Raw genomic sequence first — 57,671 nt, 5'->3', positions numbered from 1 at the left:
GCGCAATCGTGCTGATGGGGCCAGTCGCGGTCTCCGTGACCGGTGAAAGTTTTAACCTCACCTCAGAAGAAATAGCCACCCAGTTGGCTATCAAGCTAAAAGCGGAAAAAATGATTGGCTTTTGCTCCTCACAGGGTGTTGTTAACGATGAAGGCGTAATTGTACCGGAATTATTCCCGAACGAAGCGCAGGCCCGGGTCGAAGAGCTGGAAGCGAAAAGCGATTACCATTCCGGCACGGTGCGTTTTCTGCGTGGGGCGGTAAAAGCCTGCCGCAGCGGCGTGCGCCGTAGCCACCTCATCAGTTACCAGGAAGATGGCGCGCTGTTGCAGGAGCTGTTCTCCCGTGACGGTATCGGTACACAGATTGTGATGGAGAGCGCCGAGCAAATTCGTCGCGCTACCATCAATGATATTGGCGGTATTCTGGAGTTGATCCGCCCGCTGGAGCAGCAAGGTATTCTGGTGCGTCGCTCTCGCGAGCAGCTGGAAATGGAGATCGACAAATTTACCATTATTCAGCGCGACAACCTGACCATCGCCTGCGCCGCACTCTATCCCTTCCCGGAAGAGAAGATCGGTGAAATGGCCTGCGTTGCCGTTCACCCTGACTACCGCAGCTCATCACGCGGTGAAATGCTGCTGGAGCGCATTGCGGTGCAGGCGCGCCAGATTGGCCTGAGTAAATTGTTTGTTCTCACCACCCGCAGTATCCACTGGTTCCAGGAGCGTGGTTTTACGCCTGTGGATATTGATTCCCTGCCGGAAAGTAAAAAAGAGATGTACAACTATCAGCGCCGTTCAAAAGTGCTGATGGCCGATCTGGGATAGAACGTGCAGCCCTCACCCTAACGTGAGGGCCAACCTTTAGCTTGCCTCAAATATCGCGCTTAACCCGCTACGACGCTCCGTACGGGTGGCAATCGCCTGCACCAGTACACGCTCATCGGTATACAGCGACAGGCGCTTACGTGCGCGGGTGATAGCGGTATAAATCAGTTCACGGGTTACCACCGGCGAAAGCTGCGAAGGCAGGATCAGCGCGGCATGGTTGAACTCAGAGCCTTGCGATTTATGCACCGTCATCGCCCAGGCCGTTTCATGTTCGGGTAAACGGCTTGGCTGTACCGACTTCACGCTGCCATCGGGCATCAGGAACCACACACGCAGGCCCTGACCACGGTCGAGCGCAATGCCAATATCACCGTTAAACAGACCCAGCGCGCTATCGTTACGGGAGATCATCACCGGACGCCCTTCATACCAGCGCGAATGCTGTAAACGGGTAATTCTGCGCTTCTGAGCCAGCACCTGTTCCAGCCTCTCGTTCAGGCCTGCTACGCCGAACGGCCCTTCCCTCAGGGCGCACAGAAGCTGATATTCGCCAAAGGCGGCGATCACCTGCTCAGGGGGACGTTGCTGCTGTACGCTCGCAAGGAAAAGCTGATACCCCTGCAAAGCCTCATCAAGCATGGCCTGGTACTCTTCGCCATTTTGCAGCGATTTCTTCTCGATATCGTCAAACTCGCCGCTAAAGACCGAGCGTGTTGCATTGCGATCGCCACGGTTTACCGCCGCCGCAAGCTGGCCAATACCCGAATGGCTACCAAAGCGGTAGCTTTTTTGCAGCAGGCAAAGGCTGTCGCGTAATGCGCCTGCGAGCGGGTTGTCGTTGCCTGCCAGCACGCATCCGGTCAGACGCGCCAGCTCCTGCGCTCGCGCCGTGGTGTAGCCCAGGCTTGCATAAGTGCAAATATCCCCCAGTACCGCACCGGCCTCCACGGAGGCAAGCTGGTCACGATCGCCCAGAAAAATGACGCGCGCATGGGAAGGTAATGCCTCAATCAGGCGCGACATCATTGTGAGGTCAATCATGGACGCTTCGTCCACCACAAGAACATCAAGATGCAGCGGGTTGCCGGCATGATAACGCAGACGCTGGCTACCAGGCTGCGCGCCGAGCAAACGGTGCAGCGTGCTGGCCTCATTAGGGAAAAGCGCTAACTGTTCTTGCGTGAGCGGCAGTTTTTGCAGAGCACCACCTAACGATTCCGTCAGACGTGCCGCCGCTTTTCCGGTAGGTGCCGCCAGGCGAATACGGCATTTTTGTTCGCCAGACAGCTGGATGAGCGCCGCGAGCAATTTTGCCACCGTGGTTGTTTTGCCCGTACCTGGCCCACCAGAAATAACCGAAATCCGACGCGTCAGCGCCACGGCAGCGGCAACTTTTTGCCAGTCAATGGGCTCCTGCGAGGTAAACAGGCCATCCAGCGTTTGGCGGAGCAGTACCTCATCGCAAGGGAGAGGAGCGTTGGCCTCGCTAAAATAACGGGCGACGGTCAGCTCATAGCGCCACAGACGATTGAGGTATAAACGCCCGCCTGTAAGGATTAGCGGAGCGGGTGTTGAACCGTCACTGACGGCGGATGAATTGAGCAAAACGCGTTGCCAGTCCACAGCGTCACCCAGAAGAGCAAAACAGGATTGCAACGCGGGCGGGGTTTTGTCATCACAGACCAGTCGTGAAAGCGGCAGACACACATGCCCCTCGCCAGCATCCCGGCTCAGGATGGCTGCGGCAAGCATCACGGCAGGCTGTTCGCCTGCCACCATAATGGCGAATTGCACATCGAGTTGACGCAGCAGGCGCTGTTCTGTGGCCCCAAGCAATAATTCCTGCATTGTCATGCCACGTCCTCCGTGATTGCTGCAAACAGACTATCCATTTTTTCAACCAAAGCTGCATCCGGGCGGGTGCGATATACCCCCGACTGCGGATCGGCGGCATCAACCCCGCGCAGGAACAGGTAGATAACGCCGCCAAAATGTTCTTCGTAACTGTAGTCAGCAATGCGATGACGCAGATAGCGATGCAACGCCAGGGTATAAAGTTGATACTGCAAATCGTAGCGATGAGACTGCATTGCAGCGGCCATCGCCTGCTGCGTATAGGCTTCGCTGTTCTCACCCAGCCAGTTCGATTTGTAATCCAGCAGGTAATAGCGTCCTTCATGGCGGAAAATAAGGTCGATAAAGCCTTTCAGCATTCCCTGTACCTGACGGAAATCGAGCGGCGGACAGCCCGCAGATAACGGATCATGTGCGCGAATAATCGCATCCAGCTCTTTCGCGTTAAGCGGGCTGGCAATAGGAAGGTAAAACTCCATCTCCACCTGTTTGTCTTTGGCGGTGAGCTGGTTCAGGGAGATGCCGTTTTCCGTCAGCGGCGCTTGTAAGATTGCGCTCACCCAGGTTGTCAGCACCGGCTGCCAGGCGGCATCATAACCGCCCTTCTGCAACATCTCCTGCACCCATTCCGGGGAAACAGGTTGTGTGAAATCAAGCTCTTCAAACAAACTGTGTAAAAACGTGCCCGGCGATGCCCCGCGCGGGAACTGGTGCGGTGTAAGCATTGGCTCTACCTGCACATCGCCCACTCCTGCGGCATCCACATCCAGCTTAGGCATCAGATCCTGCGCGATGCTTTGGCCATGCTGCTGCAAACCGGAGTAACTCGTTACGCGCCAGTTATCCGCAACGGTTCTCGTTATTTTTCGGGCATCCAGATCGGGTTCACGTTGTTCCGGCATTTCCCAACGATTGTTATCTGGCAGGCCAGGAACACGCAACGCAATATTCTCGTCGCAAATGGACTCAAGGCACTGACGCAGCCCTGCCGCATCTTTTGGCTCGCCCCGCTGGATAAGCCGCCCCACCGCGCTCAGATGGAAATCAGACTCTCCCGCTTTCTCTCCACGTCGACGGAACAGCGGTGCAATACCCAGGCTGCAATGCCAGACTGAACGGGTCAGGGCTACATAAAGTAGTCGCAAATCTTCTGCCAGACGTTCGGCTTCCGCCAGCTCAACGCTCGCATCGGCCTTGCTGAGGTCCAGCACTGCCTCAAAAGAGTCCCGGTCGTGATAAAACGCTTGATCCTGTGCCCGGTAATTCGCAATGAAAGGCAGCCAGACCAGTGGATATTCCAGACCTTTCGATTTGTGGATGGTGACAATCTGCACCAGATGCTTATCGCTTTCGAGGCGCATTTGCTGGCTTGAGGAGTTACTGTTGGGATCGGCAATTTGCTGCGCCAGCCAGCGCACCAGGGCGTGTTCGCTCTCAAGCTGCGTGCCGGCCTCCTGCAATAACTCGCTGATATGCAAGATATCCGTCAGGCGACGTTCTCCGCCCGGCGTCGCCAGCATGTTCTCAGCAATATGACGCTGGGTTATCAGCTCACGCAGCATCGCCATAACACCGCGTTTTTGCCAGCGCTCACGATAGTGAACAAACTCTTCAACCACCGCATCCCAGGCAATTTCATCGTTGTTGAGCGCATCAATATCCCGGGCGTTCAGCCCCAACATTGAGCTTGCCAGCGCACTGCGAAGCGTACTTTCCCGCTCCGGTGACAACACCGCCTGCAACAGCCAGAGCAACTCCTGGGCCTCAAGGGTTTCAAATACGCTATCGCGATTCGACAGGTAGACCGAGGGGATATTCAGGATTGTCAGCGCGTCGCGGATCAGAGCCGCTTCCTGACGACTACGCACCAGCACCGTGATGTCGGAGGCCTTCACCGGGGAGGCGATTTCGCCTTTCCATAGCAGCGCCTCACCCCGCACGCCAGCACTGAGCCAGTCGCGAATTTGCGCCGCACAGTGCTGGGCCATCGCGTTCTGGTAGTCGCTTATCCCGAAGCCGTCTCCCTCCAGCAACCAAAAATTCATCGCTGGCTGAAATTCACCATTGAACTCAAAACGAAGGGCGGCGTTTTTAGGTGCAGATTTGACCGGTAAAAACGGGATTTCCCGGAACATGAAAGCGGCATCCATGCGCTCGAACAGCGCATTTACGCTCTCGACCATGCCGGGTGATGAACGCCAGTTGGTATCCAGCGTATAGTGCGCTTCTACCTCACTACGGGCTTTCATGTAGGTAAAAATATCCGCACCACGGAAGGCATAAATAGCCTGTTTCGGATCGCCAATCAGCAGCAGCGCCGTGTCCGGCTGCTGCCGCCAGATACGGCGGAAGATACGGTATTGTTGCGGATCGGTATCCTGAAATTCGTCGATCATCGCCACCGGGAAACGGGCACGAATGGCGGCGGCCAGGGCTTCACCGTTTTCGCTGCGCAGCGCGGCATCGAGCCGGCTCAGCATATCGTCAAATCCAAGTTCACCACGACGCTGCTTTTCACGAGCCACTGTTTCGCGGATCTCGGCCATTGCGCGGGTGATCATCAGATCATTAAGGGTCAATGGCTCGGCCAGCAAGGCTTCAATGGCAACAAACAGGGGATGTTCAGGGACAACGCCGTCAGCCTTCGTTCGTTCAATCAGGAATCGCTGCGAGAATTTTTCCAGCGCGTCCGGAAGCTGATAGCCCCGGGACTCTTCCTGCGCCCAGATGCTGATTTTTTCAATCCACTTTGCCTGGTTACCGCGGTTGAACTTGCGTCTGTCGATACCTGAATTTTCGACGATGGCCTCAATGTCACCGACCGACTCGTTCCATTTCTGCTTCAGGGCGGCAATTTGCGACACGATTTTTTCATGACGTGATGCCAGCGTTTCATCAGCCGGAGGGGGTGATTTAATCACCGGCGCTTCGCCCTGCAAATAACGGTCGATAGAGCGAAGAAGCTCTTCCGGCCCTTTCCATAACGCATGAACCGCTTCGGCAATATCGCGGGGCAATGGATAGCAATGACGACGCCAGAAATCCGCGCAGGCCTGATAGCGCAGCTCAGATTCGTCTTCGATAAGCTGCTGTTCAAACAACATGCCGGATTCAAACGCATTCAGGCTCAGCATTCGCTGGCAGAAGCCGTGAATGGTGAAGACGGCGGCTTCATCCATTTGCCGCTCTGCTAACAGCAGCCACTGGGCTGCTTGCTGCTTATCGACAATCTCGTCCAGAAGACGCGCGTAAAGGGGGTTATCCGTGCTCTGGCGCAAGCAGGCGATGCGCAGTTCGTGGATGTTTGAACGAATACGCCCGCGCAGCTCAGCGGTGGCGGCTTCGGTAAAGGTCACCACCAGCAGCTCTTCCACACTCAGAGGGCGTGAAAAAGCCGCGTGTCCTCCAAGCCCGAGCAGCAGGCGCAGATAAAGCGCGGCTATGGTAAAGGTTTTTCCCGTTCCCGCTGAGGCTTCAATCAATCGTTCACCCTGTAGAGGTAAACGTAAGGGATCAAGGGACTCAGCGGTATCGGTCATTCTTTCTTACTCCAGGGCATAGATTGCTGCAATGCGCTGACGCTCTTCCAGACTTTCCAGCCTTTCGGGTTTACGTATTCCGTTTTCCCGTTCTGGCTACCGGAAACCTGAGACAAGATGGCCATTCCCTGCGGTTTGACTACCGCCTGATGGAAGAAATCGGCAACCTTTTGAGGCGTCAGCTGTTTTATCTCTGCCACTACTTTATCACGCGAATCGAAACTCAGATTACCGCGATCAAAATCTTTGCTCAGTTGCGAGGCTTCTTCACCCAAAGTTTGCGGCGGCTGCATCACCTGCGCGATAACCGCCTGCTGGATCTGGGCAAATTCTTCAGGCTTCATCGCACGCAGTTTTTCTTCTGCCTGCGGGAAGAAGGCCTGATAGCGCTTCCAGAGATAGGCTGGCTGTTTATCACTGCTTTGCAGCAAGAAACCTAATCCCCACTGACGCCCGACGTTCATTGAGAACGCGAAGACCGCGTAGCCAAGCTGCTCTTCAGTGCGCAGTTGATTATAGAACCAGGGTTGAATAATCTGGCCCAACACCGCACTCTGCGCCGAACTGGCGAATTCGTCATAACCGGTTGGGACAAATACCGCAGCCAGAGCGGAATCAGTACTGGTCCCAGGCTTTTCAAAAATCACATTCTGTTTTTTCTCAACCAACACATCCTGGTTACGACACCAGACTTCACCTTTCGAACCCAGTTGAGTACGCACATTCTGCGCCAGCGTTTTGGCCTGTTCTTCACCCATATTCCCGACAATCAGGAATTCAGGACGGGTGTTAGTTTTCAGAGAATCACGGTAATCCAGCACATCTTTCAGCGAGACAGACGGCAGCAGAGCACGCCGATCTTCACGCTGGAAATACGGGATCTGCGACAGCATCTGCGCTGGCATAATCGCCTGGTCGTAGGCTTTGCCTTTCTCTGCGGAGTCCATCATCTGTGCATACCAGGATTTCGCCTGCTCGAGCTGTTCTTCCGTTGGCGTGTAGCTGAAATACCCTTCAAGCAAGGCCTGGAACAACTGAGGTAAACGCTGGGTATAGCCGTTGGCATTAACCATCAGCCCGTTATTGGCATTGGTGGAGAAGCTAATCCCCCCGACCGCGGCCTGGTTGCTGAGCTGATCAAGCGCGATACCTGCCAGATAGTCGTTAAGTGCAAACAGCACCTGGTTTTTAGCGCTATCCATCGCTTTTGGATTACGCAGCACCACGCTGACATCCGCTTTCGGCTCATTCGCAAAATAATGGCTCGGCGCATAGACCACACGCAGCGTTGGCTCATCAACGATAAGCTCCGGGTGCGGGTACGCTTTTGTGGTTTTAATCAGCGAGAAATCATCCGGGATGTAGGGGTTCAGCTCCGGTAATTTAAGCGCGATCTCTCCGGCTTTTTTCTGCCAGTCAGAGAAGGTCTGTTCACTGATTTTATCCACCTGATAAGGGGCTTCCACGAAATAAGCCGTTTTATTGTGTGGCTCGTTCGGACTGATATACCAGATACGGGCATTCTGTGGGGTCATCATGGCCAGACGGGCTTTTACCGCCGCAGCATCGTACTGGTCGGCAATATTGACCGCATCCAGCGTGTGTTCAACCGGCACGCGGATCATAGTGTCGGCGAGCCATTCCACGTAGTCCATATCACGCGTGATAGAAGGGTAGCGGAAATCGAGATCCAGCACGTGTGCCAGCTCATCGAAATAGCTTTTATCTATGCCTTTATCACGTAACAGGGAGAGGTAGCTGAAAATAGCGGCAACCACTTCATCACGGTTGGCAAGGCCTTTATCCGTCAGGGTTGCGGAAATTGCCAGCACACCGCTGTTACCGTTCACAACGGGATCGGAATCAGCGCGGATACCTTCCACCAGCCCCTGTTTTTGCAACCAGTCGGAAAGCGTTCCCGGGCTACGGTTGCCAATAAGGTAGGTGACAAGTTCATCCGTTTTGCTGCGGAACTGCGCCGTATTGTTATCGATACGGAATTCAACGCGTAACACTTTGCGAGGAAGCGCAGGCACGTAATGGATCACAATACCTTTCTGCGCGTCCGTGACTACCGGCACGTTAATCTGCGGTAACTCAATGTTCTTATTTGGCACCCGACCAAAAGTTTGCGCGGCTATACCTGCCAGCTCTGGTAACGGTTTATTGCTGTAGATAACCGCTTTCATCAGGTTGGCTGAGTAGTATTTATCACGAAACGCATGCAGGGCATCGAGCACCGGGCTGTTAGGTTTGTCGCTCAGAGTATCCAGGTTACCGCCCGAGAAGCGCGAACCCGGGTGTGCCGGGTTTATCGTTTCGGCGCTGACCTGCGCCATTCGCATCCCGTCTCGCGTACGCGCCAGAGTCAGTTCCGCATTGACGGCATTGCGTTCACGGTCGGCGTATTTTTTGTCCAGCAGCGGTGCCGCTATTGAATCCGCAAGGCGATCGACCGCCCCTTCCAGCGCATCGTTTTCAACTTCGAGATAAAACGCGGTACGGTAAGGTGCAGTGCTGGCGTTGTGGCTACCGCCATGCATTTTCAGAAATTCAGACAGGCTATCCGGCTGCGGGTATTTTTTAGACCCCATCAGCGTCATGTGCTCAAGGTAGTGAGCAAGCCCCGGGTGGGCTTCTGGATCTTCAAGTGATCCAACAGGCACAACCAGCGCAGAAAGAGATTTCACCGCCTGCGGATCGGAAACCAGCAGCACAGTCATCCCGTTATCAAGGTGAATAGCCTGATACTGGCGGGTATCTTTTTCGCTCTTACGGATAGTTTCCTGAACGGGTTGCCAACCGGAATCTGCCTGAGTGATGGGTGCCCAAAGGGCGACAAACAAAACAAACGCTTTGAACAAGGTGCTGCCTGGCATTAACGGACCTCTTTATCACGGCTACATCATTAACAAACTACGTGCTGGACACGCCAACATCTCTTTCTCTGATACATCAGTCCGTGACAGGAATTGCATAATAAATGAACAGTCAAATATGCGCAATTTTTATACGGTCATCAGGACTGATTAAATTTGAACAAAGGTAACAGGTAGCGCTGTGCCTCTTCCGTGATAGCGTCAAAGTATTCTGGCTCAAGCGTGCGCCATAAACGCTGATACCAGACATCTTCCCCTTCCCCGCGCACGATCATGTTCCCTTCGTACGCCTGGATAAATTTACTACGGGCTTTTTGCAGCGAAATGTTATCCGTTAACATGGCATCATTCTGCGCGTCATAACAGGCTTTTATCCACGCACCACCACTTTCTGGCAGCAGCAGCAGAGGTTTTGTCATCCCCTGTCGATATCCTTCGATGAATATCGAGAGATATTCCATTGCCTGCCCGGAAGCCATTGGTGGAAAGCGCCATTCCCCCTCTTTACGCACAAATAACCGGCTTTCACCTTCGTTGCCACCCGCACTGTAGACAAGGTGTTCGAGCCAGAGTTGCAATCCTTGTGAAACACTGAGCATCGAAGGTCGCCAGCGTAACAGCCCATCTTGCTGAACCTGGGGCAACCAGCCCGTAAGCTGGACACCGTTACAGTTGAGATCGATTTCAATACTTTTACCCGGCTTGCGGCATTCAATAACGCGCTCAGCAAGGGCCTGCATCTCCTGACATTGCGCATCCCAGGCGATTTCGCCAAACGCGCCATAAGGTAGCTGCCCCGCTGCGCGATAGCGGCGGAAAAGACTGTGTGCATCTTCCTGTTCAACGAGCGCATTCAAAAGCTGAAGGTTGAGCTGATACCGTTCGAGCCCGTCCAGCGTAAAGGGTTCTGAGTCCGGAATATCGTTCTCTTCAGAACGGAAGTTGACCTGCAATCGTTGCTGGAAGAATGCCCGCACCGGATGGGCCCAGAATCGCTGGAGCTGCTCAAAGGTCAGCGTGTCAAAAGGACGTGGTTCAAGCGCCTGAATAAAATCAGTGTGCGCAGCGCCCTCTTTCTTCGCCGCAGGCAGCCACTCACGAGCATAGCTTCGGTACTCATTCGCTCCGTAGTTCACCGGGTCAAACGGCATTCGGGTATGGCTACAGGTAATATGCGCCTTTACCCGCTGCTCGCTTTCATCACAATTGCGCTCTTCATCGCCGGGCAGATAGTGGCTCTGCCCGATATAGTCCACGAGTTCCTGCACCAGTACGGACGGGAAGCGCTCACTGTTGTCCTGAATGGAACGCCCGATGTAGCTGATATAAAGCTTACTTTGGGCGGATATCAGTGCTTCGAGGAAAAGATAGCGGTCATCGTCACGGCGGCTACGGTCACCGCGCTTCGGCTGTGGGCTCATCAGGTCAAAGCCCAGCGGCGCTAATGCCCGCGGATAGATGCCGTCGTTCATACCAAGCAGGCAAACCACTTTGAAGGGGATCGAACGCATAGGCATTAAGGTACAAATGTTGACCGGCCCTGCGAGGAAACGCTGGCTGATACGCTCCTGATCAAGACGTTGTGTCAGTTCTTCACGTAACAGCGATAACGGAACCGCTTCCGTGTAGTGCGATCCGACCCCCTCATCCACGATGGCCTGCCACTGTTTTTCAATTAGCGCCATTGCAGCTTCGGTTTCACTGTCAGGCAGGAAGAAATCGCTGAGCATCTCACGGCATACCGGCAGCCACTCTTCCAGCGGACGAGGCTGCATCAGTTCACGACGCCATCGGTTGAGCTGCATCAGGAGCGAAGCAAGATGGCCGACCAGCCCGGCAATTAAGCCGCTGGATTCGTCATAAGGAAGTACCTCATTCCACTCGCCCTGGCTGCTTTCCATGGCATAGCCAAGCAGCATTCGCGTCAACCCAAACTGCCAGGTATGTTGACCTGTCGGCGGGAGTTCGAATTCCTGAACGTTATCGTCGTCGATTCCCCAACGCACGCCGGACTCATTAACCCACTGTCGAAGATAGCGCAGCCCCTCTTCGTCAATGTCAAAGCGTGCGGCCAGCACGGGTACATCAAGCAGGGCCAGCACATCTTCAGAAATAAATCGGCTATCCGGTAGCGACAGCAAGCTCACAAAAGCCTGTAATGCGGGGTGAGACTGACGCGCACGGCGGTCGGAAATCGCATACGGCAGATAGCGTTCTCCTGTTGCACTGCCAAATACCGCCTGAATAAACGGGCTGTAACTGTCGATATCAGCCACCATTACCACAATATCGCGCGGTGTAAGGGTTGGATCGTCCTGCAACATCGCCAGTAACCGGTCGTGCAGGATCTCTACCTCACGCTGCGGGCTATGGCAAACGTGGACCGTGATACTGCGATCGTCAGGATCCAGTCGTCTTTTATTGTTGCTGTGTGCAAATTCTTCCGCGGTGATGCCCATGACCGCGCGGTTTTCCAAATCCAGGATATCTAGCTGAATGTTGTGCAGCAGGCTATCCGGTGTTATTTCAGCAAACGCATCCACGTCACCTTCACCCGAAGAGGTGATATCAGAGAGCATGTGGATATAGTCGCGCCCCAGTTTTCCCCATGATGCCAGCAGAGGGTTAGGCAGGTTTTGAATCCCCTCTTCATCGAAAAGCTGCGAAGCGGTTGCACTGTCTTTAAACAACGGCACGGTGCGTTCCTCAAAGATGCGTCGTCTTTGGCGGGTAACGAGCCGTGAGAGCCAGCGGGAGTCCTGGATGTCACCCCAGTAATGTCGGCACGGGTTGGTAAAAAGAATATGGATATCAACATGCTTACCCAACGCATTCAACGCTTTCAGATAGACCGGAGGTAAGGCCGATATACCACAGATAAACACCCGCGATGGCAAGCCGGGCGGGGTTTCAGAAGCCGTTTCCAGTATGGATATAAACTTGTCATATAAGTTCGCACGGTGCCATTTCGGCTGACCCAGCGCCTCAGTATGTTCCACCAGCGCTTTCCACAGCGGAGCCTGCCAGATTTGCGCTTCGGGTAAACCTTCTACAAGTTCCCCCGCTTCCCAGCGAATTAACCAGTCGGAACGGTAAACCAGGTACTGGTCATAGAGATCGGCGGTACGCGACGCCAGCTGGAATAACTTGCGCTTGTCGGTGTCATCAGTGAGGTAGTGCCGCAGCATGGCAAACTCATCGCGCGGCAGCATTCCAGGCAGCAGCGACATCAGCTTCCAGCTCATGCTTTGCTTGTTAAACGCACTCTGCTTTGGAATATCAGGCAACACGCGAACAAACATGTCCCAGATAAAGCTCGCGGGCAGAGGGAACTCAATATTTGCCGCGATGCCAAACTTTTGCGACAAGGACATTTGCAGCCACTGTGCCATACCGGTGCTTTGCACCAGCACCATCTCTGGCTCAAACGGATCGTCAAGGCGTTCTCGCTCAACGATAAACTCCATCAGCGCTTCCAGCACATCCAGACGATTTGAGTGATAGACCCTTAACATAAACGCTCCCGACTACTGGCTAACCGGGCAGTGCAGGCGAGTCATCTCACCGCGCTGCCCCAGAGGAGAAATAATAATAGCTGTGATGCTGACACATCCGGACTGCAATGTCTGCACCCGGCTCACCTGCCAGCCCGCTGGTAACGCGTTGACGTCAACCTGAGACTGATTCCAGGCGTTATGCCAGAGCTGACGATACTGGTTTAGCGTCACGAATCGGGACGCCAGAGCCCGGTAATAGCCGGACAATGCTGTGACGGTCATCACCAGAAGTACCATCGCCAGCAAGACTTCAACCAGACTAAAACCCTGCTGTCTGTTCAGGGCAACTGACATAGTGCATTCTCCTTCAGTGGGCAAAAATCAGTCCAGCCATGGGGTGAAAAACGTATACGCCCTTCTGTAATGTCCCCCAACCGCCACAACAGCTGGTCATGGCTTCCTGCGATCAGTAACACCTGATAGTCACTCAGCAGTCGCAAACAGACTCGTGATTGTTGACCAGGCTGCCTGCACTGAACATCAGGCTGTAGCACCCATTGCTGGCCTTTGCCCCACTCCAGCGCCGACTGCACGTTGGCCTGGTGGTGGATGGCGTTTCTCTCACTACTGACCAGTGCGCTAAAGGTTTCAAGCTGTTGGTTTAGCCCCGTCAGGATCAAACTGCCGAGCACCAGCAAAAGCAGAACCATAGCCAGTGACGATATCCCGGATTGCCGGTTCACAGATTAAACCCCGTCACACCATAGCGCGCCAGATAAGCGTCGCCCTGCCCGTTTTTTCGGCTGGCGGCCAGCTCAATATTCAGCTCTGGAGCGAAACCAGAACGCTCACGCTTGCTTACCACGAATGTCTGGATAAAAAGCCTGTCCGGGTCGGTTAGTTTTTCCCAGCCTTTGCCATCGCATGATGTCGCACCGCGCAGGGTTTCCAGTGAACCGGACTCCAGGCGAAAGCCCGTACTGTCGTTTTCCGATGCAGACATATCCCAGATACCATTGCTGTTCGCATCCCATCGCACTATTACGCAACGCCCTTGCCGACCAATGACCAGTCCTTCTCCCTGACAACCTCCTGCGCAGTATCCCGCTCGCTGAAGGTGCTTACCTATTGAAAAAAGCCGTTGCCAGACCTCCTCTTCAAGCTCCTGTCGACCTGATTGCAGCAGAACAGCCCGCTGCATCCCGGGTAAAAACCGGGCAGTGCTCAACAGCAGAATGCTGCCAATCAGCATGGCAATCAGCACTTCTGTCAGCGAGAAGCCGCGTTGCTTTAACGACATACACTCCCTCCGGCGGTATTACACATCCTGATTCGACTTGTGTTAGAGACAATCACCAGCCATTCACCCGCCCCACTGCTCACCCGAACGTGCCCGGCCCATGCTGTATCTCTTAGCCCATAGAACCCAAGCGCAGGAGTCAATTCAGTGATAGTGACCTCCGGCCAGAGTGGTTTTAGGACAAAGGCGCCACCCGCCTCACAGTCCAGGACAACGGAGCTGAAAAGACACCCGCTTTCCCCGTTCTCCTGAAGGGAAATTTTATGTTCACGGTTATGCCTGTTGGCATCGTTGCGCAGGAACACAAGGTAGTCACGTACCTGGCTGGCGGTTTGCCATAAACGCTGCTGCTGTTGCCAGCTGTTCCAGCTGTAAAGCCCGGTAGAACTAAGAATGACAACCAGTGAAATAGCGACCAGGGTTTCGATTAGCGTAAAGCCCGTCTGTTTTTTCATGGCGGCAGTGTGGTACAGCGCAGTAAGGCTGACGAGTCAAAAATCAAGACATTACGAGGTGCTTTCCAGTGAATTAACCCTGTTGCAGGGCGTTGCAAAATCGCTGGATAGCAGCTCGAAAAACAGAATGGAGGCGAAAAAAAACCGGCGCTAAAAAGCACCGGTTGTGTCAGGATTTGCGCTATTAGATAGCGACAGGAGCTTTGATACCTGGATGCGGGTCATAACCCTCAATTTCGAAATCGTCAAAGCGATAGTCGAAGATTGATTCCGGTTTACGTTTGATAACCAGTTTCGGCAGTGCGCGCGGCTCACGGGTGAGCTGAAGATGCGTCTGTTCCATGTGGTTGCTGTACAGATGGGTATCACCACCCGTCCAGACGAAATCTCCCACTTCCAGGTCACACTGTTGCGCCATCATGTGCACCAGCAGCGCATAGCTTGCAATGTTAAACGGCAGGCCGAGGAACACATCGCAGGAACGCTGATAGAGCTGACAAGACAGTTTTCCGTCTGCGACATAGAACTGGAAGAACGCATGGCAAGGCGCCAGCGCCATTTTGTCCAGTTCGCCAACGTTCCACGCCGAAACGATAATGCGGCGCGAATCCGGGTCGTTTTTCAGCTGGTTCATCACAGTGGTGATCTGGTCGATATGGCGGCCATCAGGCGTTGGCCATGCGCGCCATTGCTTTCCGTATACCGGGCCGAGGTTGCCGTTATCATCTGCCCATTCGTCCCAGATAGAGACGTTGTTTTCTTGCAGATAAGCCACGTTGGTATCGCCTTGCAGGAACCAGAGCAGTTCATGAATGATCGAGCGCAGGTGGCAGCGCTTTGTCGTCACCAGTGGGAAGCCTTCTTGCAGATTGAAGCGCATCTGGTGGCCAAAAATGGAGAGCGTGCCGGTACCGGTACGGTCATTTTTCGGCGTGCCCTCATCGAGCACTTTTTTCATCAATTCAAGATACTGTTTCATGGTTCCTCAGGAAAGTTGTTGCTGTGAGCGACGACGATACGCCCAAATCATCATAATGGCACCCGCTACAATCATCGGAATGGAGAGGATCTGCCCCATACTGATGTACTGTACCCACTCACCGGTAAACTGTGCATCCGGCTGGCGGAAGAACTCGACGATGATACGGAACGCGCCGTAGCCAATCAGGAACAGGCCAGAAACAGCCCCCATCGGGCGCGGTTTGCGGATAAACAGATTCAGGATGATAAACAGCACCACGCCTTCCAGCGCCAGCTCATAAAGCTGAGACATGTGACGCGGCAGAACGCCGTACGTATCGAAAACAGATTGCCACTCAGGATGAGACGGCAGCAGTGCGATATCTTCAGCGCGGGAGCCCGGGAACAGCATGGTCCAGGAGACACTCGGGTCGACACGCCCCCACAGCTCGCCGTTGATGAAATTGCCAAGACGCCCGGCACCCAACCCAAACGGGATCAGCGGCGCAATGAAATCCGATACCTGGAAGAAGTTACGTTTGGTGCGTTTGGCGAAGATCACCATCACCAGGATCACACCAATCAGGCCACCGTGGAAGGACATGCCACCGTCCCAGACGCGGAACAGATAGAGTGGATCGCTCAGGAAGACCGGGAAGTTATAGAACAGGACATAGCCGATACGGCCACCCAGGAATACGCCAAGGAAGCCTGCATACAGCAGGTTCTCGACTTCGTTCTTCGTCCAGCCACTGCCAGGACGGCTGGCGCGACGGCCCGCAAGCCACATAGCGAAAACAAAGCCCACCAGGTACATCAGACCATACCAGTGAAGCGCTACAGGTCCTACTGAGAAAATGACCGGATCAAATTCCGGAAAATGCAGATAACCACTGTTCATCTGTCACCACAAGATGTTGTTATTCCGCTGAAAGTGGACAGCGGTAAAAATGCGTCCCCGCCGTTGGCAGGTGCTCCAAGGTTGCGAATCATAGCATAAGCCTGAGGCTGAGGATGCGCCTGAGATGTAAAAGATGTGTATAGAGTTTTGTGCCGCCGGATGCCCTCTTCCACGGGGAGAAGGCGAAAAGCGGCTTAGCGGCCGCCGCGGATCAGCCCGCCCATGCCACGACGCTCCATAAAGGCAGCAACCTGATGACGTACCTCGGTTGCCAGTTGCGCTTCGAGGCTTCGTGCGGCCAGTTCACGAGCATCTTCAAATTCGATATGACGTAGCAGGTATTTCACGCGCGCCACGGAGCGTCCGTTCATCGACAAATGGCGGAATCCCAGTCCGATAAGGATAGCCACACACATGGAATCACCGGCCATTTCACCGCACAGACGCAGGTCGATACCGTACTGCTCAGCTTCGCGGGAAATCATGGACAACGCTCGCAGCATGGCTGGGTGCAGGCTGTCGTAAATGCTCGCGACGCGGGTGTTGTTACGATCGACGGCCAGAATATACTGAGTCAGATCGTTGGTGCCGACAGAGATAAAATCAACACGATTAGCCAGTTGCGGCAGCATAAAGACCATTGACGGGACTTCAAGCATCACGCCGATACGCGGTTTGGGGATCGCGTAACCGATCATCTCTTCAACTTCACGCCCGGCGCGTTCGATCAAACGCCGCGCTTCGTCAATCTCGTCAATACTGGTGACCATAGGCAGCAGGATACTGAGATTACCGGTCGCGGCATTCGCACGCAGCATAGCGCGCACTTGGATCAGGAAGATCTCTGGCTGATCGAGCGTAATGCGTATCCCTCGCCAGCCCAGGCACGGGTTTTCTTCACTGATTGGCATATAGGGCAGCTGTTTATCTGCCCCAACATCCAGAGTACGCAGCGTAACGGGTTTGTCGTTGAACATCTGCAACATGCCCTGATACTGGGCGACTTGCTCTTCTTCAGACGGGAAGCCGCTTTGCAGCATGAACGGGATTTCAGTGCGATATAAGCCAATACCGTCTATTCGGCTGCCGAGCTTTTCTTCATGCTCAGGGCTTAAGCCAGCATTGAGCATCACTTTGACCCGCTCGCCGCTTTTCAGCTGCGCGGGCAAGTTAACGTCATCTTCTGCCAGCTTGCTTAATTCATTCTCTTCGCTGATAAGACGCTGGTATTCCTGAAGCAGAACGGGTTCAGGATCAACCAACAACTCACCACGATAACCATCCACCACCAGCGTACGTCGGTGCAGCACCGATGGCTGGATATCGGCCCCCATAACCGTCGGGATGCCGAGTGCACGCACCATAATGGCGGCATGAGAGTTGGCGGCACCATCGCGCACCACCACACCGGCCAGCCGGTCTTGCGGCAGCTCTGCAAGTGTCGTTGCCGACAGCTCATCGGCAACCAGCACGAAGCGTTTTGGCCAGGCATTTGCGCCCTGAATGGTGTCGTCGAGGTGGAACAGCAGGCGCTGGCCCAGGGAACGTAAATCCCCTGCGCGCTCTTTCAGATAACCGTCAGTCAGCGCGGCAAACTGTTCGGCAAATTTCTCGATAACCTTCTTTACAGCCCACTCGGCAACAAAGCCTTTATCCACCTCAGCAAACAGCTCCCGGCGCAAACGTGCATCGGACAACAGGTGTGAATAAAGATCAAAAATTGCAGCCGTCTCTTTTTGCGCCCCCGCAGCAAAACGCTTGCTGTAACGACGAAACTCGTTTGCCGCCTCTTCCAGTGCGGCAGTGAGGCGCTCACGCTCTAGTGCTTCATCCAGTGTCGAGGCTTCGTACACCTGCTCCATCAGCGGCAGCGTTGCGTCCATCCAGCCTTCTGCGATGGCAACGCCCGGTGAAGCAGGGAGCGCGCGGATACGGGTATGACGATACTGCCCGAACAGTGCGGTGAGCTGAGACTGTGAAAGAATGGCCGCCATCTGCGTGGCCAGCGTGACGAGGAAAGACTCTTCACTTTCATCGTACTGACGCAACTCGCGCTGCTGAACAACCAGCACGCCAAGAAGCTGACGGCGTTGAATGATAGGCACACCCAGAAACGCGCGGAAGCGCTCTTCTTTCACGGAAGGAATGTATTTAAAGCTCGGGTGTTTTTGCGCATCGGCAAGGTTGATGGGTTCGGCAAGCCGCCCTACCAGGCCGACAATACCTTCATCAAATGCGAGCGTAACGGTGCGTCCGCGTGGTTTTTTCAAACCTCGAGTCGCCATCAGGTAATAGCAACGCCGGTCATGGTCGGCCAGATACACCGAACAAACCTCGGTCTCCATCGCAAGACAGATGTCAGTAACCAGAATGTTGAGCGCCTCGTTGAGACGAGGCGCACTGGCCACTTTTTCGACTATTTCTCGCAAGCGGGTGAGCATGATTTGCGTAGCTTAACCTCTTTTACGTCGCCAGGCAGGTGCGCTTTGCGGCTTAGGAGGCGTCTCCTGAAGCGACATCACCACACTTGCGAACTCTTTCATCACCCTACGGTAAACATCGCGCTTAAAGGACACGACCTGACGAACAGGATACCAGTAGCTCACCCAGCGCCAGCCATCAAACTCCGGCGTACTGCTGGTTTGCATATTGATATCTGAATCGTTTCCCACCAACTGCAATAGAAACCACTTCTGTTTCTGGCCGATACAAACCGGCTTTGTGTCCCATCGCACCAAACGTTTCGGTAACTTGTAACGCAACCAGTTGCGGGTTGAAGCCAGGATGCGAACATCTTTCCGGCTTAAACCGACCTCTTCAAACAGCTCCCGGTACATCGCTTGTTCTGGGGACTCTCCTGGATTGATCCCGCCCTGCGGGAACTGCCATGAGTGCTGACCATATCGCCGGGCCCACATGACCTGGCCCTGACGATTACAAATTACAATTCCTACGTTTGGGCGGTAGCCATCGTCATCTATCACCGGACTACCCCAAACTAAACCTTATATATGAATGATTGTTTCACACTCCAGGGAGGCGGTAAACCACTCTCTTACAGGCCTGTAACCTAATAACATTTGAATAACCCACAATTATGAGTGGAGTTATAAACAGATAAGGTGCCATAAGGCCAATTTTATTCACCTTTTCTGTGGATATAGTTGTGAAGAAGTACGGAATTACCGATGAACAACCTTTTCGGACGTTAAAATCCTCTGCGATACGAAATAAATATACTCTTTGTTTTTCATATAATTAATTATGTTTTCATGCCAAAAAACATGAATAACGTGATGATCATCACACGAGAGATCGTCATGCTGATGAAAGATCGAGCAGCGTCGGTTTTATCCACAGATTGTGCCAATAAGTTAGACACAATTTGTGTGAAAATTCGATTTTCGTCGCACGTCAAGGCTGTAAATTGAAACAGTAGTAGGGGTTATTCCCAGTTATCCCACTTTTCTGTGGATAACATGGTGTAAGATCCTGTTTATTGTCAGTGACCAGATTTGAACAACCTGTTTTTTTGCACCCATTTGATTTCTAAATATAAGATAAAATCACATACAAATCATACACATGGAATATTCGTACAGAAAAAGTTAAACTCTATCCACAAGGCACAAAAACTTAGTTCATTTTTTAATCAAAAGGTTATCTTCATGCATTCGCTTACGCCGCTGCTCTCTCCTCCCACCAACGAAGACCAATTGCTACATCAGGCACAGCGCCTGGCGGGTTTTTCGCTTGGCGAACTGGCCGCGATGGCAGGCTTGCCCATTCCCAACGATCTCAAACGTGACAAAGGCTGGATTGGCATGTTGCTTGAGTTGTGGCTGGGGGCTAGTGCGGGCAGTAAACCCGAGCAAGATTTCGCAGCACTTGGCATTGAACTGAAAACGATCCCTGTGGATAGCCAGGGAAAGCCGCTGGAAACCACTTTTGTGTGCGTTGCGCCATTAACCGGTAATACAGGCGTAACGTGGGAAACCAGCCATGTACGCCATAAACTGAAACGCGTGCTGTGGGTACCTGTGGAAGGCGACAGGCAAATTCCGCTTGCAGAGCGCCGCGTCGGTACGCCGTTGCTCTGGAGCCCGGACGAAGATGAAGAAAGACAATTGTGCCTGGACTGGGAAGAGTTGATGGATATGATCGTGCTTGGGCACGTTGAGCGCATTACCGCCCGGCATGGCGAAGTTTTACAGTTGCGCCCTAAAGCTGCCAACAGTAAAGCGCTTACAGAAGCTATCGGCGCTCATGGCGAACCAATCCTGACGCTGCCCCGCGGCTTTTATCTCAAAAAGAATTTCACCGGCGCTCTGCTTGCTCGTCATTTCTTACTAAGAAGATAGATTTTTCACGAAATTTGCGATGTATCAAACACAATCACCTGGTTTTTAAGATTTTACCGCTTTCTCCTGTCGGATTATCGGGTTATTACTACACTATGATTTGATACGAGCCAGGTGAGGACGATAACGATGAAAAAATGGGCAGTGTTAATTTCAGCAGTCGGTTTAGCGTTTGCAGTATCGGGCTGTAGCAGTGATTACGTTATGTCGACAAAAGATGGCCGGATGATCCTGACAGACGGCAAACCCGAAGTTGATGACGATACCGGGCTGGTCAGCTACCGCGACCAGGAAGGCAACAAAATGCAAATCAATCGCGACGAAGTTTCGCAAATCATCGAGCGGTAAACAGATAAAGGTCAGTGGCTTGCTGGCCTTTTTGATTTTTCTCTTCCCCTTTTGCCTCCCCTCTGCCATGTTTATATTCCTTCGTCGGGGAGTTCCTGACGCCCATTGTAAAGGAAGCCGGCTATGCATTATCACCGTATCCCCCACAGCTCTCTGGAGATAAGCCAACTGGGGTTGGGCACGATGACATTTGGTGAACAAAACAGCGAAGCCGATGCCCATGCACAACTCGATTATGCCGTGAGTCAGGGGATTAACCTGATTGACGTTGCAGAGATGTACCCTGTTCCTCCGCGCCCGGAAACGCAGGGCTTAACAGAAACGTATGTCGGAAACTGGCTTGCAAAACGCGGTAATCGTGAAAAGCTGATTGTCGCCTCTAAAGTCAGCGGTCCGTCGCGTAACAATGATGCCGGGATCCGCCCAAACCAGATCCTCGATCGCAAAAACATCCGCGCTGCGCTGGATGCCAGCCTTCAGCGCCTGCAAACCGACTATCTCGATCTTTACCAGGTGCACTGGCCACAGCGTCCGACAAACTGTTTCGGTAAGCTCGGCTATAGCTGGAATGAAAGCGCGCCGGTCGTCACCCTGCTCGAAACGCTGGAAGCCCTGGCTGAATGCCAGCGCGCAGGCAAGATCCGCTACATTGGCGTCTCTAACGAAACGGCATTTGGCGTGATGCGCTATCTGCATCTGGCGGATAAACACGATCTGCCGCGTGTCGTCACTATTCAAAACCCGTACAGCCTGCTGAACCGCAGCTATGAAGTGGGTCTGGCCGAAGTGACACAGTATGAAGAGGTTGAGCTGCTCGCCTACTCATGCCTGGGCTTTGGCACACTGACCGGTAAATACCTGAATGGTGCGAAACCTGCCGGCGCGCGTAACACCCTGTTCAGCCGTTTTACCCGTTACAGTGGCGCGCAGACGCAAAAAGCCGTCGCGGCATATGTTGATATCGCTAAACGACACGGACTGGATCCTGCGCAGATGGCGCTGGCTTTCGTGCGTCGTCAGCCGTTTGTTGCCAGCACCCTGTTGGGCGCGACCACTATGGAACAGCTGAAGACCAACATTGAGAGTTTCCATCTTCACCTCAGCGAAGAGGTGTTAGCGGAAATTGAAGCGGTGCATCAGGTTTATACCTACCCGGCACCGTAATAAATGCAGAACGGCAACAGATGTTGCCGTTTTTTTTGCGCCGCAGAATACCGTAGGCCGGGTAAGGCGAAGCCGCCACCCGGCTTTTTGTCGGTGTCAGTGCCTGCCATTGACCGGTGGCGCTACGCTTACCGGGCCTACAACACTTAACGCCGACGCTGCCAGACCCACAGCCCGGCAATCGCCAGCGCGAAGATAGCGCCAAACCCGACCCCAATCGCCACGGCTGGTGTACCCGCTTTCACAGCCAGCGAGTACAGCCCAAGCATCAGCAACATCGCCGCGTTCTCACCCAGGTTTTGCACCGCAATGGCATTTCCCGAACCAACGGTCTGCTTGCCGCGATCCTGGAGCAGCGCATTGAGCGGCACAACGAAGAAACCGCCGAGAATACCGATCAGAACGAGCAGGACATACGCCGGAAGTAATGCATGTTGCAGAGAGAAAATCAGCACAACAACGCCTATCAGTATCCCCGCAGGCATACAACGCGCGACGGTGTCGAGCGTTACCAGCTTCGCCGCAGCGCCTGCGCCAACCACAATCCCGATCGCTACCATCGCGTTAAGATAGGTCGGCGTGGCATTGTCAGTGATCCCCAACGCCACCGGAACCCACAACACCAGCAGGAAGCGCAGGGTAACACCCGCCCCCCAGAACATACTGGTTCCGGTTAACGAAAAACGCGTTTCGCCGTTACGCCACAGCACGCGGCAAGCATTAAAGAAGCTGGCGGTCATTGGCGTAAAGCGCCAGGATTGCCCCGGTCTTGCCACGGCCAGTTTCGGGATAAACAGGTTCGCCACTACCGCTCCGCCGTATACCGCGGCACAAATGCCCAGCGCCGCCAGCACATGCCAGTCGGCCAGTACGCCGCCCGCCACAGAGCCAAGCAGAATAGCGGCAATCGTTGAAGACTCCATCAGACCGTTAGCTTTAACCAGCCTGTCTCCGGTGGTCAGTTCACCGAGGATGCCATACTTCGCCGGAGAATAGGCCGCCGCACCAATACCCACCAGCGTATAGCCGATAAACGGGTTGAAACCAAAACAGATGCTGGCAGCACCCAGCAGCTTGAGGCTGTTGGCAAACATCATGACCCGGCCTTTCGGGAAACTGTCCGCCACTTGTCCCACAAAGGGGGCAAAAACAATGTAAGCACCCACAAACACCATCTGGAGGATCGGCTGACTCCAGTCGGGGTAGAACTCTGCTTTCAGCAGTGCCAGGGTGGCAAACAGCAATGCGTTATCACCAAAGGCTGACAGGAACTGGGCAGCAATCACTGCCATCATGCCTTTTGACCAGATTGAGGTGTTAGTGTGCACTGACTCACGCATTCTGCTGTTCCGCCTCTTCAAGCATCCCTTTCAGGGTGACAAAATCGGGCTTACCGCTGCCCAGTACCGGCAATTGTTTCAGATAGCGGATATCGCGTGGCACGGCCAGTTCAGGAATGCCGTGTTCACGGGCATGGCGAAGCAGCTGTTCGCGCTTAAGTTCACTGTCGGTCGTATACAGCACCAGCGCTTCACCTTTGCTGGCATCGCTTTTCACGACCGTAGCATGAAGTTTGTCGGCAGAAACCGCCGTCGCCAGCTGTTCAACCATCTCCAGAGAAATCATCTCGCCTGCTATCTTGGCAAAACGTTTTGCTCGCCCCTGGATTTGTACAAAACCTTGCTCGTCGAAGCGGACGATATCCCCCGTGTCGTACCAGCCTGTTTCAACAACGCCATCAATGTTCTCTGCCGTTGGCACTTCAAGCACGCCTGGGTTTTCGACACGCAAATACCCGTTCATCACGTTCGGCCCTTTCAGCTGCAAGCGGCCACCGTCTTCAATGCCCGGCACGGCCAGCAAACGCGCGTCCATACCTGGCAGAATTCGCCCAACGGTTGCAGGTTTTGATGCCATCGGCACGTTAATAGACACTACCGGCGCGCACTCCGTTACCCCGTAGCCCTCAAGGATGCGCAGGCCAAATTTGTCCTGCCAAATCTGACGGGTGCTGTCCTGGAGTTTTTCCGCCCCGGCAACCACATAACGCACACGATAGAAGTCATAAGGATTGGCAAAACGGGCGTAGTTTCCGAGGAAAGTGGATGTTCCGAAAATCACGGTACAGTTACGGTCATACACCAGTTCCGGCACAATGCGATAGTGCAACGGGCTTGGATAGAGGAAGACTTCGGCACCGGTCAGCAGCGGCGTAAACAACCCCACCGTCAGGCCAAAGGAGTGGAACAGCGGTAGCGCCGACATAAAGCGGTCATTCGCCGTAAAGTCAGCAATGGTTTTGATCTGTTCGACGTTGGCCAGAATGCTCTTGTGGCTGTGGACGACCCCTTTCGGGTTCCCTTCCGAGCCAGAGGTAAAGAGGATAATCGCCGCATCTTCCGGCTGCTGTTTCACCTGCGCCAGGCGTGGCATTAGCAGGTGGGCAAAGATCCACAGCTTGTCGCTCGTTGTCACGTCTGCTTTGAGATCTTCCAGGAACACCCAGCGAACCTGAGTCAGCTGTTCCGGCAGATGCCACAATTTGCCTTTATCGAGGAACTGACGCGAGGTAAAGACGGTTTTAAGTTGCGCCGCCGTGATGGCGCTGGTCAACCCTTTGACACCCGCCGTGTAGTTCATCATTGCCGGAATGCGGCCGCGGGAGACAGCGCCAAATATCACCGCCGCACTGATACCGGCGTTAGGCAGCATCAGGCCAATTTTTTCGCCTTTCTGGCTGTATTTTTCAAGAATCCGGCCAACAAACAGCGTTTTGGTCAGCAGCTTACGGTAGGTATCAGGCGTAAAGTTGATGTCTTCGATACAGTTTTTCTTCGCACCATAACGATGTTGCGCCGATAGCAATGATTCGTAGAGCGTTTCGCGTGGGCGGATCGCCATGCGCGCTTCCATCATTATCTGGTGCAGCATTTCACCCGCAATTTTACGGCGGTCGCGCGCACGTGGCGCATCAGGCATCGGCAACGTGGTCGGCGGCAGAATATGCAGGGTAATCTTCGGGAAATAACGCTGCTTCACCAGCCCTGTCAGGCGGCTGAAATGGCTCAGCTCCGCGCCTTCAATACGCAGCGGTACAACGGTTGCTTTCGATTTCGCGGCCACAAAACCCGCGCCATCGTAGATTTTCATCAGCGACCCTGTCACCGAGATTCGCCCTTCAGGGAAAATCACTACCGGGCGACCCTGCTCCACCAGACGCACCAGATGTTTAATCATCATCGGTTTTGTCGGGTCGAGTGGAACGAAATCAATCAGTGGCGCCAGCCAGCGCATAAACCACTGTTGGCTGATAGAGGTATAAACGGCAAAAACCGGACGTACAGGCAAGAACAGCGCCAGCAAAATGCCATCAATAAAGGAAACGTGGTTTGGGGTGATAAGAACGCGCTCGCCTTTTAGCGCCTGGGTATCACCGGTGACGCGAATGCGAAAGAGGATACGAAAGAGTGTACGGAAGAACCCAAAAAGCATTTCAACTCCCTTGCCAGCCAGAGTGGGATGTTCTTTAAATGGTGGCAGATTACACGAGAAGTGCAGCAGGAGCGATAGCTAAAACCGGGCAAAAAAAAACCTGCGCATCCGCGCAGGTTGGTGCAAGTGATGAGTACGAGATGCGTACTAAGAATTCTCACCAATCAATACCTCTGGGATCTTGATTGTGGATGTTCACCATGTGCTTCGCCAGTGAGAAAACGCAAGGGAATGAGCCGAAGTGCAACCAGTTGTGAATATTCTCTGTTGCTGTTACAGGTTGAACTGTGAGGCAAAAAAAAACCTGCGTAGAAACGCAGGTTGGTGTAAATCGTGTTAATCAACCGGAGTTGATTTCACCTATCAATACCTCTGGGATCTCGACTCTATCAATCAGCCAACCGTCCCGACTATCAGACAATCGCAACAGCCTGAGGCAAAGTGTAACTAAAGGTTCAGATTGACATTATTTTGACATGTCTTGCTGTGTAACGATTACACCGTCAGGGTATGTTCTGCGTCACGTTTGTGGATTGCGAAAACCCCCGCCCCTTGTATGCGCGCTACTTTTCCGCAACACTAGTTCGTGTGTAAACGCTTACCCCCACTAAGAAGGTATTAAATGGCGACAATTAAGGATGTGGCCCGTCTGGCAGGTGTTTCCGTCGCGACCGTCTCGCGCGTGATTAACAACTCACCAAAAGCCAGTGACGCATCACGCCAGGCAGTACAAAGCGCCATGGAAACGCTGAATTACCACCCCAACGCCAACGCCCGCGCACTGGCTCAGCAGTCGACAGAGACCATTGGTCTGGTCGTAGGTGATGTGTCAGATCCCTTTTTCGGCGCAATGGTTAAAGCCGTCGAACAGGTGTCTTACCAAACAGGTAACTTCTTGCTGATTGGCAACGGCTACCATAATGAACAAAAAGAACGCCAGGCCATCGAACAGCTGATCCGCCACCGCTGTGCCGCGCTGGTCGTCCATGCCAAAATGTTGCCCGATGAAGAACTCATCAACCTGATGAAACAAATTCCCGGGATGGTAATAATCAACCGCATTATTGCCGGATATGAAAAACGCTGTGTTGCGCTCGATGACCGTTACGGCGCCTGGCTGGCGACCCGTCATCTGATCCAGCAGGGTCATACCCGCATCGGCTATCTCTGTTCTAACCACCCCATTTCGGATGCGGATGACCGCCTGCAAGGCTACTACGACGCACTGCGCGAAAACGGTCTGCCGTGTAATGACCGCCTGGTTGCCTACGGTGAGCCTGACGAAAGCGGTGGCGAGCAAGCCATGACGGAGCTGCTAGGCCGCGGGCGGAATTTCACCGCCGTTGCCAGCTATAACGACTCAATGGCCGCGGGTGCGATGGGGGTGTTAAATGACAACGGTATTGACGTGCCGGCAGAAATTTCGCTGATTGGCTTTGATGATGTGCTGGTGTCCCGCTATGTACGTCCGCGTCTGACCACCGTGCGTTATCCTATTGTAACGATGGCAACGCAGGCGGCAGAGCTGGCATTAGCGCTGGCGGATAAACGCCAGCCGCCGGAAATTACGCATCTGTTCAGCCCAACGCTGGTGCGCCGTCACTCCGTGGCGTCACCCGTTGAAGGGCTAAGCGAATAACGATAGAGATGGACCGTTTTGTTCAGGTATTCCAGACCATCACCGATATAATGCCAGCCGTAACGTTCGTAAAAGTTGCGGCAGGCAGACCAGAGATGTAATTCGCAATACCCGGCCTGCGCGGCAAAGGCGATGACATGTTCCTGTAGCAACCCCGCAAGCCCCTTACCGCGAGCCGCCTCGTCAACGTACAACGCGGCAAGCCAGGGATAAAGATCCTGACGGCTAATCAAATCACAGCGCCATAACCCCACCGTCCCCAGAAGCTGCTCGCCCTCCGCGGCGATAAACGTCAGCGGCAACGCGCCCGGGGTCTGGCTGTGCTCAACCACGCTCTGGAAAAACTCACGCGGCAGGCCGTCGCCAAAAGCCTGCCAGATCCAGTCGATAACCTTCTCTGCAAACTGCGGCGCGGCATAAAGCGGCATAATTTTCACACCAGCTTCCCCTGAAATACAGGCACAGACTCAAAAAGGTAACCGTCAAAATCTGGCGCATCTTCGTCAGACAGTTCCAGCAGACTCTTTTTCACATTTTCGAGATGCTGGAACATGGCCTGCCATGCGCCCATCACATCGCGCCGACGCAGTGCCGCAAGGATCGTCTGACGATCGCCGAGCCATTTCAGACGCCAGGCGCGGCTGCCAATATGCACGTTGAACTGCTGCCACAACGGGCTGCTGTCCATGTGATGCCAGATGCTTTCAACCGTTGCCAGCAGCATCTGATTTTGCGTTGCGCCCGCCAGCACCAGGTGGAACATTTTGTTGTTATCCTGGCTTTTATCGTCGGCGGCAATGGCGCGTTGCTCCTGTTCGATGATACGGCGCAGGTTATCAATGTCCGCCCGGGTGGCCATTTTTGCAGCAAACGCAGCGATGTTACTTTCAAGCAGCTGTCGGGCCTGTAAAATCTCAAACGGGCCGACATCGCTATTCAGGAACCGCTCTTCTTCACTTTCATGTTCTTCAGGGATGCGCATCACATAGACGCCCGACCCCTGGCGAATATCCACCGTGCCCTGCAACTCCAGCATCAGTAACGCCTCACGCACGATGGTTCGGCTTACGCCATAGGTCTCGGCAATGTTCCGCTCCGGCGGCAGGCGCGAGCCAACGGGATAATGCCCCTGGATAATTTGCGCGCGCAAATCCTCGCCAATCTCCTGGTACTGTTTTTTTTCTGGCGGGACGACTGCCTGATCCACGATATCACCTGTACTTAGCTGTTAATGCGCAGGCCGGGCATCCTCCCGACCAGTTTGTGTACTATTTTACCAGAACCCACACTGTTTGCGCTTACTTCCATTCATCGTCAATACAGAGCGTGAGCACGCGCGCCTCGCGCAGTTGCCGGAACCAGGCGGCCGACTTTTTGGCGCGTCGGGCGCGGTTGTCCTCCAGAGCGATCTCAATCAATCCATAGCGATTTTTGAATGCATTCATGGGCGAGACGTTGTCCGTGAACGCCCACAGCATAAAGCCGTGACAGTTTGCCCCCTCTTCCCGCGCCAGCAGCGTGTAGTAGAGATGTTCGCTGATAAATTCGATACGGTAATTGTCTTCGATAATGCCATCACGATTGCGGAACTGCGCTTCGTTCTCAACGCCCATACCGCTTTCCGCCACAAACCAACTGATGTTGCGATAGTCGTTTTTAATACGCATCGCCATGTCATAAATAATGCGCGGGTAGATTTCCCAACCGCGGGATTTGTTCATCCGCCGCCCCGGCAGTTCAAACGGCTCATAATAGTATGCCGGGTGGAAAGGTGTTTCCGGGTGCCAGGCGCGGGATGGCGCTTTCACCCGGTGCGGGTAATAGAGGTTGATCCCCAGCTCATCAACGGTGTTGTCGGCAATCAGCGCCAGCTCTTCTGGCGTGTAATCCCACTGAACCTGGTGTTGCTCCAGCAGGGTAAAAAGCGCCTGCGGGTAATGCCCGTGCACCAGCGGGTCAAGGAATACGCGGTTATAAAACAGATCGTACATTTCGGCGGCGCGCACATCATGCGGCGCACGCGAGCGCGGATAGGTCACTTCCGGGTTAAGAATGCAGCCCACAGAGCCGTGATAACCTTTCTCACGGAACAGCTTCACCACCTTCGCTGTCGCCAGCACTTTATGGTGGTTCCACTGCATCCAGGTACTGGTGTTCTGCTCATAGGGCCAGCGCAGCGCATCGAGGTAAACGCGGGTCTGCACTACAATCGGCTCGTTGAAGCTAAACCAGCGCGTCACTTTTGTGTGGTAGCGCTCAAACACTTTTTCAGCGTAACGCACAAACAGCTCGACAACATGCTTTGACCCCCAGCCACCGTAGGTTTCCAGCAGCACGCCGGGTAGCTCGTAATGCTCCAGGCAGATCATCGGTTCGATCCCCTGACGGTGCAATTCGTCAAACAGGGCGTCGTAATAGGCCGCGTACTCTTCGTCCACAGTCGCGTTTTCGTAGTCGGTCAAAAAACGCGACCAGTTGATCGAGGTGCGATAGTGCGTCAACCCCGCCTGTTTCATCAGCGCGACATCTTCACGATACCGGTTGATAAAATCGGTCGCCACCGCCGGGCCATAGCCGTTATGCCAGACGTGGCGATCGTTTTTATACCAGAGGTCGAGCCAGGAGTCCTGCCCCGCCTTCTTGCCGCTCCAGCCTTCCGTCTGCCAGGCAGATGCCGCCGCCCCCAGGATAAAATCTTTCGGTATTGCTATCTGTTTGGTGCTCATCAGATCCTCACGCGTTGTTGGTGGCTTGTTGCAATGCAGCCTGTTCAGCACGGCGGGAAGCGATCTTCACAAACGGCAGGTAAATAATCACGGCCGTTACAATACAGATAAGCTGAGTGACAACCGCCCCCATTGAGCCCGCAGTTGAAAGCCAGGCGTTAATCAGCGGCGGCGTGGTCCAGGGCACCATCACCACAGCTTTTCCGGCAAAGCCAGTAGCCGTTGCGAAATACCCGATGGAGCCTGTCACCAGTGGGGTGATGATGAACGGGATCGCCAGGATCGGGTTAAGCATGATAGGCATCCCGAAAATCACCGGTTCATTGATGTTAAAGAGGCCAGGGCCGATGGAAAGCTTGGCTATCTCTTTCATCTCTTTGCGTTTAGTGGCAATCATCACCGCAATCAGCAGACCAATGGTTAAACCGGAACCCCCAATGCTCATATACACATCCCAGAACGGCATGGTGATGATGTTCGGGACCTCTTTTCCCTGCTCAAATGCGCTCATGTTGACGGTGATCGCCCCCAGAAGCAGCGGTTCGCGGATCGGTTTGATCATCTGGTTGCCGTGAATACCGATAACCCAGAACAGCTGAGCCACAAACATCAGCAGAAGAATACCCGGCAGGCTTTGTACCACGCGCTCCAGCGGCTGTTGCACCACCTGATAGACCGCATCGTAAAGGTACATGCCGGTAATTTGGTGGAAAACGAAGCCAAACGTCGCGATAGCGGTGGTGGTAATGATGGCAGGGATCAGCGCCGAGAAGGACGCCGCCACGTTAGGCGGCACTGTGTCCGGCATCCGAATCTTCAGGCCTTTGCGGTTTTCCAGCCAGCAGTATATCTCAACGGAAAGAATGGCAATAAACATGCCGAGGAACAAACTGCGGGTATCCGAGAACTGGCGCAGCAGCACGTCTTTCACCACATGCATCTGCCCGTCGACCATCATTTCAACCGTCGTCGGCGTAACACAGATAAAGCAGATCACCGCCAGCAAACCCGGGAAGAGCGATTTGATCCCGTTGATACGCCCCAGCTCAATACCGATTAAAAAAACCGCACCGATGTTCAGAAAGTTCAGGGTGGCGTAGTTAATCGCACTGGTAATCGGTTTTAGCGCGGCGAGAAAAGAGAGCGATTCGAAGCTCGCCAGGCCATTTTTCGGATCCAGCACCATGTTGGAGATCAGCACAGAGAATGCGCCAACGATGATGACCGGCATTAAGGTAATAAAGGAGGACTTGATCGCCATGATATAGCGATAGCTATTGAATTTGGTGGCGAAACTGCCCAGAGCGTCGATCAGTTTTTCCTGCAATGCCATAGGGTAATACCTCAGTGAAGGGCTTTTATTGGAGTAGATCTACAGCCGCCTGTTATTGGCATACCAAAAATAGCTTTCTGGTGTTATTCGTTCTGTGATTAATCTCCCATCATGACAACAGGTATTCCAAATCATGATTTACAACCACTTTGGTATGCCACTTATTCCGTTTTATGCTGTTGTGATAGCCCGTTGCCAAAAAGCGTGATCGTGGTGGGGATTTTGCCTTCGCCGCTGCACATATGTGCCTGAGTGTCTGTGATAAACTGCGGACGATTACGTGAAAGCAGGAATTTCTAATGGCAACAATGCTGGATGTCTCATTACGCGCTGGTGTTTCAAAAGCCACAGTCTCACGCGTGTTGAACGGCACAGGTCAGGTAAAAGAAAGCACGCGCAAGCAGGTGTTTAAGGCAATGGAAGAGTTAGGTTATCGGCCGAACTTTCTTGCGCGCTCGCTGGCGAACCAGACCAGCAACAGCATTGGTCTGGTGGTGTCGACATTTGACGGTTTTTACTTCGGACGCCTGTTACAGCAGGCATCGCGACAAACGGAAACGCACGGCAAGCAGCTGATCGTCACCGATGGTCACGATGCCCCCGAACAGGAAGAGATGGCCGTGCAAATGCTGGCAGACCGCAAATGCGATGCCATCGTGCTTTATACCCGCTACATGAGCGAAAAAGCGATCATGAAGCTCATCCATTCCGTGCAAACGCCGCTGGTGATCATCAACCGCGAAGTGAGCCAGGCGGCGGACCGCTGTGTGTTCTTCGAACAACAGGATGCCGCCTTTAAAGCCGTGGATTATCTGATAAGCCAGGGCCACCGCGAGATTGCCTGTATCACCGTTCCGATCCACACGCCAACCGGTAAGGCGCGCCTGATGGGGTATCGTAAGGCACTGGAAAAGCACGGAATTGTCTGGGACGATCGTCGGGTGAAATATGGCGATGCAGGAATGACGCGGGGATATGAGCTGTGCAAAGAGCTCATCACTGAAAACGTGCCGTTTAGCGCGCTTTTCGCCTGTAACGACGATATGGCTCTGGGTGCGTCTAAGGCGTTACATCAGGCCGGGCTGCGTATTCCTCAGGATATTTCGCTGTTTGGTTTTGATGATGCGCCGAGTGCGAAGTGGCTGGAGCCTGCGCTCTCTTCGGTCTATTTGCCTATCGATAATATGATAGTGACGGCTATCGATCAGGCGATCCGGCTGGCAAAAAACCAGCCGGTCGAAACGATCCCGCCGTTTACCGGCACGCTGGTGTTGCGCGACTCAGTAACCACGGGCCCGTATTTTCACTCAAAATAGTTCCAGCGCCAGCAGTTCCTGAATGGTCTGGCGGCGGCGAATCAGCCGCGCCACACCATTATCGAACAGCACTTCCGGCAGCAGCGGGCGGCTGTTGTAGTTCGAGGACATTGACGCCCCGTACGCTCCGGTATCATGCAGCACCAGATAATCACCCGGTTTCACTTCAGGCAGCGCGCGGGTTTCCACTTTACCGCCCTCCTGCTGAGTAAACACATCGCCCGATTCGCACAGCGGGCCTGCCACTACAGTTTCAACCCGCGGAGCCTGCGTTAAATCGCGGCCATCTGCGGCCAGCGCGGTAATGTGGTGGTAACTGCCGTACATGGCCGGGCGCATCAGATCGCTAAAGCCTGCATCAATCAGCACAAAGTGACGTGACCCCATCTCTTTCACGCTACGAACCTGCGACACCAGCACGCCAGACTCCGCCACCAGGAAACGACCCGGTTCGATTTCCAGCTTCACCGCATGCCCCAGATGGGCGGCAATTTTATCGCGCGCCGCGCTCCACAGGCCGTAATAGTGATCGGTATCAATCGCCTCTTCGCCTTCACGATATGGAATAGACAGGCCGCCACCGGCGGAGATCGCCTCCATATCCTGACCAAAATCAATAACCTGGCGCACCATCGCGCCACATACCTGCTCCAGGTGACCGTAATCGACACCGGAACCAATATGCATATGAATACCCACCAGCTCCAGGCTGTAGCGCTGTATCACTTCAAGCGCCGCAGGCAGATCGGTATACCAGATCCCGTGTTTGCTGTTTTCACCGCCGGTATTGGTTTTTTGGCTGTGACCGTGGCCAAAACCCGGGTTCACGCGCAGCCATACGCGATGACCAGGAGAAACCTGACCGAGCTGCTCCAGCATATCCACCGAACCTGCATTAACCGGAATCCGCAGTTCATGTACGCGGGAAAGTGTAGGTTCATCAATCAAGTCAGCCGTGAACACAATGGCATCGCTGTCGCTCTTCGGATCGTATCCGGCCGCCAGCGCGCGTTCAATTTCACCCAGAGAAACCGAATCGACCTTCACCCCCTGCTCACGCATCAGGCGCAAAATATGGATATTCGAGCAGGCTTTCTGAGCAAAACGCACCACGTCAAACTGATGTAGCGCGGCAATCTTTTCGCGGACGATCTGCGCGTCGTAGACCCACACAGGGCAGCCAAATTCGGCTGGCAGGCGCAGTAAATTATCGGCGTTCAAATCGGTATCAGTCTGGTTAAGCGGGCGTGGCATGGTCTTCTCCGGGTGATGTCATTTTTTTATGATTACGCCACAGTGCGAAGAGAATAAAAAATATCGTTTTATCGTGAGTCTATGCAAAAATGATATGGATAACCTTCAGTCATCAGGTGCCCAATGCCCGCCGTCAACTTACGCCATATCGAGATTTTTCACGCCGTGATGACCACGGGGAATCTCACCGAAGCTGCACTTATGCTGCATACCTCGCAGCCAACAGTCAGCCGCGAGCTGGCACGCTTTGAGAAAGTGCTGGGGCTGAAGCTGTTTGAACGTACGCGCGGCAGACTGCATCCCACGGTGCAGGGGTTACGCCTGTTTGAAGAAGTACAGCGATCCTGGTACGGCCTGGACAGGATTGTCAGTGCGGCCGAAAGCCTGCGGGAATTCCGCCAGGGTGAGCTGTCGATTGTCTGCCTGCCCGTCTTTTCGCAGTCATTTCTGCCCATGCTGCTGCACCCTTTTCTGACGCGCTATCCCGAGGTCAACCTCACCATCGTGCCGCAAGAGTCGCCACTGCTGGAAGAGTGGCTTTCGGCTCAGCGCCATGATCTCGGCCTGACCGAAACGCTTGTCACCCCTGCGGGAACGCAGCGCACCGAGTTGCTCTCTTTAGATGAAGTTTGCGTACTGCCAGCAGGGCATCCGTTAGCGCAGAAACAGATCCTGACTCCCGCCGATTTTCAGGGCGAAAATTACATTAGTCTTTCGCAGACCGACAGCTACCGGCAGTTACTGGATACCCTGTTTGCCGAGCATCAGGTTAAACGCCGAATGGTGGTCGAGACGCACAGTGCCGCCTCAATATGTGCGATGGTGCGCGCGGGTGTGGGAATTGCGGTGGTGAATCCCCTAACGGCGCTGGATTATGCCGGAACCGGGATCGTTATCCGCCGTTTTAGCGTATCCGTTCCTTTTACCGTGAGCCTTATCCGCCCGCTTCACCGCCCGGCATCGGCACTGGTGGATGCCTTCAGTGAACATCTGCAAGGGGGGCTTAGCACGTTCACTGCAAAACTGGACGATGTGCTTAACAATATGCCCGGCTAACTGCCGGGCATTCGTCAATTCAGTTGAAACGTTTCGCGACAGAAGCTACACGCTCACCGAATTTCACTGCAGTTTCCAGATCGCCCGATGCAATCGCACCTGCGTCAGCATCTGACGGAGACTGCACCAGCAACCCAACAGAACCGCCCAGGTTGTTGATATCCTGGCGCGTGGCAGCCTGAGTGTTTGACGGTGGCAGACCCAGGCTCACCCAGATACCGCCATGCTGTGAAGCCAGCGTTTGCAGATACTGAAGAGACACTTGTTTGTCACCGTTCAGGCTCGCACTGTTGCTAAAGCCCGCAAACACTTTGTCCTGCCAGCTGCGCACAAACCAGGCTTTCGACGTGGCATCGGCAAACTTCTTGAACTGCCACGGCACACTGCCCATATACGTTGGCGCGCCAAAAATAATCGCCTTCGCATCGTTGAGTTTTTGCCAGTCGCTTTCCTGAATATCGCCATTGCTGTCAATCGCGATCAAATCAGCACGCGCGCCTTCAGCAACCGTTTCAGCTACGCGTTTTGTGTGGCCGTAGCCGGAATAATAGATAACTACAACGCTCATTATGTGTCTCCTGATGGAATATTGCTCAAGAAGTCAAACATTTACGGCTGGGTTGCCATTTTCGGTTCCCTGGTATCAAATAGAAACCTTACGTCGTTTTATACACGCAAACATTCGCTTGCGTAAGAAGGCACCTTTACCTCACCTGGTTACCTCGAGGGAACCACCATGACTGACGCTGAAACCGCAACAAAAGAGATGCCACCCTATAATGTGTTCGACGAGCGCTGCCCGACACGCAATGTACTGGCGCGTATCGCCGATAAATGGGCGCTGCTGATCCTTGCGCGTCTGGAAAACGGACCGATTCGGTTTAATCACCTGCAACGTGATATTCAGCGGATCACCAAGAAAGTGCTGACCCAGTCGCTGCGCAAGCTGGAGCGAGACGGCCTGGTTTCGCGAAAAGTGTTTGCCACTGTGCCGGTAACGGTAGAGTACAGCCTGACGCCGCTCGGCCAGGCGCTCACTGAAACCGTCACCGTGCTGGCTCACTGGGTAGAAAGTAATATGGATGCCATCGTCGCCGCGCAATCTGCTTATGATGCCGCCAACGAACAAGACTGAGCCGGGCAAGCCCGGCTTTGTGCTGCTCAGGAGAGCATAAATTCAACGGCATCCGCGGCATGAATGGCTGCCGTGTCAAACACCGGGATCGGGCTGCGCTCAACCGGCACGAGTAAACCAATCTCTGTACAACCGAAAATAACACCCTCTGCCCCCTGCTGTGCGAGCTTCTCAATCACGCTGACGTAGTACTCGCGCGAGGGTTCGCTGAAGGTTCCGAGACAAAGCTCCTCAAAGATAATCTGATTAATGCGTGCCCGGTCTGCCTCATCCGGGATCAGGCTTTCAATCCCAAATTCACTGCTCAGTCGCCCACGATAAAAATCCTGCTCCATGGTATAGCGGGTTCCCAGCAGCGCCACGCGCGTCATCCCGGAGGCGGTAATCGCGCGCCCGGTGGCATCGGCAATATGCAGGAACGGCAGCGAACAGCGCGATTCAATGTGTGACGCCACTTTGTGCATGGTGTTGGTACAGAGCAAAATCCCTTCTGCGCCCGCACGCTCCAGCCCCAGCGCCGCCTGCGCCAGTATCTCGCCGGCTTTATCCCACTCACCGCTCGCCTGGCAGGCTTCTATCTCATGGAAATCAACGCTGTGCAGCAGCTGGCTTGCGGAGTGCAGCCCGCCAAGACGTTGCTTCACCCCTTCATTAATCAGGCGGTAGTACGGGATGGTCGATTCCCAGCTCATTCCACCTAACAGGCCGATCGTTTTCATACTTTCTCCTTTATGTTTCTTCCAGTGAAGCAAACTTGTGATCCTGTTTCCAGTTCTTTGGCTAGCCGTTTCTTTTTACCGCGCGGTGATATAAATTAAATGAAACATTGTTTCATTACCTTGCGGGGCTAGATATGTTTATTTTTCACAAAGAGACAACGCTTGAAGATCTCGGAAACGGCGTGACACGTCGAATTCTGGCGCATGACGGAAAGATGATGGCGGTAGAGGTGAATTTCCAGCAGGGCGCCATCGGGCCGATGCATAACCATCCGCACGAGCAGTTAACCTATGTGCTTTCCGGCGAGTTCGAATTCACCATTGGTGATGAAAAACATGTCGTGACGGCGGGAGACACACTCTATAAAGAGCCGCATATCATGCATGGCTGCGTGTGCCTGAAACCCGGCACACTGCTTGATACCTTTACGCCTGTGCGCGAAGATTTTCTGCAATAAAAAAAAGGGCGGCGTCGCCACCCGCCCTTTTTATTACATTTCCGCTTCCGGAAGGGCTTCCGCTAAAGGCTTGCGCATCAGCATCGCATTTTGAACTAGCACAAAGCCGCAGGCGAAAAGCCCACCAACAATGCCTGCGAGCAGCGCAATAACCAGCTTGCCCGGGCCATCTTTTTTCACCGGCAGAGACGGTGACAGCTGATATTTAAAAGGCTCAAGCTTCACATCTTCAACAGACAGTTTCTGCAACTGAGCCAGATGATATTCGCGATTCTGGAAATCGGAATTCAGCTCAGCAACATCCTTGATCGATTTTTCAATTTCCAGCTTTTGCGCAATACCATCAGCACCCAGCGCCACGGAGTAATCCGGGTCATCTTTAACCGCCTGGCCATTACTGTAGACCGGCTTTTTAATTCCGGCGGCATTGGCCACTTTCAGGGAATAATTCAGACGTTGCAGGTTGGTGTTGTGAATATTGGTCAGACGAACCCTGTCCAGTTCCAGCTGCTCTCTCTCCATTCGCGTTTTCAGCGTGACCTGATTACGAATGTTCTGCATCGTTTCTTTTTCGACCAGCGCGGATACGAACTCGATATAGCCTTCAAGCACGGTACGCGCATCTGTTGCCGTCGGCGCTGTAAAGCTCAACGTCCAGGACGCATAGGGCGCTTTATCGGCATCTTTCGCCGCGGTGTTATCCGCCGCTTTCATCTCCTCGGCAATATTGACCACGGCGCGATGCAGCTCAACAGGATCAATATCTGCACCTTCCAGCTGCGCCATAACAAACGGCGAGGAGGTCATATATTCTTCAAGCAGTGACTGTGACTGGAATTTTTTGATAAACAGGTTGAATACTTCAGGCCGGGCGATTTTTACGTCCACATCCAGTACCTGAAGTGCCACCAGCATCTGTCGCAGTGGGTTCCACTGCGTTTGTTCTGCCGGCGTGATCACCGCTTTACTGGTCCACTTTTGCGGCAGGATAAATGCCATTGCCAGACCTGCTACAGCACAGGCGAAAGCGGTAACCAGAATACGTTTTTTGGCGACCCACAAGACATCCAATAATCCCAGAAGGTCAATCTCTTTATACTCATGTGCCGGGGAGGCATGACGGGAAAAATCCACATCCGTATTTTTTTTAAAATCCATGACTGACATAACAATTCTTCTATTTTGATGGCGCAGTGAATCTGCCTGAGAGGTCCCTGAGCGTTCGATGATACAAGAAAGTAAGAATTATCTGAATGCCAAAAGATTAAAACCTGATACCTGACTATCAGAATTAGTAGTAAAAATTGGCGCTATATCACGCACATTAATCATTCGTTCTGAAGACTCATCCACTCTCCAGCCGTTTTACGGTGACTCATATCCCGGTTAAAAGTGCCACCTTCCTCACCTTATTGAAACAGCGTTTCGACATCGATCACATTTCCATCATTAAGCGCATGACGCGGAAATAAATAGCAATAAAATAAAATAAAACGATGTTTTAGTATTCAAGAACAACAGTTCGTGAGTTTTTAAAACCCTGACAAGGCTTGCCAGGACGACCCAATAAAATGTTATATAAAACATAAGGTAAGAGAGTAACCGTAACGTGTTTCATACCGAACACACATCCCCGGGCCTGCCATCAGGCGTGGGGCGACAGCATCACAATCGGATTCCGTTTTAAAACCATTGATTGCCAGGTAGGTATGTATGAATGAAAACAAAATGCTGGGGCTAGCGTGGATATCACCCTACATAATCGGGCTGATAATCTTTACCGCGTTTCCCTTTGTCTCATCGTTCTTTCTCAGTTTTACTGATTACGATCTGATGAGCCCGCCGGTGTTTAACGGCATCGAGAACTATCGTTACATGTTTACGGAAGATACTCTCTTCTGGAAATCCATGGGCGTGACTTTTGCCTATGTATTTTTGACCATTCCATTAAAACTGGCATTTGCTCTGGGAATTGCGTTTGTTCTGAACTTTAAATTACGCGGCATCGGTTTCTTCCGTACTGCCTACTATATTCCGTCGATCCTCGGCAGCTCCGTAGCAATTGCGGTTCTGTGGCGTGCACTGTTTGCCATCGATGGCCTGCTGAACAGCTTTATTGGCGTATTTGGCTTTGACCCGGTGAACTGGCTGGGTGAACCTTCTCTGGCGCTGATGTCCGTAACCCTGCTGCGCGTCTGGCAGTTCGGCTCTGCGATGGTTATCTTCCTTGCCGCGCTGCAAAACGTTCCGCAATCACAGTATGAAGCGGCAATGATCGACGGCGCATCAAAATGGCAGATGTTCATGAAAGTGACCGTGCCGCTGATTACGCCGGTGATTTTCTTCAACTTCATCATGCAGACCACTCAGGCGTTCCAGGAATTTACCGGGCCGTATGTCATTACCGGCGGCGGGCCAACCTACTCGACTTACCTGTTCTCGCTCTACATCTACGACACCGCATTCAAATACTTTGATATGGGCTACGGCGCAGCACTGGCCTGGATCCTGTTCCTGGTGGTTGCCGTCTTTGCCGCTATCGCCTTTAAGTCTTCGAAATACTGGGTGTTCTACTCCGCCGATAAAGGAGGCAAAAATGGCTGATATCCAACAACTCTCCACGGCGAGAAGCATTGCTGAGCGCGAAGTGGCTCGCACGCTGCGCAAAGAGAAAATCAACGCCAGTATCCGCTATGTGATCCTGCTGTTTGTCGGCCTGCTGATGCTCTATCCGCTGGTATGGATGTTCTCGGCGTCGTTTAAACCGAACCACGAGATCTTCACCACCCTGAGCCTGTGGCCTGCACACGCCACCTGGGATGGATTTATTAACGGCTGGAAAACCGGGACTGAATACAACTTCGGTCATTACATGCTGAACACCTTTAAGTATGTGATCCCGAAAGTGATCCTGACCATTATCTCCTCTACCATCGTGGCGTACGGCTTTGCCCGCTTCGAGATCCCGTGGAAGAAATTCTGGTTCGCAACGCTTATCACCACCATGTTGCTGCCAAGCACCGTCCTGCTTATCCCGCAGTACCTGATGTTCCGTGAAATGGGCATGTTGAACAGCTATATGCCGCTGTACCTGCCGCTGGCGTTTGCCACACAAGGGTTCTTCGTCTTTATGCTGATCCAGTTCCTGCGTGGCGTACCGCGTGACATGGAAGAAGCGGCGCAGATTGACGGCTGTAACTCCATCCAGGTGCTGTGGTACGTGGTAGTGCCAATCCTGAAACCGGCCATTATCTCGGTCGCACTGTTCCAGTTCATGTGGTCAATGAACGACTTTATCGGGCCGCTGATTTACGTTTACAGCGTGGACAAATACCCGATTGCACTGGCTCTGAAAATGTCCATCGACGTCACCGAAGGTGCGCCGTGGAACGAAATTCTGGCAATGGCGAGTATCTCCATTCTGCCATCCATCATTGTCTTCTTCCTGGCACAGCGCTACTTCGTACAGGGCGTAACCAGCAGCGGAATTAAAGGTTAAGAGGGAAATATCATGGCTGAAGTTATCTTCAACAAACTGGAAAAGGTGTACTCCAACGGCTTCAAAGCGGTACATGCTATCGACCTGAAAATCGCTGAAGGGGAATTCATGGTGATCGTCGGGCCATCCGGTTGCGCGAAATCCACCACCCTGCGAATGCTGGCCGGGCTGGAAACCATCAGCGGCGGTGAAGTGCGCATTGGTGAGAAAATTGTCAACAACCTGGCGCCGAAAGAGCGCGGGATTGCGATGGTATTCCAGAACTACGCGCTGTATCCGCACATGACGGTGCGCGAAAACCTGGCCTTCGGTCTGAAGCTGAGCAAGCTGCCGAAAGATCAGATTGAATCTCAGGTGAATGAAGCGGCGAAAATTCTGGAACTGGAAGAGCTGCTCGACCGCCTGCCACGCCAGCTTTCCGGCGGCCAGGCGCAGCGTGTGGCCGTTGGCCGTGCGATTGTGAAAAAGCCGGACGTGTTCCTGTTTGATGAACCCTTATCTAACCTCGACGCCAAGCTGCGCGCCTCGATGCGTATCCGTATTTCTGACCTGCACAAGCAGCTGAAGAAATCCGGTAAACCGGCGACGACCGTGTATGTGACCCACGACCAGACCGAAGCCATGACCATGGGTGACCGCATCTGTGTGATGAAGCTCGGCCATATCATGCAAGTGGATACCCCGGATAATCTCTACCACAAGCCAAAAAACATGTTTGTGGCGGGCTTCATCGGTGCGCCAGAAATGAACATTCGCGCCAGCAAGCTGGTGGAAAGAGAGGGGAATCTGCTTATCGCTATCGGCAATGAAACCATGCCGCTCAACGGTGAAATGCAGGAGAAAGTGTCTGGCTACGCGGGCCAGGAGATCTTCTACGGCGTGCGCCCTGAATTTGTTTCGCTCTCAGACGAACCTTTCCAGGAAGGGGGTTGCAGCGGCGAAATGGTGCGTGTGGAAAACATGGGCCATGAGTTCTTTGTGTATCTGAAAGTCGCGGATTACGAACTGACCGCCCGAATTCCTTCCGACGAAGCTAAGCCAATGATTGATAAGGGTCTTCATCGTAAGGTGTATTTCAAGTTTGATATGAATAAATGTCATATTTTTGACGCTAAAACTGAACAGAACATCTCTCTCTAATGGAGTTATAAAAATGAAAAAAGTGCTTTTAAGCGCCGCTATCTCCGCTACCCTGGGCCTTACTGCTTTGCCATCGATGGCACAAGATGTTGATTTACGTATGTCCTGGTGGGGCGGTAATGGCCGCCACCAGGTTACCCTGAAAGCGCTGGAAGAGTTCCACAAGCAGAACCCGGATATTAACGTGAAAGCGGAATACACCGGGTGGGATGGTCACCTGTCCCGTCTGACGACCCAGATTGCTGGCGGCACCGAGCCGGACGTGATGCAAACGAACTGGAACTGGCTGCCGATCTTCTCCAAAAGCGGAGAAGGATTCTACGATCTGAACAAAATGAAAGACGTGATCGACCTGAGCCAGTTCGATCCTAAAGAGCTGCAATCCACCACGGTGAACGGCAAGCTGAACGGTATTCCAATCTCCGTGACCGCGCGTGTGTTCTATTTTAATGACGAAACCTGGAAAAAAGCGGGCGTCGAATACCCGAAAACCTGGGATGAGCTGATGGCCGCAGGCAAGGCCTTCGAGAGCAAGCTTGGCAAACAGTACTACCCTGTGGTGCTGGAACACCAGGACACCCTGGCGCTGCTGAACTCCTACATGATCCAGAAATACAACATCCCAGCCGTGGACGAAAAGACCAAAAAATTCGCCTACAGCAAAGAGCAGTGGGTGGAATTCTTCCAGACCTATAAAAAACTGGTTGATAGTCACGTGATGCCAGACACCAAATACTATGCGTCATTTGGTAAGAGCAACATGTATGAGATGAAGCCGTGGATCCAGGGGGAATGGGGCGGAACCTATATGTGGAACTCCACCATTAACAAATATTCCGACAACCTGAAGCCACCGGCAAAACTGGAGCTGGGCAATTACCCAATGCTGCCGGGCGCCACCGATGCGGGCCTGTTCTTCAAACCGGCGCAGATGCTGTCGATTGGTAAATCAACCAGGAACCCGGAAGCCGCCGCGAAGCTGATTAACTTCCTGCTGAACAGCAAAGAAGGTGTCGATACGCTGGGTCTGGAGCGCGGTGTGCCGCTGAGCAAAGCAGCTGTGCAATTCCTGACCGAAGACGGCACCATTAAAGAGAGCGATCCTTCCGTTGCGGGTCTGCGTCTGGCGCAGTCTCTGCCTGCGAAACTGTCCGTATCGCCATACTTTGATGACCCACAGATTGTTGCCCAGTTCGGCACCTCTCTTCAGTACATCGACTATGGCCAGAAAACCGTGGAAGAGACTGCCGCTGACTTCCAGCGTCAGGCGGAACGTATCCTGAAACGCGCCATGCGCTAATCCCCTGGCCAGAACATACCCTGCCACTGACTGTGGCAGGGTATTTTTTTATCTCAAGGAGAGAAAAATGAAAGGCAAAATCATCCCGCTGAATTTTCGCACTCGCCTGGATAATAAAACCGGGCACGAGGTGATACGGATGACGCCCCCGCACATTATTTGTCACCGTAATTACTTCTATCAAAAATGCTTCACCCGTGATGGCAGCAAGCTGATTTTTGGCGGTGCATTCGAAGGCCACTGGAATTACTACCTGCTGGATATTGAGAAACAACAGGCAACCCAGCTTACCGATGGAGGCGGGGATAATACCTTTGGCGGCTTTTTATCTGATGATGATAAGTCCCTGTGGTATGTGAAAAATAACCGCGAACTCCGGCGCGTCAACCTCGACAGCCTTGAGGAGTTTATCGTCTATGATGTGGATGACGAATGGGTGGCGTACGGCACCTGGGTGGCAAATTCAGACTGTACTAAGCTTGTCGGGATCGAAATCAAAAAGAGCGACTGGCAGCCGCTGACCGACTGGAGCAAGTTCCGCGCGTTTTACTTTACCCAGCCTGAATGCCGCCTGATTAATATCGATTTACGCACTGGCGAACGCCGGGTGATGTTGCAGGAAAACCGCTGGCTCGGGCATCCGATCTATCGCCCGTTTGATAGCACCACCGTCGCGTTTTGCCATGAAGGTCCGCGTGATGCCATCGATGCCCGCATGTGGCTGATTGATGCCGACGACAGCAACGTGCGCAAGGTACGCCAGCACGCGCCCGGCGAGAGTTTCACCCATGAATTCTGGGTACCTGACGGCTCCGCGCTGTATTACGTAGAACATAAAGAGAACGATCCGAAACGCTATCTGTGCAGCGCCGATCCGCTAACGCTGGAAAACCGTCAACTGATGGCGATCCCGCCCTGCTCTCACCTAATGAGCAACCACGATGGCACGCTGATTGTCGGTGACGGCGCGCAGCATAATACCGGGGATATCAGCCTCAACGATCCGTTTATCTGGGTATTTGATGTTCGCGCGGGGACGCAAAAGGCCGTTTGTCAGCACAACACCAGCTGGAAAGTGCTGGATGGCGACCGTCAGGTAACGCATCCACATCCGTCGTTTTCACCTGACGGTGAGTGGGTGCTGTATACCTCGGATGCCGAAGGAATGCCGGCGCTGTATTTAGCGAAAGTGTAAAAAAAGCCGGGTGGCGGCTATGCCTTACCCGGCCTACATTTGGCGCTACTTTGTAGGCCCGGTAAGCGTAGCCCCTCCGGGCGGTAAAATCACACGCCGATATCGCGTAATTTCTCCCCGGCCATCAGCTTGCGTTCAATGTGTTCCAGCGTCACGCCTTTGGTTTCAGGAACAAGCCAGAACGTAATACCGATAAACACCACGTTCAGCACCGTATAGAGCCAAAATGTACCAGCCGCACCAATCGAATCCAGCAGCGTCAGGAATGTCGCACCGATAATCATGTTCGACACCCAGTTGGTGGTTGTAGAACAGGTTATCCCGAAGTCACGGCATTTCAGTGGCTGAATTTCAGAGCACAGGATCCACACTACCGGCGCGGCACTCATCGCATATCCTGCAATACACATCATGGTCATGCCGACAGAGAGCCATGAAAGCCCGCTTGATGCCGTGCCGTTATCGAACTGCATCAGGCAGTAGCCGAGGATCAACGTGCCGATGGCCATCACGCTAAAACCAATTTTCAGCGCCGGTTTACGTCCGGCTTTATCAACGGTGAATACCGCAATAAAAGTGGCGAACATAAAGGTCAACCCGACCACCAGCGTGGCTATCATCTGCTGTTCGGTGTTGGTGAATCCGGCCATTTTGAAGATGCGCGGGGCGTAATACATGATGATGTTCATGCCGGTGAACTGCTGCATCGCCTGCAACAACATGCCGAGGAACACCGCTCGACGCACGTTGCTGTTGGCCTTAAACAGCGCCCAGCCGCCCTGCTTCAGTTTCAGGCTTTCGCGGATTTCGTTCAGCTCGTCACGCGCTTTTTCAGACGTATCACGCAACATGCGTAGCACCTCTTCCGCCTCCACGTGACGCCCTTTTTGCGCCAGCCAGCGCGGGCTATTCGGCAGGAATATCACCAGCACGATCAGCAGCAACGCAGGCAGCGCCAGCACACCCAGCATCGCCCGCCAGTTACCGCTGTAGCTGAACCAGGTATCGGACAAAAACGCCAGCACGATACCGAGCGTCACCATCAGCTGATACATACTGATCATCTTGCCGCGCACGTTCTCGCTTGCCATTTCTGACAGATAAAGCGGCGCGGTGTACGACGCAATCCCCACCGCCACGCCCAGCAGCACGCGGGACAGCAACAGCAATTCCACGCCTGTGGCAAACGCAGAGCCGAGTGAACCGGCGACGAACAGAATGGCGCCAACCATCAGGCTGTATTTGCGCCCAAGGCGGAACGAAAGCCAGCCGTTAAACAGCGCACCGATAGCTGCGCCAAGCATCATACTGCTCACCACCCACTCCTGGAGGCGGCTGCTCAACGTAAAGTGATCGGTAATAAACGGCAACGCACCGGCAATCACGCCGATATCCAGCCCAAACAGCAAACCGGCTACCGCTGCCGCGATAGAGACAAACTGGTTCATCCGGCGGGTATCGCGCAGCGCGCCGGGCATGAGGGTAGAGTCATTTATAGATGTCATATTTTCCTGCCTGAACAGCGAAATTCGTTAACTGAAATTACGAGATGGCGAAAAAAAGTGTCAGGCGGTAATCTGCGAAGATATGGATAATTTTGCTGCGACATACCGATCTGTGATGGACATTACAATTTCAACTAATGCTGAATAATCACATTTTTTTACTAATCAGTTAATTTTTAAGCAATAAAACTGTGATTTATGTCATTCATGATTTTTTGGTATGGATTTTTCATCTTTACGGGTATGGATAATGACATTTTTTGTGCAAAAAAACCTCCGCCATAAGGCAGAGGTTCTTCGTCTGGGGGCGGAATTAACGCGCCAGCCAGCCACCGTCAACGGCAACGGTGTAGCCGTTGATGTAGTCAGAAGCCGGGGACGCCAGGAACACAATCGGCCCCATCAGGTCGCTCGGCAGACCCCAACGGCCAGCCGGGATACGGTCGAGGATTTCCGCGCTACGCTGTTCATCAGCACGCAGCTGCTGAGTGTTATTGGTTGCCATGTAGCCTGGTGCAATGGCGTTGACGTTGATGTTGTGCTTCGCCCACTCGTTCGCCAGCAGACGGGTCACGCCCATTACGGCACTTTTTGACGCGGTGTAAGACGGCACGCGGATGCCGCCCTGGAACGACAGCATAGAGGCGATGTTAATGATCTTGCCGCCTTTACCCTGGGCGATAAAGTGCTTCGCCGCCGCCTGAGACATAAAGAACACGCTCTTGATGTTCAGATTCATCACGTCGTCCCAGTCGCGCTCGCTGAAGTTGATAGCATCTTCACGGCGGATCAGGCCTGCGTTGTTGACCAGGATATCGATATGCCCGAATTCTGCCACAGCGCGATCCAACAGCTCAGGAATGGCATCGATTTTACGCAGGTCAGCGGTCAGGCTCAGGAAACGACGGCCCAGTGCGGTGACGCGTTCAATGGTTTCAGTCGGTTCAACAATGTTGATCCCGACGATATCGCAGCCAGCTTCCGCCAGACCTAATGCCATACCCTGGCCCAGACCGGTGTCACAACCGGAAACTACAGCCACTTTACCCTGTAGAGAAAATGCATCCAGAATCATGTTAGTTCCTTAATCTTTTAACGCCTGTCACGAACAGGCAGGTTTATGCTTAACTGCCCGCGACTAGCGCAGATCTTTAACAGCGACGTGGTCCATGTCATCAAAGACCTGGTTTTCACCGACCATACCCCAGATAAAGGTGTACGCACGGGTTCCCACGCCTGAGTGAATCGACCAGCTCGGAGAAATCACGGCCTGCTCGTTATGCATCACGATATGACGCGTTTCCTGCGGCTGCCCCATCATGTGAAACACGCAGGCATCTTCTTCCATGTTGAAGTAGAAATAGACTTCCATGCGGCGCTCGTGGGTATGGCACGGCATGGTGTTCCACAGGTTGCCCGGCTCAAGCTCGGTCAGCCCCATGCTGAGCTGGCAGGTTTCCAGCACATCGGGAACAAAATATTTGTTGATGGTACGGCGGTTGCTGGTGAGGTTATCGCCAAGCGTGACCGGGGCTACGTCCGCAGGTGTCACTTTTTTGGTTGGGTACGTGGTGTGGGCTGGCGCACAGTTGTAGTAGAACTTCGCCGGCTTGCTACTATCAATGCTGGCGAAGACCACTTCTTTCGCGCCTTTGCCAACGTACAAAGCATCGCGATGACCAATCTCGTAACAGTGGCCGTCTACGGTGACAGTGCCAGGACCGCCGATATTGATGACGCCCAGTTCGCGGCGTTCCAGGAAGTAGCTCACGCCGAGCTGTTTGCCCACTTCGCCACCAACAGAAACCGTTTTTGCCACCGGCATGATGCCGCCAACAATAATGCGATCGATATGGCTGTAGACCATGGTGTACGCATCGGCTTCAAATACCTTCTCAACTAAAAACTCGTTGCGCAGCGCCTGGGTATCCAGCGTTTTAGCGTGCGCGCTGTGGATGCTTTGTCTGACGTCCACGGTAACCTCCAGAAGTGATCCGTGCCCGAAGGCAAAATAATTAACGAAACATCGTTCCGTTTTCTCGATTGGCACATAGTATCCCCTGAGAAATGGGTTTTCAATTGCATTTAAAACGACGTTTCACTTTTTCTGTATCTTTATGCCAGAAATGATGTTCGGATCACGATTGTTGAGGTGTTGACGCAGAAATGGTTAAAAGCAGCCTGGATGTTAATCATAATAAACAATAGGTTATAAAATCTTTGAAATATGACGGCCTACAAAACATTCAGCGTTAAAAATCTAAGATGACATCGCTTTCATCAATTTTTCTTACAAATTGCGCCATCAGTCACACATATTGAAACGATGTTTTGATAATTTAACACCCAGTTTTTAACTCAATTTTTATCGTATAAAGGAGTGCATTATGGCTAAAGGTATGCGGGTCAAGCTGAACTACGAGATCAGCCGCGATCCGGATACAGGCGTGGAAGTCACCCGCCTGACCCCACCCGAAGTAACCTGTCATCGCAACTACTTCTATCAGAAGTGCTTCTTTAACGATGGTAGTCACCTGCTGTTCGCGGGAGAGTTTGACGGGAACTGGAACTACTACCTGCTGGATCTGAAAAAAGCAGAAGCCGTACAGCTGACTGAAGGTACCGGCGATAACACCTTTGGCGGGTTCCTCTCCCCGGATGATAAGTCCTTCTACTATGTGAAGAACGACCGCACGCTGCTGGAAGTGAACTTACACACCCTGGCCGAGCGCGAAGTGTACCGCGTCTCTGACGAATGGGTGGGTTACGGTACCTGGGTGGCCAATAGCGATTGCACCAAACTGGTCGGTATTGAGATTGCCAAAAGTGACTGGACGCCGCTCAACGACTGGAAGATTTTCCATGACTTCTTCCATAAAGGGCCACGCTGCCGCCTGCTGCGCGTGGATCTTAAAACCGGTGAAAGCTCAACCATCCACGAAGAGAAAAACTGGCTGGGGCACCCTATTTATCGTCCGTTCGACGACAACACCGTGGCCTTCTGTCACGAAGGGCCGCACGACCTGGTGGATGCCCGCATGTGGCTGGTGAACGAAGACGGCAGCAACGTGCGCAAAGTGAAAGAGCACGCAGAAGGTGAAAGCTGCACCCATGAATTCTGGGTGCCGAATGGTTCTGCACTGGTCTACGTCTCGTATCTGAAAGGTCAGCAGGGCCGCACGATTTACAGCTTTAACCCGGATACCGGCGTTAACGATGCCGTTATGCAGATGCCCGCCTGTTCGCACCTGATGAGCAACTTCGACGGCACAATGCTGGTTGGGGATGGCTCCGGCACGCCGGTCGATGTGAAGGATACCAGCGGTTATACCATCGATAACGATCCTTACCTTTATGCCTTTGATGTGGCGAAAAAAGCGTACTTCCGCATCGCCCGTCATGATACCTCCTGGGCAACGGTGGCCAATAGCCGCCAGGTGACCCATCCGCACCCATCCTTTACCCCGGATGACAAAGCGGTTCTGTACAGTTCCGATAAAGACGGCAAACCAGCTCTCTATATCGCGAAACTCCCCGAGCAACCTGAAATGTTGCAAGCATGATTTGAGTTAGTGTTTCTGTAACTGGCCTTGCCCTCCTTTATGGAGGGCTTTTTTTTGGGGGTCAGTGCGTGCTTTTTTGCCCGGTGGCGCTGCGCTTACCGGGCCTACAAAACCGGGAGTTCCGGGCATAAAAAAACCGGCTCACGCGGAGCTAATGCCAGTCAGTTAAGCGATATTAAACCACTCTGCTATTTGAGTGGCATCGTTCCGTTCACTTAGGCTTTCCTGCTACCTGCATAATCCGCTGCGGTGAACGTGCTAAGGGGGCTGCCGCCGCCCCCTTAGCAATCCCGGCTCCCGGCAAAGAAACTCGCCGCTTCGCGGATTGTTCGCCCCATCCCTGGGGCTCACCCCTTCGGGGCCAGCGCAAGCGCTGTCCAAAATTACTCCTGGCAATTTTGTCCTCAGCTTATTCCTTCCGGCTTATCGGGGACGGGCGGAGGTAACGTCCCTGTAAATCCGCCCTCGCCGCGCATCCCTGCGCGTCGCCCCGGCCTTCAGGAAACGCTTCGGCGATTTTCAGCCGGACTCACGCTCCCTCAACCTTCTCTGCGGCCTGAAAGTGGCACGGATGTTGAGTCCCGCAGAAATCGGCGAACCGGAGGCCGGATGACAAGGGCTGGACGCCAGGGATGGCGGCCAGAGGCGAAATGAGACAGGATGTCGAGTCGAGCCGACCGCAGGCAAACGGTCGGGAGGTGAGCGCAGTGCGAAGCACCGATTTCTTTGCGGGTCGCGGGGATTGATAAGGGGGCCGCGATGGCCCCCTTATCCCGTTCACGTGTTCTGAACGAATTATTTTCTGCTGATATTAAGGTGAACGGAACCCTGCACCGTGCTTCACTGACAAGCATTACTCACGCGGAGCCGGTCTTTTTCCCGGAGGTACTGCTTATTATGTCTTAGAAAGAGTACGCCACACCTAAACGGAAACGGGTCTGGCGCTCATCGGTATCTTTCACGCCCACGTTACCCACTTCAACATAGGGTGCCCAGTTTTTATCCCATTTGTATGCCAGCTTGGCGTTATATTCGTTGGAGTAATCTTTATTATTATTACGAATCATACCTTCCGAACTTTTCGCGTAAACATAGTTCAACTCAGTGCGGAAATTGCCCATTACCCAGCCAACCCAGGCATCACCACGGTTTACTTTATCATCGTCCTTATTTGAGCTTGATGGATAACGGGTATATTCATAACGGTAACGCGCCGCAACGTAGAACCCATTATCGAAGCTATATTGCAAGTGCAGGTTCGGTTTATAAATAGTTCGGCTGTCATTACTCTCAATCGTAAACGCAGGTGTCAACGAGATATTGTCCGTTGCTTTCCAGCGCCAGCTAATCTGGTCTTCGTGGCCGTTACCCACCACATCAGCAAATGGCTGGTCGGCCTTATCGCCGCCAGATTTCCATTTCGCCTCAACCGAAAAACCTAAGCCGTTTTCAAAACGATGTGAAACAGATACGCGATCTGCGTTCGAGCCGCTATCGATGTATTCATGACGTAAATCAACAGTAACAGCCTGAGCTGCAAAAGACGCACCGACAAGGGAAGCAAGAGCCAGAGATTTCTTAAACATGAAAAACCCTCAATTGAAATAACGTTTCGTTTTTATGGAATTGCAGTTTATTTTTTTATAAACGTAATTTTAGTGACAAAGATCGTAATTATTTGTTTCATTTTTTTTGGCAAGGATCGACGTGAACCCCGTCAACAAAAAAGGGGCTTTAAGGTGAATTTTTATGGGAGAGATCACACTAAAAACTTAGCGGGGAATATAATTCGGCGTGCAAGTATTAATGATAACTTTAGATTTACCTGAAAAGGGTAAAAATATGATTCTTCATGTCAAAAAAAACCTCCAGGCAGGAGGCTTTAGTGTCGGGCTGATGGAATATTACCTTTCGATTGCTAGCGCAACCCCCTGCCCACCACCGATACACAGCGTGGCGATCCCCTTACGGGAATTACGTTTCATCATTTCGTGGACCAGTGACACCAGGATCCGGCAGCCGGATGCGCCGATCGGGTGGCCAAGGGCTATCGCCCCGCCGTTGACATTGACGCGCAGCGGATCCCATTCCAGCATTTTGCCTACCGAAATGGCCTGAGCCGCAAAGGCTTCGTTCACTTCGATAAGATCTACATCACTGAGATGCCAGCCCGCGCGCTCCAGGCAGCGACGGGTCGCATAGACCGGTGCGATCCCCATTAAGGCCGGGTCAACACCTACGCTGGCAAATGCCTTGATGCGCGCCAGCACGGGTAAATCCAGCTCCTGGGCTTTGCTTTCACTCATCATCATCACCGCTGCTGCACCGTCATTTATAGAGGATGCGTTCCCGGCGGTCACCGAGCCCAGGGTTTCAAATGCGGGATTCAGCTTTGCCAGCCCTTCGGCGCTGGCATCGGTACGCGGCTGTTCATCCGTGTCGACGACAACAGATTCACCGCTCTGTCTAAGCGTGCTGACGGGCACGATTTCATCGCGAAACCGCCCGGAATCGATAGCCGCACGGGCTTTTTGCTGTGAGCTTAGCGCGTAGGCATCCTGAAGCTCGCGGCTGATGCCGTACTCCCGCGCCAGGTTTTCTGCCGTCACGCCCATGTGGTAGTCATTGAACGCATCCCACAACCCGTCATGCACCAGGCTGTCGATAAGCTGGCTGTTGCCCAGCTGCGCGCCGGTACGGCTGTCGGTGAGGACGTGCGGGGCGCGGCTCATGTTTTCCTGCCCTCCGGCAATTACCACATCCGCTTCACCACACTGTATCGCCTGGGTAGCAAGATGCAGCGCTTTCAGGCCAGAGCCACAGACATCGTTGATGGTAATTGCAGACACGGTATTCGGCAGGCCGCCTTTGAGCGCCGCCTGGCGCGCAGGGTTTTGACCGGCACCGGCAGTCAGCACCTGACCGAGGATCACTTCGTCGATTTCATGCCCGGCGATCCCGCTGCGTTCCACCAGTGCCTTCACCACCACGCTGCCCAGATCAACGGCAGAATAGCGCGACAGTGCTCCCTGAAAACAGCCGATAGCCGTACGCAACGCACCCACTATAACGACATCTTTCATCACGACCTCTGTATAAAATGACATGACGATAGTAGAGGATTGTTATCAACAATTGACGCAATTGTTTAAAAAAAGTGAGTTTAGTCACAGGATTAGCGTGCATCCTGCAAATACTGGCGCAGCCAGCTTCCGGCGACGCCTGGCGGGGATCGTTTGTTCCACAGCAGATCAATCCCGATCGCGCGCGGCCAGCCCGTTACGTTCAGCTGCACCAGAGATTTTGATGCCGCAAACTCATCCACTAGCGCGCATGGCAGCGCACACCAGCCAAAGCCCTGCACCGCCATACTCAAGAGTAACAGGTAATTGGGCGCTGACCAGACCGGCCCCCGCGCAAGCGTTGTTTCCCGCTCAAGATAGGTACTCAGGCGCAACTCGCGCCAGCCGTGAAGTTCGTCAGCCTGTGTCTCATGTTGCGCAGCAAGGGGATGGTCGGCAGAAACATAGATTGCCATCCGGGTCTGCATGGGCAGCCGGGTGACACCGATATCGGTCGGGTAGCCGTCGCGCGCTTCCGTTAGCCCGACCTGCGCCCGCTCCTTTTGCAGCAGGTCGATAACATCCTCTTCCTCGCCGATCAGACATTCGAATTCCGTATGGGGAAAACGCTGGTCGAACTGTTTCATCAGATCTTCCAGCACGTCCGGGTTCAGCGTATCGGAAAGCACAAATGTCAGGCGCGCTTCGGTTTGCGCCGTCAGCGACACCGCCAGCTCATCGAGCCGCGCGCTGGCCGCAAGAATGGATTGCACATAACCCAGCACTTGCTCGCCCTGCGCGGTTAATACAGGCTGACGCGCCGAACGGTCAAACAGCTCAAAGCCCAGATCGGCCTCAAGATTGGCAATGGAGGTACTGATGGTGGACTGGCTTTTACGCAGCCGACGTGCGGCAGCAGAAAACGAACCGGCGGCAACCGTTTCGACAAACGCGGTGAGAGCTTCGGGTGAATAGCGCATGAAGTATCTATTTTATCGATGGATACCATCTTTTATATATCATCTTTAGCGATAAAAATAGGCCGCAACAACGCCCATTCTGGCGAATTAATGAGGTCACTATGCAACATCAGGATGCACTCCAGCGTAAGCTACCGGAGCGAATCTTCCATGCGGTCTGTTTTGAAGGGATTGCCACGGCGATCCTCGCCCCGACGGCCGCGTGGTTAATGCAACGTTCAGTGGTTGAAATGGGCGGCCTGACCATTATTCTGGCCACCACGGCGATGGTGTGGAATATCATCTATAACTTTGGCTTTGACCGTTTCTGGCCTGTACAGCGGGTGAAACGCACGGCCAAAGTCCGCGCCCTGCACGCGTTAGGATTCGAATGCGGTTTTATTGTGATCGGCGTAAGCATCGTGTCTGCCGTGCTCGGCGTCACGCTGCTTGAGGCATTCACACTGGAAATAGGTTTCTTCCTGTTCTTCCTGCCCTACACCATGTTCTATAACTGGGCGTATGACACTCTGCGCGAGAAAATCATCAAGCGTCGCCAGCAACGACGCGCCCTGGCAGGCTAATTCTCCACTGGCCGGACACCCGCTCCGGCCAAACCACTCAGAAGCAACGGCGATCTCCTCTCATAATTATGGTAAATTGCACTCCTTTTTGTTCGTTTTATAGTTGATGCGTTGCTCTAATGTCGAAAATTTGGTCAAAAGAAGAGACTCTCTGGAGTTTCGCCCTCTATGGCACTGCCGTGGGCGCAGGAACCTTGTTCTTGCCCATTCAGATCGGCTCCGCAGGCGCCATTGTCCTGCTTATTACAGCCCTTGTGGCTTATCCGTTAACCTACTGGCCGCACAAAGCGCTGGCGCAATTTATCCTGTCGTCGAAAACAAAAGGCAACGAAGGGATCACCGGAGCGGTGTGCCACTACTACGGTAAGAAGATCGGTAACCTGATCACCGCGCTCTATTTTGTCGCCTTCTTTGTGGTGGTGCTTATCTACGCGGTGGCGATTACAAACTCGCTCACCGAACAGCTGGCGAAGCGCATGACGGTCGACCTTAGTGTGCGGGTGATGGTGAGTTTTGGCGTGGTGCTGGCGCTGAATCTGATCTTCCTGATGGGGCGCCATATCACCATTAAAGTGATGGGATTTTTGGTGTTTCCGCTGATCGCCTACTTCCTGTTTTTATCGCTCTATCTGACGGGTAGCTGGCAACCTGAGCTGCTCACAAGCCAGATGGCATTCGATCAACATACGCTGCACCAGGTATGGGTTTCTATCCCGGTGATGGTTTTCGCTTTTAGCCATACCCCGATCATCTCGACGTTTGCGGTCGATCGTCGCGAGAAGTACGGTGAAGCCGCCATGGGTAAATGCAAAAAAATCATGAAGGTGGCGTACCTGATTATTTGCCTGAGCGTACTGTTCTTCGTGTTCAGCTGCCTGCTTTCCATTCCACCGTCTTACATTGTGGCGGCGAAAGAGGAAGGGGTAACGATTTTGTCGGCGCTGTCGATGATGCCCTCTTCTCCTGCCTGGCTTGGGATTTCCGGCATTATTGTCGCCATTATCGCGATGTCGAAATCGTTCCTCGGCACCTATTTTGGGGTGATTGAGGGAGCGACGGAGATAGTGAAGTCGTCGCTGAATCAGGTGGGGGTGAAGAAAAGCCGCGCCTATAACCGTGCGGTTTCCATCCTGGGCGTGTCGCTGATTACCTTTGTGGTGTGCTGTATTAACCCGAATGCGATTTCAATGATTTACGCCATCAGCGGCCCGCTGATTGCCATGATTTTGTTTATTATGCCGACGCTGTCGACGTATTTGATTCCATCGCTGAAGCAGTATCGTTCGGTGGGGAATTTGCTAACGTTGATTGTGGGGGTGTTGTGTGTGTCGGTGATGTTTGTGGGGTGATTCGAGGAATGAGGATGCAGGCTGTTCCGTTCACTTCTATTCCGGTATAACATTTATTCTTCACAGCCCGTGAACGGGAAAAGGGGGCCACCGCGGCCCCCTTTTCAATCCCCGCGGCCCCGCAACAAAATCGGTGCTTCGCACTTCGCTCACCTCCCGACCCTCTGCCTGCGGTCGGCTCAACTCGACATCCTGTCTCGATTCGCCTCTGGCCGCCATCCATGGCGTCCAGACCTTGTCATCCGGTCTCCGGCTCGCCGATTTTAGCGGGGACTCAACACCCGTGCCCCTTTCCGGCCGCAGTGTAGGTTGAGGTGATGCCAGTCCGGCAGAAAATCGCCGAGGCGTTTCACCGTAGCCGGGGCGACGCGCAGGGATGCGCGGAGAGGGCGTGACCTGCATGGATGCAGGATCTCGCCCGACCCGAAAGCGAAGGGGAAAAAGCCGAGGGAACCGCGAAGCGGCGATTTTCATGGCCGGGAGCCGGGATTGTTAAGGGGGCGGCGATAGCCCCCTTAACACGTTCACCGCAGCGGGATAAACAGGTAGCGGAGAAGCTATAGTGAACGGAACGCTACCACCGATCGTGCAGACGGTGGAACATCACGCCCGAATATCGTCATACTCTCGCGTATTATCAAACTCATGCTTCGCGAACGGGCACAGTGGGATAATCTTGCGGTTCTCACCGCGCATCTTCTCCACCACTTTCGCCACCAGCTGCTTACCGACGCCTTGCCCCTTCAGGCTCGGGTCGACATCGGTGTGCTCGATAATGCTCAGGTGCTCGCCGGTCGGGACAAACACAATCTCGGCGACCTGATTTCCGTCTGCATCGTTCACATAAAACTTGTTATGGCCTTCCAGAATATCCATAGTTCCTCGCTTATTTTTGGCGATACTTCAGCGCACCGCTCGGGCAGGTATCAATCACACGAATAACCGTTTCTACATCCACTTCATCCGGGATGATCCACGGTTTGCGTTTCAGATTGAATAGCTTAGCGCTACCGCGCACACAATTCCCTGAATGTTCGCAGATCCCGGTGTTGAAGTAGACATCAATTTTGTCCCCGGTATAGGCCCGGTAACCTGCGTCCAGTAGTTCTTTATCCATGACATTGCCTCTGTAGTTATTATGGTGCTGAACAAAGCATAGCCTTGTGGGATCCTGATGGCTATCCACGCAAAAAACGAAAAGCCAGCTCACAACTCTGTTTTTGTCAGATTGCACGTCACATTTCCCCATGTCAGGCTCCGCAAATATCTCATTTTTGTATTTCAGCCGCAGGACATATGAAACGCAGACTCCCTTTTCAGGTGAAGCTTTTTTTATCTCTGGTGTTCTTTTCCTGTCTGCTATTAGTGCTGCTGGGTGCGATTCTGTTCCATTTTATCGACCGACAGCTGCACCATGACCTCGGACAGCGTGCGCGTGTGCAGGCCAGCGAAATAGCCCTGATGCCGGGGCTTGCCGATAAAGTCGCTGCCAGAGATATCAGCGGCATTGCCCGCTTAATTCAGCCTTTACGCGCAGAAAGCGATGCCAGTTATATTGTTATCGGGGATACCCGCGAGCAGCATCTGTATCACTCAGAATCACCTGAACGCCTTAATTTACCCATGATTGGTGGGGATAATGCCGAGGTCTTAAAGGGAAAGACCATTATTTCGGTACGTAAAGGGGGGATCGGTGTTTCATTACGCAGCAAGGCCCCGATATTTAATGCCCAACATCAGGTGATCGGGATTGTCTCGGTGGGTTATCTGACCTCGTACATTGCCAATATTAATGCCCGCATCCTCTGGCAGTCGGGCTTATATGGCATTGGACTTTTGCTTCTGCTGTTTATTTTTTCCTGGCTGTTTACCCGTAATCTCAAAAAGCAGATGTTCCGCCTGGAGCCCAAAGATATTGCCCAGCTGGTTCTGCAACAAAAAGCCCTGCTTGAAGCCATGTACGAGGGCGTATTTGCGGTAAATGCTGAAAAGCAGCTGATTTTAATAAACCGGGCGGCGCGAGAACTGCTGGATATTCGCCAGAGCGAAAAAGAGCTTATCGGCAAACCGCTCGATGAGGTGTTGCAGACCTCACCCGGTTTCTTTTCACAGCGCTATACCTCAATAAGCAGCGGTAGCCACGATCAGATTGCCGTCCTTAATCATCGGGAAGTGATCGTTAACCGCGTGGCAATGGAGGTTGAGGCGGGTGTCGAAAGCGGTTGGGTGTATAGCTTCCGCGATAAAAACGACATTAACACCCTCAGCAGCCAGCTGAGCCAGATAAAGCGTTACG

48 protein-coding genes and 1 pseudogene (2 of these 49 cut by a window edge) are annotated in these 57,671 nt (G+C 53.4%); 19 read left to right on the top strand and 30 right to left on the bottom strand.

The genetic code is table 11. The features are described from left to right. Window positions 1–830 carry the 3' portion of an amino-acid N-acetyltransferase gene (argA, locus tag ACS603_RS15305; RefSeq protein WP_182062281.1) on the top strand. 502 nt of this gene lie to the left of the window's left edge, so 830 of the gene's 1,332 nt are visible here — the last part of the coding sequence; its start codon lies beyond the left edge, outside the window; the stop codon is at window positions 828–830. Window positions 831–866: 36 nt separating this feature from the next. On the opposite strand, the gene recD is transcribed toward argA, so the two are convergent. The 12 genes from recD to rppH all read right to left on the bottom strand — a co-directional run bounded on the left by recD (window position 867) and on the right by rppH (window position 19,202). Then, complete coding sequence (gene recD, locus ACS603_RS15300) at window positions 867–2,687, bottom strand: exodeoxyribonuclease V subunit alpha (RefSeq protein ID WP_474944524.1); 1,821 nt, start codon at window positions 2,685–2,687, stop codon at window positions 867–869. After that, window positions 2,684–6,226 carry an exodeoxyribonuclease V subunit beta gene (gene recB, locus ACS603_RS15295; protein ID WP_474944523.1) on the bottom strand — a complete coding sequence of 1,181 codons (3,543 nt, stop codon included), beginning with the start codon at window positions 6,224–6,226 and terminating at the stop codon, window positions 2,684–2,686. The genes recD and recB overlap by 4 nt, the downstream gene beginning before the upstream one ends. After that, a complete protein-coding gene (ptrA, locus tag ACS603_RS15290; protein ID WP_315686659.1) occupies window positions 6,223–9,105 on the bottom strand; it encodes a pitrilysin in 2,883 nt (960 codons plus the stop codon). Before ptrA ends, recB begins: the two co-directional genes overlap by 4 nt. A gap of 140 nt (window positions 9,106–9,245) precedes the next feature. Further along, window positions 9,246–12,620 carry an exodeoxyribonuclease V subunit gamma gene (gene recC / locus ACS603_RS15285; RefSeq protein WP_474944522.1) on the bottom strand — a complete coding sequence of 1,125 codons (3,375 nt, stop codon included), beginning with the start codon at window positions 12,618–12,620 and terminating at the stop codon, window positions 9,246–9,248. A 12-nt stretch (window positions 12,621–12,632) separates the two neighbouring features. Further along, window positions 12,633–12,956: a prepilin-type N-terminal cleavage/methylation domain-containing protein gene (locus ACS603_RS15280; RefSeq protein ID WP_182062286.1), complete on the bottom strand. Its 324-nt coding sequence runs from the start codon at window positions 12,954–12,956 to the stop codon at window positions 12,633–12,635. Beyond that, complete coding sequence (locus ACS603_RS15275; RefSeq protein ID WP_474944521.1) at window positions 12,941–13,345, bottom strand: DUF2509 family protein; 405 nt, start codon at window positions 13,343–13,345, stop codon at window positions 12,941–12,943. Before ACS603_RS15275 ends, ACS603_RS15280 begins: the two co-directional genes overlap by 16 nt. Further along, complete coding sequence (locus ACS603_RS15270; RefSeq protein WP_182062288.1) at window positions 13,342–13,902, bottom strand: prepilin peptidase-dependent protein; 561 nt, start codon at window positions 13,900–13,902, stop codon at window positions 13,342–13,344. The genes ACS603_RS15275 and ACS603_RS15270 overlap by 4 nt, the downstream gene beginning before the upstream one ends. Then, the gene (locus ACS603_RS15265) at window positions 13,893–14,357 is read right to left on the bottom strand and encodes a prepilin peptidase-dependent protein (protein WP_315686662.1); all 465 of its coding nucleotides are present in this window, start codon (window positions 14,355–14,357) and stop codon (window positions 13,893–13,895) included. Before ACS603_RS15265 ends, ACS603_RS15270 begins: the two co-directional genes overlap by 10 nt. Before the next feature lie 184 nt (window positions 14,358–14,541). Further along, on the bottom strand, window positions 14,542–15,336 hold the full coding sequence (thyA, locus tag ACS603_RS15260; RefSeq protein WP_182062290.1) for a thymidylate synthase: 795 nt from the start codon (window positions 15,334–15,336) through the stop codon (window positions 14,542–14,544). 6 nt (window positions 15,337–15,342) lie between these two features. Beyond that, complete coding sequence (lgt, locus tag ACS603_RS15255) at window positions 15,343–16,218, bottom strand: prolipoprotein diacylglyceryl transferase (RefSeq protein ID WP_182062291.1); 876 nt, start codon at window positions 16,216–16,218, stop codon at window positions 15,343–15,345. 194 nt (window positions 16,219–16,412) lie between these two features. Next, window positions 16,413–18,659, bottom strand: a complete 2,247-nt coding sequence (gene ptsP, locus ACS603_RS15250; protein ID WP_182062292.1) for a phosphoenolpyruvate--protein phosphotransferase — start codon at window positions 18,657–18,659, stop codon at window positions 16,413–16,415. A 12-nt stretch (window positions 18,660–18,671) separates the two neighbouring features. Further along, window positions 18,672–19,202 (bottom strand): RNA pyrophosphohydrolase, encoded by a 531-nt coding sequence (gene rppH / locus ACS603_RS15245; RefSeq protein WP_014071600.1) that lies wholly within the window; start codon window positions 19,200–19,202, stop codon window positions 18,672–18,674. 442 nt (window positions 19,203–19,644) lie between these two features. Between rppH and ACS603_RS15240 the strand changes: the two are divergent. From ACS603_RS15240 to ACS603_RS15225, 4 genes and pseudogenes are all read left to right on the top strand, one after another. Further along, window positions 19,645–19,731 (top strand): annotated as a pseudogene (locus ACS603_RS15240) (hypothetical protein); the annotation flags it as partial. Window positions 19,732–19,886: 155 nt separating this feature from the next. Then, complete coding sequence (mutH, locus tag ACS603_RS15235; RefSeq protein ID WP_474944520.1) at window positions 19,887–20,579, top strand: DNA mismatch repair endonuclease MutH; 693 nt, start codon at window positions 19,887–19,889, stop codon at window positions 20,577–20,579. A gap of 129 nt (window positions 20,580–20,708) precedes the next feature. Then, window positions 20,709–20,927: a YgdI/YgdR family lipoprotein gene (locus ACS603_RS15230; protein ID WP_014071602.1), complete on the top strand. Its 219-nt coding sequence runs from the start codon at window positions 20,709–20,711 to the stop codon at window positions 20,925–20,927. Window positions 20,928–21,050: 123 nt separating this feature from the next. Next, a complete protein-coding gene (locus ACS603_RS15225) occupies window positions 21,051–22,091 on the top strand; it encodes an NADP(H)-dependent aldo-keto reductase (protein WP_474944519.1) in 1,041 nt (346 codons plus the stop codon). A 146-nt stretch (window positions 22,092–22,237) separates the two neighbouring features. On the opposite strand, the gene lplT is transcribed toward ACS603_RS15225, so the two are convergent. Further along, complete coding sequence (gene lplT, locus ACS603_RS15220) at window positions 22,238–23,431, bottom strand: lysophospholipid transporter LplT (RefSeq protein ID WP_182062295.1); 1,194 nt, start codon at window positions 23,429–23,431, stop codon at window positions 22,238–22,240. After that, window positions 23,424–25,583 (bottom strand): bifunctional acyl-ACP--phospholipid O-acyltransferase/long-chain-fatty-acid--ACP ligase, encoded by a 2,160-nt coding sequence (aas, locus tag ACS603_RS15215; RefSeq protein WP_474944518.1) that lies wholly within the window; start codon window positions 25,581–25,583, stop codon window positions 23,424–23,426. The genes lplT and aas overlap by 8 nt, the downstream gene beginning before the upstream one ends. Window positions 25,584–26,205: 622 nt before the next feature. On the opposite strand from aas, the gene galR reads away from it, so the two are divergent. Then, complete coding sequence (gene galR, locus ACS603_RS15210; RefSeq protein ID WP_315686670.1) at window positions 26,206–27,222, top strand: HTH-type transcriptional regulator GalR; 1,017 nt, start codon at window positions 26,206–26,208, stop codon at window positions 27,220–27,222. On the opposite strand, the gene ACS603_RS15205 is transcribed toward galR, so the two are convergent. From ACS603_RS15205 to ACS603_RS15190, 4 genes are all read right to left on the bottom strand, one after another. Next, window positions 27,183–27,659, bottom strand: a complete 477-nt coding sequence (locus ACS603_RS15205; protein WP_474944517.1) for a GNAT family N-acetyltransferase — start codon at window positions 27,657–27,659, stop codon at window positions 27,183–27,185. The genes galR and ACS603_RS15205 overlap by 40 nt on opposite strands. Continuing rightward, a complete protein-coding gene (locus tag ACS603_RS15200; protein ID WP_259831764.1) occupies window positions 27,656–28,429 on the bottom strand; it encodes a GntR family transcriptional regulator in 774 nt (257 codons plus the stop codon). Before ACS603_RS15200 ends, ACS603_RS15205 begins: the two co-directional genes overlap by 4 nt. Window positions 28,430–28,520: 91 nt before the next feature. Next, on the bottom strand, window positions 28,521–29,948 hold the full coding sequence (locus ACS603_RS15195; RefSeq protein ID WP_474944516.1) for a glycoside hydrolase family 1 protein: 1,428 nt from the start codon (window positions 29,946–29,948) through the stop codon (window positions 28,521–28,523). 7 nt (window positions 29,949–29,955) lie between these two features. After that, window positions 29,956–31,281 (bottom strand): PTS sugar transporter subunit IIC, encoded by a 1,326-nt coding sequence (locus ACS603_RS15190; RefSeq protein WP_182062301.1) that lies wholly within the window; start codon window positions 31,279–31,281, stop codon window positions 29,956–29,958. A gap of 299 nt (window positions 31,282–31,580) precedes the next feature. On the opposite strand from ACS603_RS15190, the gene ACS603_RS15185 reads away from it, so the two are divergent. After that, window positions 31,581–32,597, top strand: coding sequence for a LacI family DNA-binding transcriptional regulator (locus ACS603_RS15185; RefSeq protein ID WP_182062302.1), 1,017 nt, complete (start codon window positions 31,581–31,583; stop codon window positions 32,595–32,597). Here ACS603_RS15185 and lysA read toward each other — a convergent pair. Then, window positions 32,589–33,851: a diaminopimelate decarboxylase gene (gene lysA / locus ACS603_RS15180; RefSeq protein ID WP_474944515.1), complete on the bottom strand. Its 1,263-nt coding sequence runs from the start codon at window positions 33,849–33,851 to the stop codon at window positions 32,589–32,591. The genes ACS603_RS15185 and lysA overlap by 9 nt on opposite strands. Window positions 33,852–33,974: 123 nt before the next feature. Here lysA and ACS603_RS15175 point away from each other — a divergent pair, with 123 nt between their 5' ends. Next, a complete protein-coding gene (locus ACS603_RS15175) occupies window positions 33,975–34,907 on the top strand; it encodes a LysR family transcriptional regulator (RefSeq protein WP_182062304.1) in 933 nt (310 codons plus the stop codon). A gap of 19 nt (window positions 34,908–34,926) precedes the next feature. Here ACS603_RS15175 and ACS603_RS15170 read toward each other — a convergent pair whose 3' ends face one another. After that, window positions 34,927–35,475 (bottom strand): flavodoxin family protein, encoded by a 549-nt coding sequence (locus ACS603_RS15170; protein WP_014071614.1) that lies wholly within the window; start codon window positions 35,473–35,475, stop codon window positions 34,927–34,929. 168 nt (window positions 35,476–35,643) lie between these two features. Here ACS603_RS15170 and ACS603_RS15165 point away from each other — a divergent pair, with 168 nt between their 5' ends. Beyond that, on the top strand, window positions 35,644–36,042 hold the full coding sequence (locus tag ACS603_RS15165) for a winged helix-turn-helix transcriptional regulator (protein WP_315686684.1): 399 nt from the start codon (window positions 35,644–35,646) through the stop codon (window positions 36,040–36,042). Between the two features lie 26 nt (window positions 36,043–36,068). On the opposite strand, the gene ACS603_RS15160 is transcribed toward ACS603_RS15165, so the two are convergent. Then, entirely contained in the window at window positions 36,069–36,761 is a 693-nt protein-coding gene (locus ACS603_RS15160; RefSeq protein WP_474944514.1) for an aspartate/glutamate racemase, read from the bottom strand. Window positions 36,762–36,895: 134 nt separating this feature from the next. On the opposite strand from ACS603_RS15160, the gene ACS603_RS15155 reads away from it, so the two are divergent. Beyond that, window positions 36,896–37,219, top strand: coding sequence for a cupin domain-containing protein (locus tag ACS603_RS15155; RefSeq protein ID WP_166717568.1), 324 nt, complete (start codon window positions 36,896–36,898; stop codon window positions 37,217–37,219). Between the two features lie 33 nt (window positions 37,220–37,252). Here ACS603_RS15155 and wzz(fepE) read toward each other — a convergent pair whose 3' ends face one another. Beyond that, entirely contained in the window at window positions 37,253–38,386 is a 1,134-nt protein-coding gene (gene wzz(fepE), locus ACS603_RS15150; RefSeq protein WP_315686689.1) for an LPS O-antigen length regulator Wzz(fepE), read from the bottom strand. Between the two features lie 546 nt (window positions 38,387–38,932). Here wzz(fepE) and ACS603_RS15145 point away from each other — a divergent pair. From ACS603_RS15145 to ACS603_RS15125, 5 genes are all read left to right on the top strand, one after another. After that, window positions 38,933–39,823 carry a carbohydrate ABC transporter permease gene (locus ACS603_RS15145; protein ID WP_014071620.1) on the top strand — a complete coding sequence of 297 codons (891 nt, stop codon included), beginning with the start codon at window positions 38,933–38,935 and terminating at the stop codon, window positions 39,821–39,823. Further along, on the top strand, window positions 39,816–40,718 hold the full coding sequence (locus ACS603_RS15140) for a carbohydrate ABC transporter permease (RefSeq protein ID WP_014071621.1): 903 nt from the start codon (window positions 39,816–39,818) through the stop codon (window positions 40,716–40,718). The genes ACS603_RS15145 and ACS603_RS15140 overlap by 8 nt, the downstream gene beginning before the upstream one ends. A gap of 12 nt (window positions 40,719–40,730) precedes the next feature. Continuing rightward, the gene (locus tag ACS603_RS15135) at window positions 40,731–41,858 is read left to right on the top strand and encodes an ABC transporter ATP-binding protein (protein WP_182062308.1); all 1,128 of its coding nucleotides are present in this window, start codon (window positions 40,731–40,733) and stop codon (window positions 41,856–41,858) included. A 13-nt stretch (window positions 41,859–41,871) separates the two neighbouring features. Continuing rightward, window positions 41,872–43,158 carry an ABC transporter substrate-binding protein gene (locus ACS603_RS15130; RefSeq protein WP_315686695.1) on the top strand — a complete coding sequence of 429 codons (1,287 nt, stop codon included), beginning with the start codon at window positions 41,872–41,874 and terminating at the stop codon, window positions 43,156–43,158. A 67-nt stretch (window positions 43,159–43,225) separates the two neighbouring features. Beyond that, complete coding sequence (locus ACS603_RS15125; RefSeq protein WP_474944513.1) at window positions 43,226–44,353, top strand: oligogalacturonate lyase family protein; 1,128 nt, start codon at window positions 43,226–43,228, stop codon at window positions 44,351–44,353. Between the two features lie 89 nt (window positions 44,354–44,442). On the opposite strand, the gene araE is transcribed toward ACS603_RS15125, so the two are convergent. The 3 genes from araE to kduI all read right to left on the bottom strand — a co-directional run bounded on the left by araE (window position 44,443) and on the right by kduI (window position 47,833). Next, window positions 44,443–45,876, bottom strand: a complete 1,434-nt coding sequence (araE, locus tag ACS603_RS15120) for an arabinose-proton symporter AraE (RefSeq protein ID WP_474944526.1) — start codon at window positions 45,874–45,876, stop codon at window positions 44,443–44,445. Between the two features lie 295 nt (window positions 45,877–46,171). Continuing rightward, complete coding sequence (kduD, locus tag ACS603_RS15115; RefSeq protein WP_166717561.1) at window positions 46,172–46,933, bottom strand: 2-dehydro-3-deoxy-D-gluconate 5-dehydrogenase KduD; 762 nt, start codon at window positions 46,931–46,933, stop codon at window positions 46,172–46,174. Window positions 46,934–46,996: 63 nt separating this feature from the next. Next, window positions 46,997–47,833: a 5-dehydro-4-deoxy-D-glucuronate isomerase gene (kduI, locus tag ACS603_RS15110; RefSeq protein WP_315686700.1), complete on the bottom strand. Its 837-nt coding sequence runs from the start codon at window positions 47,831–47,833 to the stop codon at window positions 46,997–46,999. A 412-nt stretch (window positions 47,834–48,245) separates the two neighbouring features. On the opposite strand from kduI, the gene ACS603_RS15105 reads away from it, so the two are divergent. Continuing rightward, on the top strand, window positions 48,246–49,421 hold the full coding sequence (locus ACS603_RS15105; RefSeq protein WP_474944512.1) for an oligogalacturonate lyase family protein: 1,176 nt from the start codon (window positions 48,246–48,248) through the stop codon (window positions 49,419–49,421). Between the two features lie 902 nt (window positions 49,422–50,323). Here the strand turns inward: ACS603_RS15105 and ACS603_RS15100 are convergent. The 3 genes from ACS603_RS15100 to ACS603_RS15090 all read right to left on the bottom strand — a co-directional run bounded on the left by ACS603_RS15100 (window position 50,324) and on the right by ACS603_RS15090 (window position 53,463). Then, complete coding sequence (locus tag ACS603_RS15100) at window positions 50,324–51,007, bottom strand: oligogalacturonate-specific porin KdgM family protein (RefSeq protein WP_315686703.1); 684 nt, start codon at window positions 51,005–51,007, stop codon at window positions 50,324–50,326. Window positions 51,008–51,325: 318 nt separating this feature from the next. After that, window positions 51,326–52,504, bottom strand: a complete 1,179-nt coding sequence (locus ACS603_RS15095) for an acetyl-CoA C-acetyltransferase (RefSeq protein WP_182062316.1) — start codon at window positions 52,502–52,504, stop codon at window positions 51,326–51,328. A gap of 92 nt (window positions 52,505–52,596) precedes the next feature. Then, window positions 52,597–53,463, bottom strand: coding sequence for a LysR family transcriptional regulator (locus ACS603_RS15090; protein WP_182062317.1), 867 nt, complete (start codon window positions 53,461–53,463; stop codon window positions 52,597–52,599). A gap of 101 nt (window positions 53,464–53,564) precedes the next feature. On the opposite strand from ACS603_RS15090, the gene ACS603_RS15085 reads away from it, so the two are divergent. Continuing rightward, window positions 53,565–54,026, top strand: coding sequence for a multidrug/biocide efflux PACE transporter (locus ACS603_RS15085; RefSeq protein WP_182062318.1), 462 nt, complete (start codon window positions 53,565–53,567; stop codon window positions 54,024–54,026). 119 nt (window positions 54,027–54,145) lie between these two features. Beyond that, window positions 54,146–55,375 carry an amino acid permease gene (locus ACS603_RS15080; RefSeq protein WP_182062319.1) on the top strand — a complete coding sequence of 410 codons (1,230 nt, stop codon included), beginning with the start codon at window positions 54,146–54,148 and terminating at the stop codon, window positions 55,373–55,375. A gap of 603 nt (window positions 55,376–55,978) precedes the next feature. On the opposite strand, the gene ACS603_RS15075 is transcribed toward ACS603_RS15080, so the two are convergent. Further along, entirely contained in the window at window positions 55,979–56,251 is a 273-nt protein-coding gene (locus ACS603_RS15075; RefSeq protein WP_014071634.1) for a GNAT family N-acetyltransferase, read from the bottom strand. A gap of 10 nt (window positions 56,252–56,261) precedes the next feature. Continuing rightward, window positions 56,262–56,492, bottom strand: coding sequence for a 4Fe-4S mono-cluster protein YjdI (yjdI, locus tag ACS603_RS15070; RefSeq protein ID WP_182062320.1), 231 nt, complete (start codon window positions 56,490–56,492; stop codon window positions 56,262–56,264). Window positions 56,493–56,671: 179 nt separating this feature from the next. Between yjdI and ACS603_RS15065 the strand changes: the two genes are divergently transcribed. Continuing rightward, window positions 56,672–57,671, top strand: the 5' portion of a protein-coding gene (locus ACS603_RS15065; RefSeq protein WP_474944511.1) for an ATP-binding protein. It continues 638 nt past the right edge of the window; 1,000 of the gene's 1,638 nt are visible here — the first part of the coding sequence; the start codon lies at window positions 56,672–56,674; the stop codon falls past the right edge of the window.

This window comes from Enterobacter sp. Li2LvB3 (assembly GCF_056156645.1).
Note: the sequence above shows the minus strand (reverse complement) of the source record. Positions and strands in the feature narration are given on the sequence as shown.

Excerpts from the sequence above, each read along its gene's own strand:
- ACS603_RS15270 (WP_182062288.1), bottom strand. The coding sequence starts at position 13,902 with ATGTCGTTAAAGCAACGCGGCTTCTCGCTGACAGAAGTGCTGATTGCC.
- ACS603_RS15080 (WP_182062319.1), top strand. The coding sequence starts at position 54,146 with ATGTCGAAAATTTGGTCAAAAGAAGAGACTCTCTGGAGTTTCGCCCTC.
- aas (WP_474944518.1), bottom strand. The coding sequence starts at position 25,583 with ATGCTTTTTGGGTTCTTCCGTACACTCTTTCGTATCCTCTTTCGCATT.
- ptrA (WP_315686659.1), bottom strand. The coding sequence starts at position 9,105 with ATGCCAGGCAGCACCTTGTTCAAAGCGTTTGTTTTGTTTGTCGCCCTT.
- ptsP (WP_182062292.1), bottom strand. The coding sequence starts at position 18,659 with ATGCTCACCCGCTTGCGAGAAATAGTCGAAAAAGTGGCCAGTGCGCCT.
- ACS603_RS15175 (WP_182062304.1), top strand. The coding sequence starts at position 33,975 with ATGCCCGCCGTCAACTTACGCCATATCGAGATTTTTCACGCCGTGATG.
- lysA (WP_474944515.1), bottom strand. The coding sequence starts at position 33,851 with ATGCCACGCCCGCTTAACCAGACTGATACCGATTTGAACGCCGATAAT.
- lgt (WP_182062291.1), bottom strand. The coding sequence starts at position 16,218 with ATGAACAGTGGTTATCTGCATTTTCCGGAATTTGATCCGGTCATTTTC.
- ACS603_RS15225 (WP_474944519.1), top strand. The coding sequence starts at position 21,051 with ATGCATTATCACCGTATCCCCCACAGCTCTCTGGAGATAAGCCAACTG.
- ACS603_RS15195 (WP_474944516.1), bottom strand. The coding sequence starts at position 29,948 with ATGAGCACCAAACAGATAGCAATACCGAAAGATTTTATCCTGGGGGCG.
- ACS603_RS15185 (WP_182062302.1), top strand. The coding sequence starts at position 31,581 with ATGGCAACAATGCTGGATGTCTCATTACGCGCTGGTGTTTCAAAAGCC.
- recB (WP_474944523.1), bottom strand. The coding sequence starts at position 6,226 with ATGACCGATACCGCTGAGTCCCTTGATCCCTTACGTTTACCTCTACAG.
- ACS603_RS15265 (WP_315686662.1), bottom strand. The coding sequence starts at position 14,357 with ATGAAAAAACAGACGGGCTTTACGCTAATCGAAACCCTGGTCGCTATT.
- ACS603_RS15125 (WP_474944513.1), top strand. The coding sequence starts at position 43,226 with ATGAAAGGCAAAATCATCCCGCTGAATTTTCGCACTCGCCTGGATAAT.
- ACS603_RS15075 (WP_014071634.1), bottom strand. The coding sequence starts at position 56,251 with ATGGATATTCTGGAAGGCCATAACAAGTTTTATGTGAACGATGCAGAC.
- ACS603_RS15085 (WP_182062318.1), top strand. The coding sequence starts at position 53,565 with ATGCAACATCAGGATGCACTCCAGCGTAAGCTACCGGAGCGAATCTTC.
- ACS603_RS15230 (WP_014071602.1), top strand. The coding sequence starts at position 20,709 with ATGAAAAAATGGGCAGTGTTAATTTCAGCAGTCGGTTTAGCGTTTGCA.
- galR (WP_315686670.1), top strand. The coding sequence starts at position 26,206 with ATGGCGACAATTAAGGATGTGGCCCGTCTGGCAGGTGTTTCCGTCGCG.
- ACS603_RS15135 (WP_182062308.1), top strand. The coding sequence starts at position 40,731 with ATGGCTGAAGTTATCTTCAACAAACTGGAAAAGGTGTACTCCAACGGC.
- ACS603_RS15130 (WP_315686695.1), top strand. The coding sequence starts at position 41,872 with ATGAAAAAAGTGCTTTTAAGCGCCGCTATCTCCGCTACCCTGGGCCTT.
- yjdI (WP_182062320.1), bottom strand. The coding sequence starts at position 56,492 with ATGGATAAAGAACTACTGGACGCAGGTTACCGGGCCTATACCGGGGAC.
- kduD (WP_166717561.1), bottom strand. The coding sequence starts at position 46,933 with ATGATTCTGGATGCATTTTCTCTACAGGGTAAAGTGGCTGTAGTTTCC.
- ACS603_RS15190 (WP_182062301.1), bottom strand. The coding sequence starts at position 31,281 with ATGGCATTGCAGGAAAAACTGATCGACGCTCTGGGCAGTTTCGCCACC.
- ACS603_RS15280 (WP_182062286.1), bottom strand. The coding sequence starts at position 12,956 with ATGTCAGTTGCCCTGAACAGACAGCAGGGTTTTAGTCTGGTTGAAGTC.
- lplT (WP_182062295.1), bottom strand. The coding sequence starts at position 23,431 with ATGCGTGAGTCAGTGCACACTAACACCTCAATCTGGTCAAAAGGCATG.
- recC (WP_474944522.1), bottom strand. The coding sequence starts at position 12,620 with ATGTTAAGGGTCTATCACTCAAATCGTCTGGATGTGCTGGAAGCGCTG.
- mutH (WP_474944520.1), top strand. The coding sequence starts at position 19,887 with ATGCATTCGCTTACGCCGCTGCTCTCTCCTCCCACCAACGAAGACCAA.
- ACS603_RS15090 (WP_182062317.1), bottom strand. The coding sequence starts at position 53,463 with ATGCGCTATTCACCCGAAGCTCTCACCGCGTTTGTCGAAACGGTTGCC.
- ACS603_RS15145 (WP_014071620.1), top strand. The coding sequence starts at position 38,933 with ATGAATGAAAACAAAATGCTGGGGCTAGCGTGGATATCACCCTACATA.
- ACS603_RS15170 (WP_014071614.1), bottom strand. The coding sequence starts at position 35,475 with ATGAGCGTTGTAGTTATCTATTATTCCGGCTACGGCCACACAAAACGC.
- ACS603_RS15105 (WP_474944512.1), top strand. The coding sequence starts at position 48,246 with ATGGCTAAAGGTATGCGGGTCAAGCTGAACTACGAGATCAGCCGCGAT.
- ACS603_RS15095 (WP_182062316.1), bottom strand. The coding sequence starts at position 52,504 with ATGAAAGATGTCGTTATAGTGGGTGCGTTGCGTACGGCTATCGGCTGT.
- thyA (WP_182062290.1), bottom strand. The coding sequence starts at position 15,336 with ATGAAACAGTATCTTGAATTGATGAAAAAAGTGCTCGATGAGGGCACG.
- ACS603_RS15140 (WP_014071621.1), top strand. The coding sequence starts at position 39,816 with ATGGCTGATATCCAACAACTCTCCACGGCGAGAAGCATTGCTGAGCGC.
- ACS603_RS15165 (WP_315686684.1), top strand. The coding sequence starts at position 35,644 with ATGACTGACGCTGAAACCGCAACAAAAGAGATGCCACCCTATAATGTG.
- ACS603_RS15160 (WP_474944514.1), bottom strand. The coding sequence starts at position 36,761 with ATGAAAACGATCGGCCTGTTAGGTGGAATGAGCTGGGAATCGACCATC.
- ACS603_RS15100 (WP_315686703.1), bottom strand. The coding sequence starts at position 51,007 with ATGTTTAAGAAATCTCTGGCTCTTGCTTCCCTTGTCGGTGCGTCTTTT.
- recD (WP_474944524.1), bottom strand. The coding sequence starts at position 2,687 with ATGACAATGCAGGAATTATTGCTTGGGGCCACAGAACAGCGCCTGCTG.
- ACS603_RS15155 (WP_166717568.1), top strand. The coding sequence starts at position 36,896 with ATGTTTATTTTTCACAAAGAGACAACGCTTGAAGATCTCGGAAACGGC.